The sequence below is a fragment of the Pantoea sp. 18059 genome (assembly GCF_902706165.1).
Taxonomy (GTDB): domain Bacteria; phylum Pseudomonadota; class Gammaproteobacteria; order Enterobacterales; family Enterobacteriaceae; genus Pantoea; species Pantoea agglomerans.
In genome coordinates, this window is the sequence record NZ_CACSJS010000001.1 from 573841 (window position 1) to 628755 (window position 54915).

Here is a 54915-nt window from a genome sequence, read left to right on the forward strand (position 1 = left end):
GGCGCCGCGTCTGAAATCGTTAAAAGAGATCAAAGGCAAAGCTCTGATGGTGCACGTCGGCGGTGACAATCATGCCGACCATCCTAAACCGCTGGGCGGTGGCGGGGCACGCTACGCCTGCGGTGTAATCTGAGTTTCCGGGCGGCAGGCGATGGCCGCCCGCTTTTCTCCTGCCTGTTTATGAATTGTTGTACCATCCCTGACATTTCCCCCCTATGATATTGATTCAGGTAAGAAAGCGTGATGGGGAAAGGAGCAGGAAAATGAAATTCAAGGGCGCATTACTGCTGTGTCTGCTGCTGGTGGGATGCGATAAACCCAATGATACGCAACTGGTCACCGAAACCGGACGCGAACTGCAGCGCACCATCGATACCAACCCGATGCGCATCACCTGTGAAAAGATCGCGAAGGGTCGTGAATGGCTGAGCCGCAACATGGTGCGTAAGCTGGAAGCGCAGGGTTGCGATCAGGTCTTTCGCAGCGCCACCGAAACCAATTTCACGGATAGCACTATTTATCGCCGTACCATGACTATGGTGTGCGGTGGCATTCATGGTCAGAGTTTTACCGGTACCGAACTGACACGCCGGTTTATCTTCTCACCCGATGAGAAAGTGCTGGTGATTGAACCGATGACCGAAATGGATAAAACCCGCTTCGAAGGCCATAAAACGCTGCAACAGCTGCAGGATGATTTTAACCGGCAACAGCAGCAATATTGCCAGTGATCACTCCGGCACCGCCTGCTTCAGCTGTGCCAGTGAACAGCGTAACCGCCAGATAATCCCCGCCAGCTCGCTGGCCTCGTTGCTTTCCAGTGCCAGTAACGCGGTGATGGTCTCCTCCAGTTGCGTCAGCATTCGATCCAGCGAGCTGTGGCGCACGCCGCGGCTGCTGATAATCTGCTGTAAGTCTTGCAGGCAGTGATCGCGAAACCCCATCAGTGCGGCTGAACCGGCGCGCCATTCACGCAGCTGCCAGACGATATGCGAGCAGTTGAGCAGCACCACGCCCCAGCGCAGTAGCCAGACGCGTGCCTGCTCGTCCCGGCTGTGACTGAGCTGGCTGATACGGTGGTAAATCTGCGATTCGAAGCGGCTCTCGCTGAGCCGGGGCCGCTGCCGCAGCTGATCGAGAAACGCCAGCCGCAGCGCCCGGATATGCCGTCGGCTGCGCCGCGCATCGGAGCTGGGTCGCAGAATCTGGAACGCCAGCCAGGCGAGCAGCACCCCGCAGACTTTGGCGATGTTATCGTTAAAGAAGTCCTGATAATCAAATGTGGGCGGATTAGTCACCGCGATAAACGAACCCATAAAGACGATGAACTGTCCCCACATCCCGGCGCGCTGCTTCTGCTGCAGCTTAAAGAGTTGCAGCGTCACCAGCAGCGGGAACAGAAACAGTAAAAACTGCCACAGCTGACTGATCTGCACCATCAGCCCAAACTTCATCACAAAACTAAACGCAAACAGCCACAGCAGGGTCTTCAGGAGCAGCGTGACGCTGCCGCCAGGTGAGGGTGATGAAGCGTAGAGCACACAGGCAATGGCGGTTAAGGTGAGCGCGGCGGCACCGGAAGACCATTGCGTATTGATCCAGAAGGCGCAGCCCAGCACGATAACGCAGAAGGTACGCAGGGCGCTCCAGCCCGCCTCGGCGCTGTCACTGTCGCGCGCCAGCGCCGGAACCGGCGGTGGCTGAAAACGGGTGTCGGCATCGGCGCGATCCAGCTGGCGGATCCAGCGCAGCACGTTGAGGTACATCCAGCAGAAGTAGCGCAGCCGCTGACAAAAAGCGCGCTGCCGGTAGTCGCCATCCGCTGCCGGTGTCACGCTGCGCAGGATTTGAGCCAGACGATATTTATCACACGCAGGTTTCGCCAGCTCCGCCAGCAGTTGTTGCAGCGCGTCAAACAGCGCCTCTGGCGCGTCGGGCCAATTCAACAGCATGCGTCGCAGGCTGGAGAGCACGCTGGTGAGTCGCAGCTGCTGGTGCAGCACATAGTTCAGCACGTTGTTCTGTCGGCGAAAGCGGTAGTGGCTCCAGAACGCCTGAATCCGCAGCAGATTCATAGTCAGAATCTGGCTGATGACATTTTCATGCGCGGTCCGGATGGTCTCGCTGGCTGAGGGCTGCAGCAGTAACACCGCATGTTCCAGCAACCGGGCATGCATCTGTTTCAGTGAGGTAATCAGCGTCTCACCATCGGAGGTACTCGGCAGTACCATCATCATTAATCCGGCGCAGAGAATGCCGGAGATCACCTCGCAGACCCGTGCCTGAGCGATGGTCCATAGCGAGGTGATATCGGTGATGTTAACGCTGCTAAAGGCGATGATGGCGGCGGTGTAGCCCGCCAGCGAAAAGGCGTAGGCAACATTATTCTGGTAGTGGTTCGCTATGCCGGTACAGAGCGCCAGCCAGCCGGCAATGGCAAAGGTAAACAGCCACGGCTCATTAAGCGTATGTCCGGCGATCAGCAGCGCAGCGCTGGCCCCCATCAGACTGCCAACGATGCGCCCCAGACTTTTACTGATCGCGCCGCCGACGGTGGGAAAGCTAATCACGGCAGCAGAGGTCATTGCCCAGTACGGCTCATCCAGATCCAGTGCGTAGGCGATGCTCAGCGCCAGGCACATCGCAATAGCGTTGCGCAACGCATAGCGCCACTGGCCGGCGTTCGCCTTAATCCAGGGCAGTTGATCCCAAGCCAGCCACTGAAAATTCATGGCTGGATGGTGATGGTGCAGCTGGTTCCCGCAACCAGCTCTGCATCGGCAGGAAGCGGGTCGAGACGAATACGCACCGGCACCCGCTGCGCCAGCCGCACCCAGGGCACGTTGGGTTTGATATCGGGCACCAGGCCGCTGTCGGTCTCAATGCTCTGGTCATAGATGGCGCGGCCAATGCTATCCACCTGACCCTGCAGCCGCATACCATTGCTGTAGAGCACCACCTGGGCCGCTGCGCCTGGGTGAATATGGCGCAGTTTGGTCTCTTCGAAGTAGCCCATTACGTAGTAAGAGTGGCTGTCGACCAGAGCAAACAGAGGCGAACCCGCGGTGGCATAGTTGCCGGGACGCAGCGTCAGATTGGTGATCCAGCCATCCGCCGGTGCGGTCAGCGTCGTCTGCTGCAGATTCCAGCGCGCTCGTTCCCACTCCGCCTGTGCCGCTTTGGTGCTGGCGGCCGCCGCGCCGGCGCTTAATCGCGCGGCATCAAGGTCCTCTGCGGAGATGATGTTGCGCGGCAGGCTGCTGCGACGGTTAAATTCATGCTGCGCTTTCGCGAGATCCGCCTGCGCTTTGCTGAGCTGGGCGGCGGCATTGTCGAGCGCGATCTGCCACGGCACCGGGTCCAGCGTTAACAGCTGCTGGCCCTGATGCACAAACTGATTGTCTTTGACCTTCAGTTGCGTAATTCGTCCCGACACCTGAGGCGTGATATCTACCAGCTCTGCCCGTACTTTCCCGTCACGGGTCCAGGGCGACTGCATGTAGTAGTTCCAGAGCCAGCCAGCGGCCAGCAGCGCCAGGGCAAACACGATCAGCGTGGAGAAGTATTTTACCGCGTTAAATTTCATATCGATTATCCGTGACCGATGAGCCAGAGTGCGGCGGTAACGCACAGCACAAACAGGGAGAGATCAAACAGGGTGGGATGCCAGACATCGCCGGAGTAGATCCAGCCACGCACCAGAGGGTGGATCAGCAGCCAGAAAAAGAAGCCGAGGATCACCGCTTTGAATATCGGCGGGAAAAACAGTGAGGCGCCCACCACCAGATCGGTCAGCGGATTCGCACCTGAAAAAGCAGGAGTGAGCACGTGATAACATCCTTCGTTAACCCAAACAGCAGAGTGAAAGCGCTGCCACGTTATGGTGGCCTGGTCCGGGATTTGTAATTTGTCCTGTAAACTCGCAGAATAGTGTAAAATCTGGCTTGATAGCTAGCAAGCTAATTATAAGGAGATGAAATGGATACGCCCCTCGGAACGGATTTATCTCGCCTGGTGCGCATCTGGCGCGCGTTGATTGATCAGCGGCTGAAGCCGCTTGAGCTGACTCAGACTCACTGGGTGACGTTGCACAATATTCATCAACTGCCGCCCGAACAGTCCCAGATTCAGTTAGCCAAGGCGATTGGTATTGAACAGCCTTCGCTGGTGCGCACGCTGGATCAGCTGGAAGAGAAAGGATTAATCACCCGTTCGACCTGCGCCAACGATCGTCGTGCCAAGCGCATTAAGCTGACGCAGCAGGCCGAGCCGATTATCGAACAGGTTGAGAGTGTGATTGATGAGACGCGGGATGACATTTTGTCCGGCATCAGTCGGGAAGAGATCAGTCAGATGGTGACGCTGATCGCCCGGCTTGAAAAAAACATTCTCGAACTTCAGCATAAAGAGAAATAAAAAAACCGACGCCCAGGCGTCGGTTTTTTGTTTAGCTTCATTAGCGAGGTGAAACCGTCACCTGGCTGCCGTTGGATGCCATCACAACGCGCTGGCCAACAGAGTAACGCGTGGCGGCCTGTTTCTGAACCACCATGATGGTGTTGCCATCATCCTTACGGATTTCCAGCTCAACGCCATCGGTTTTATTGACTGCGCCCTGTACGCCCTGGCCTGCTACGCCACCCAGAACCGCACCACCGGCTGTCGCCAGGCTACGTCCGCTGCCGCCACCAATGGTGTTACCCAGGAAGCCACCCAGCACCGCACCACCGATAGCACCGATGACATTGCTCTCATCGCCGCCCTGGATTTTCACCGGACGTACTGAGACTAAGGTACCGTACGAAACGCTCTGCACCTGCTTAGCTTCACTGGCACTGTAGGTATCACCCGACAGCGTACTGGTATTGCTACAACCTGCCAGCATCACACCGGCCAGAGCGACCACAATTACACGCTTGATCATTTGAAACTCCTTTAGTCGAGAAGGTGCCACGTTTACCGCTGTATCCTGCTCACAGTATAAGACACAAACCTGGCAAATTAATCCCTGTCCGAATAAAACACGGCTGGACGAAGCATAGACTATGCAGGATCAACAATAATTCAATCGTGGATTAAAAATAGTCCCATTACGTTATCAGTCAGCACGATTGGATAAAAAGAATTTAATCATAGAATTAGCGATCATTATTTGTCAGGCTAACCGCAGATGAATCGCACCTCCCGCCGGAAGTAAGGAATGGCTATGAAATCAGGACGCTATATTGGGGTAATGTCAGGCACCAGCCTGGATGGAGTGGATGTGGTGCTGGCTGCCATTGATGAAAATATGGTGGCGCAGCAGGCCAGTTACTGCCATCCGATGCCACCAGAACTGCGTCAGGCGATTCTGGCGATATGTCAGGGACAGTCCCTGACGCTGTCGCAGCTCGGCCAGCTCGATACCCGCCTCGGCCAGCTGTTTGCTGAAGCGGTAGTGACATTAATGAAGCGCGAATCGCTTGAAGCCAGCGATATCACGGCGATTGGCTGTCATGGTCAGACCGTCTGGCATGAGCCGCAGAGTGACGCACCCAATACGCTGCAGATTGGCGATCATAATCAGATCGTGGCGGCCACCGGCGTCACCGTGGTAGGGGATTTCCGCCGCCGTGACATGGCGCTGGGCGGGCAGGGCGCGCCGCTGGTGCCTGCCTTTCATCAGGCGCTGCTGATGGATGCTTCTGAACGCCGCATGGTGCTGAATATTGGCGGCATTGCCAATCTCTCGCTGCTGATCCCGGGTCAACCGGTGCGCGGCTTCGATACCGGCCCCGGCAATATGCTACTGGACGCCTGGATCTGGCGTAATCAGGCTCAGCCGTATGACAAAGATGCGCAGTGGGCGCGCAGCGGGTCGGTGATTCCGGCACTGCTGGAGGCGCTGCTACGTGAGCCCTGGTTTGCGTTGCCGCCGCCGAAAAGCACCGGGCGCGAACATTTCAACCTCAGCTGGCTGGAGCAGCATCTGCGCTATTTCCCGGGTCTGGCTGCGCAGGATGTGCAGGCTACGCTGGTCGAGCTGACCGCCATCACCATCACGCAGCAGGTGTTACTCAATGATGGCTGCGACCGTCTGCTGGTGTGTGGCGGCGGCAGCCGCAATCCGCTGCTGATGGCACGACTGGCAGCGCATCTTCCGGGAACGGAAGTAACGACTACCGATGCGGCGGGTGTCAGTGGTGACGATATGGAAGCGCTGGCGTTTGCCTGGCTGGCTTTCCGCACGCTCTCCGGCCTGCCAGGTAATCTGCCTGCGGTGACGGGCGCACGGGAAAAAAGCGTGATTGGCGCAATCTTTCCGGCGAATTCACTCTATCGACGCTAAGCGCGGAGTCGGGGGCAATCTGCCCCCGCAGGATGACAGGCGGCCGTCAGGCGGCGCCGGAGAGATGCGTCAGGTTGCGAACGCCAGTAATCACCGAGGCAACCATGGTTTCACGTCGGGTAATCACCTCAACCTGATAAAACCGGCTGCGGTAGGCGATGGAATAGATAACGGGATGGTACTTATTACCTTCTCCGTAGCGGGAGTAGTGCGCTTCAAGCGCACGGGTCGCTGCGAGAATATGGGAGGGTTCTTTATCACCGCGGATGATTTGCTTCATTCAGTTCCTCAAATGCTGTCCCTGGAGTCACGTCGCACGCATGGCGCGTAGCGCTGGCCTAAACACTGAACATCTGACTGCTAAACATTTAATCACTGACTGGGTAATGACTGACTCTGCCGCGGGAAGATGACAGAAAGATGATCCCCCGGGGCTGTTAATTATTTAGCAGCCGCCGGGTGATCCAGCAAGGCAGGAAATTGCAAATTCATCCAAATCGCAGAGGCGGTCAGATCAGCTCCGGCCAGGCTACGGCCGCAACGCCATTGAGTACAGGTTTTGAGAACAGAAAGCCCTGAAACTGGGTCACGCCTGCCGCTTCAAGCCACATCCACTCTTCCGGCTGTTCAATACCCTCGGCGATAACACCGATCTCCAGCGAGGAGCAGCATTTCAGAATGGCATGAATGATCGCCTGCTTCGGCCCACTTTTATGCACATCAGCGATGATGGTACGGTCGATTTTAATCTTGTCGGGCTGAATGCGCGTCAGCAGCGACAGGCCGGCAAAACCGGCACCGAAATCATCCAGCGCCAGGCTGATGCCGGCCGCCTTCAGCTGCCTGATGGCGGCTTCAAAGGCCTCAGGCTGCGAGATAATTTCATTCTCGGTGAATTCAACCATGATCTGCTCTGGCACCAGTCCCTGCGCAGCAATCTCATCCAGCAAAAACGGGACGGCGTCGGGCACTTCCACCAGCGTCATCGGCAGCAGATTGATCGACAGAGTCATTCCCTCAATCCCCAGCTGCTTCGCCTGGGCGAAGGCGATCTTTTTCGACCTCAGATCGAGCTGATAGAGCTGCTCACGTGACAGTCGGGCAAAATAGTCGAGCGGCGATTCTCCCTGCGGGCCGCGCAGCAGCGCTTCCAGCGAGACGATTTCGCAGGCGAAGGGGTCAACGATCGGCTGAAAAGCAAAGCTGACCTCATCCGCAGCCACCAGCGATGCGTTGCCTTCACGCTGTTCTGACTCGTCACGGATAAACGTCCAGCCGCTGGCGGCCGGGATCTCAAAATAGTTCTCTTTTTCCCGCGCTTCGACAAAGGTGCGCAGGAACTGCAGTGCGCGATCGGCATAGGTCAGCTGATACTTTGTGGTGCACTTTGCCAGCACCGCCTCCAGTACCGTCTCTTTATCATGCAGCCGCAGATCGAACAGCTCCATACCGACGTGGCCAAAACGGCGTGCCGGGGCGTAATCGCGCAGCAGTTCGACCAGATTATGGTGGCGTGGATCCTGGCAAATCCGGCTGTAAACTGCATTGACCGCCGCCTCCGGACCTTCCAGCAGCTGGAAAAAATGCGTGCCATTGAATAATAAAATTCCGGTGACGCTTGAGGATTTATTGATTTTATTCGCTTTCCGCGCCAAACCATTCAGGATCTCAAGCGGCACATGTTCAGTAATGTGGCTGCGATAGATGATTGTCGACAACATAAAGGTTTCCGGAATTTTTTATTTTTTGTTATGGCACCTTACCAGAAGCTTCTTCCGGGGAAAACGAGGGCCAGTACGTCTTTCTCACTCTGACTCTGTTTTAATCAACCGGCAGCGTGGTATTGCCCGTTCCCAGAGAGCGCTGCATAAAAACGGTATCCAGCCAGCGACCCTGTTTGAAACCCACCGAGCGCAGGATACCTGTCATCTCAAAGCCTGCGGCGAGATGTACGGCAATCGAGCCCTGATTCTCGCTGTCGCCGACGTTGGCGATCAACTGGCGGAACCCTGCCTGCTCAGCCCAGCGGATTGCATGGTTTAACAGGCGCGAACCGGCTCCGCGCTTCTGAAATCCGGGATCGATATAAATTGAGTCTTCCAGCGTATGCCGGTAGGCATGGCGCGGACGATAAGGCGTCAGATAACAGAACCCACGCACTTCTCCGTCGCTGACGGCGATAAACCACGGCAGGCCCGCCTGCTGAATCTTCCGCATCCGCTCGCCAATCTCTGCCGCGTCGGGCGGCACTGTCTCAAATGAGCCGGTGCCGTTAAGGACATGCCAGGCGTAGATCTGCTGAATCGCCATGATGTGGCGTTCATCTGCCTCAAAAATTTCCATTATGCCGTTTTGCCCCGAAAGTCTGCACCTGGTGGAAAAACAACGGTATAGCGGGCGATGTGAGGGCGCAATATAAATATTACGCGCTCATGAAATTTTATGAGTGCGTCGTTCGCCAGGATTATTCCTGGCAGGAAGCAGATAAAAAATCACGTCGGTTTAGTGCCACTACTGAATGGTAATTAAGCCTATTCTGAAAACAGCGTCAGCCGGATGATCCGTGCCGGCGTTAAGGCTATTATCTTCGCGATTCTGATGGGGTTGATTTATTAACTGGAGGCGCAGCGTGATGCGATTTGTTGATTTTCTGAATAGTAAGCAGGGGCTGCGTGCAGCAAGAAATCACTGCTTTGAATTAAATGGTGTGGTACTGGGCCATTTTACTGCGTTATTCCTGCATGATAACCAGATTATTTTTACCAAAGATGGTAAGCAGTGTGCTGTGCCTTATTATCTGGGTCCCGAAGAAGATTTGCTTCAGCAGAAAATAAATCCACGCATTAAAAATATTCGCGCGATCTGAATGGACGCCGCGATGAGTTTATCGCTTCAGCCATAACACCTGCGTAATATTTCCTCATTCCCCGGGCGATAATATTGGCACTGTCTGGTAAATAGCATCGACGCTATTTCTAACTTCCCTGTTTTCTGCCAATCCATTCGTTTACGCCTGCTTATTTACCCGACTCGCTGCTGTTCTGCGCGGGTGCAATAAACAGCAGCAGCAGGGCGCTGAACGCAAACAGCGTTAATGCCGTACTGGCTCCCAAAGAGGCGTAGAGCTGACCAAACAGCAGCGATCCCGCTACCTGGCCCACCGCCAGCAATAAAGAACAGGATGCCGACGCCGGTCGCCGGATCTTCAGCAGTGGCGCGTGCGCCCCACACCAGCAGCACGCCCGATAGCGTGACGTAACCTGCGCCACAGCAGGCAACCGCGATCGCTAAGCCGGTGGATTCGCCCCGACTCCAGGCCAGCACCAGCAGTGGCACTGCCATCCCGCACAGTGAGAGCCGGTATACACCCTTCAGCCCGATACGGGCAGCGACCGGGCCGGTTGCCGCACCCACGATGCCTGCTCCTCCGGCAATCAGCCAGAGTAAGCGGGCGGTCTCCTCATCCACACCGACATGCTGTCGCAGCAGCGCTGACCCAAAGCTCCACCAGGCAGCACTGACCAGACCCGAAATCAACGCAATACTCATCAGACGATGCATGGAGCGGCGATACAGCCGCTGGTGCCAGTGACGCACTCTGGTGGGGCGACTGGCGGCGTGACCTGATAACACGCGCATCACCGGCAGTACACAGGCCAGCGACAGCAAAGCGAACAGCAGACAGGCGGCACGCCAGCCGCCGGGCAGAACGCTCAGGATGACTACCGTCAGGATAATGCCCGCGCTGGTGCCGGCATTGATCAGGGTATTGATGCGCGGCTGACCCACAGCAGGGATTCGATCGCTGACCGCCGCCGCCAGGGCAGGTGAAGCCAGACCGGCACTCAATCCGGCAATAAAGAGTCCGGCCGCCAGCAGCAACGTTGATGAGGCACAGGCAAGCAGCAGCAGACCCGCCGTCGCACTGAGTGAGGCCAGCAGCGCCGTCAGCCGGGTGCCATAGCGATCCGCCAGCGCGGCTGCGGTAAGTATGGTGAGGCAATATGCCACAAAGCTGCAGGCTGACAGCATACCCGCCTGCTGCGGGTTGAAGGGGATCTCCGCTGAGATAGCGGGCAGCATCAATCCCCATGAGAAGCGCGCCATGCCATAGGTCACGGCGATCAGGCTGAAGCCGGTCAGCGCCAGCGCGATGGGCGATCTCATCCTGTCGCCCTGTTCTGAAGTAACTGACTGACGACCTGCGCCGCCTGTTGAGCAGCGGCGGAACCGGTAATCAGCGCCGTGGTAATGGCACCCTCAAAGAGTATCCAGATAGCATCACTCAGCGACTTATCTTCAGCACCGCGCAGATGCGTCACACAAAGGGTGATATAAGCCCGCATCGTGGCCCGGAAGGCCAGCGCCTGAGCGGCCAGTTCACTGTCCCGCTCGGCATACTCTCCCCAGGCTTTCAGAAAAAAGCAGCCACGGGCACCGTTCGCCTCCGTCCACTCGCCCAGCACCCTGAACAGATGCGCTATTGCATCAGGCTGTTGCGGTGGCAGCAGATCGGCCATAAAGCGCTGCTCGCGCGCGTCGAGTACCGCTGCGGTCAGCGCTTCGCGTGAGGCGAAGTGATGATAGAGCGTGCGGGTAGAGACGCCCGCTTCGCGACAGATATTGTCGGTGCTGGTGGCGTGGAAACCGTGGGTGTAGAAGAGCCGCTCGGCGGCCTGGATGATATCGTTTCTCTTTTTCATGCTTTAAAAGCAAACCGATCGTTTTATTTTTTCAAGCCGGTCGCTGTTAATTACGCCCGCTGGTATTGATAAATCCCTGATGCCAGGGGAGCTGGCGTTCCGCTTAAAGGCACGCTGTGCACCACTTTCACTCTTATTCAGGTTCAGTTTATCAATACTCATAAATACCCCTGCGGGGATGATATTTTTCAGCTTCTGCTCTAATCATATCTGAGTAGCGCGTCACCCCTGGCGCGCAGGTTGATTTTATAAGGTATTGTTTTTAAGGTATTGTTTTGATTTTTGCTTTTTTAATGATGCATTAGCAGTATAAATGTAAGCGGGGCGACAGTGAGGGTGAGGGCGTTACAGCGCGTGGAATGCCTGAAGCGACATAAGCAATGAAAAAGGGCATATTCTCAAAGTCAGCCAGACTCACGCAATAAAGTGGTTTTAGGGATAATTCTCAGTTAGTTTAATAAAGCTTCAGATTACAAAAAAAACCTCTTACGAATTTTGGTTCGTTTTTTAAGATACATACAGCAACTATCAGGATGACTACCATGCTCAAAGCCAGCTACTATTATCTGTGCCCGCGTCCCATGGGTGGATGGATTTTACACAAAGAAGGTTGCGTTAATCTGTCAAAGAACGATAAACGCGTTTTTATTGGTTCGCTTTATACCCGCCAGCAGGCGCTGGCCGTGGCGAAAGTCCATCACGCTAATGCCATACTCTGTAATGCCTGCCTGAGCACTTTTATTTGCCCGACCAGCAGCACGGCAATTAAACCGGCACGCGCGGCAACGCCAACCCGCCATACGCCAAAACATTAATTTGTATGCAGGGAGTTATTGTTCTGCTGTGGCAGAAGGATAATAAAGGGAATTAATGCTGCGGGCCGGTTAGAATAAAAAAAGGCAGCGTAAAGGCGCTGCCCTGTTCTTTATTTAAGCCTGTTTAGGCTGGCCATTTGAAGCGGTAATTCCGCCATCAACCGGCAGATTAACGCCGGTAATATAACTGGCTTCATCGCTGGCAATAAAGAGAACGGCACGGGCGATATCATCCGCTTCACCGGCCCGGCGCAGTGGAATACGGTCGTAAAAGCGCTCCAGCAGCGCCTGATCCTGTTTGGCATCTTCGGTCAGATCGGTAAAGGTAAAGCCGGGACAGATTGCATTGACTCGTACGCCATCTGCGCCGTAGTCCATCGCCAGCGCACGGGTGAAGTTGGTAATCGCCCCTTTAGCCGCGTTGTAGATGCTCATGCCCCAGTCGCCGCCTAAACCGGAAACGGAAGAGATGTTAACCACGTTGCCTTTGCTCTTTAACAGGGCAGGCATGAAATAGTGTACGCCGTGGAAGACCCCATCAAGGTCAGTTTTCATCAGGGTTTTCCATGCGTCGAGGTCGACTTCATGGATGCGGCCCTGCACGATGACGCCGGCATTATTTACCAGCACGTCAACACGGCCATACTTCTTCAGCACGGTTTCTGACAGCTGTTTAACCTGTGCGGCTTCTGAGACGTCGCAGGCAGCCACCAGGTGATCGCCTGGCGTCATGTCGGCCAGCGTCTCTTCCAGTTTCTGCGCGGTACGGCCCACCAGCACCACTGATGCACCCTCTTCAGCGAAGCGTTTTGCGCTGGCTTCGCCAATGCCGGATCCGGCACCTGTCACAACCACAACTTTCTGCGTAAATCTGGACATTATGCCTCCTTTTCAGCATCAATTCTCACTGTTAACAACCGGTTAAGCCTGGCAGCGATCGCCAGAAACACAAGCGCAGCGCGAAATGCGCTGCGCCAGATGACTGCTTTTTAACCGGGTGAGCGGCTATGGACGTCTGAACAGGGCGAAGCTGCGTCCTTCCAGTTCGAAATCCTTCTCTTTGGTGATCACCAGACCGCGCTTCGCGGTGTCGCTGGTGGTCAGTTCCAGCACCCAGCCGCCTTCACCAAACTGCGGGATCTGGAACGGTACATTGCCTTCAAACGGATTGAACAGCATCAGGACGTCGTGCCAGATGCCTTCCTCGGTCTGGAGGTCCGGTCGGCCGATATAAACCCCCAGCGTTGATCCCTCATCCCACTGCTCAGCCTGCTGGAAGCCGCCACCGGCGTTAAACCATTTGATATCCATGCCATCACGCCAGTTTTCACGGCGCAGTAACGGCTGCTGAGCACGTAACGTCAGGATCTGGCGGGTGAACTCGCGCAGCGCCTCGGCAGATTCCGGCAGGTTATCCCAGTGTACCCAGGAGATTTCGCTGTCCTGGCAGTAGCCATTGTTGTTGCCCATCTGGCTGCGGCCAAACTCGTCGCCCGCCAGCAGCATTGGCGTACCGTGTGAGAAGATCAGCGTGGCGAGGAAGTTGCGCTTCTGACGCTCGCGCACCGCGTTGATGCCTTCATCATCGGTCGGGCCTTCAACTCCGTAGTTGTAGGAGCGGTTGTCGTTGTGGCCGTCGTTGTTGTCTTCGCCATTCTCCGCGTTATGTTTGTCGTTGTACGACACCAGATCGTTGAGGGTGAAGCCATCGTGTGCGGTGATAAAGTTGACGCTGGCCCATGGACGACGACCGTGCTGATCGTAGAGATCGCCGGAACCCAGCAGGCGGGCAGCAAAGTCTGTGGAGACGTTGTTGCCTTTCCAGTAGTCACGCACCGTATCGCGATACTGATCGTTCCATTCTGCCCAGCCTGGCGGGAAGCTGCCCACCTGATAGCCGCCCGGACCGATATCCCAGGGTTCACCAATCAGCTTTTTCTGCGACAGGACCGGGTCCTGCATGATGGCATCGAAGAAGCCGCCGCGCGGGTCAAAACCATCAGGCTCGCGACCGAGAATGGTACCCAGATCGAAACGGAAGCCGTCGATATGCATTGATTCTGACCAGTAACGCAGCGAATCGAGCACCATCTGCAGCACACGCGGATGCGAGGTGTTGACGGTGTTACCGGTACCGGTGTCGTTGATGTAATAGCGATGCTGGTCTGGCAACGTACGGTAATAGGAGAAGTTATCGATGCCTTTAAACGACAGCGTTGGCCCCAGCTCATTCCCCTCGGCGGTGTGGTTGTAAACCACGTCGAGGATCACCTCAATACCGGCATCATGGAAGGCTCGCACCATGTCACGGAAGCCCTGAATGCCGCGCGGCCCAAAGTAGCGGGTGGCGGGGGCAAAGAAGTTCAGCGTGTTATATCCCCAGAAGTTTTTCAACCCTTTATCCAGCAGGTGCTGGTCATCCGGGAACCAGTGTACCGGCAGCAGTTCGACCGAGGTAATGCCCAGGCTTTTGATGTAGTCGACGGTCGATTTGTGGCTCATGCCGTCAAAGGTGCCGCGCATTTCAGGTGGCAGGGCGGTGTTGAGCTGCGTGAAGCCCTTAACGTGGGTTTCATAGATGACGGTTTTCGGCCACGGCACATTCGGGCGGTTTTTATCCTGCCAGTCGAATTCGTTGGGATCGATCACCCGGCACTTTGGCGTAAACGGCGCGCTGTCGCGGCTGTCGAAGGTCAGATCTTTATCGTCATGATAGAGATCGTAAGCGAAGTGCGCCTCGTTCCACGCGATGTCTCCCGCCAGTTCACGGGCGTAGGGATCGAGCAGCAGCTTGTTCGGGTTAAAGCGATGACCATTTTCCGGGTCATAAGGGCCATAAACGCGATAGCCATAGAGCGCGCCGGGCTGCAGGCCCGGAATATAGCCGTGCCATACTTCATGGGTATATTCCGGCAGCTCCAGACGGGCAATTTCCGTTTTACCGCTGGGATCGTACAGACAGAGTTCAACCCGCTCGGCGTGGGCGCTGAACAGGGCGAAGTTCACGCCCTGACCATCAAAGTTGGCCCCCAGTAAATGGCTGTATCCCGCCGTAATTTCAAAACGCTGACTGTTTGACATTTATGCCTCGTTATTCAATGAACAGATTGACGCGTAATAAAAAAAGTTCTTTCCGGAATTCACTGTGCCACCAGCACGGCACACCACTGCGATGCCAGCCCGGTAAGCGGCAACTGGTCGCCCGCAGCCACCGTTTTACCGGTCAGCACATCCTGGTAGCGGCGCTGGCTCAGTGCGGTGGGCAGCGCAATGACCGTGTCAGCCCAGCGCGCAGCGGGCGGCTGGTCGAGATTCTCCGGAAGCTGGTTAAAGACCCGGCGTGACACAACCACTATCACCGCCTGATCCTGTTTGGTGCGGGCAAAGGCCAGCACATTATTCTGCTGCTCGCCCTCTGCCGACAGTGCCAGATAGTCACCGTGGCGGAACAGGGCAGGCTGTTGCTGACGCAGCGTCAGCAGCGTCACAATCGCCTGCTGATTGACCTGACCACGCAGCCAGTGCGCCTCGCTGCCGTCGTGCTGTGGCGCGTTAAGCATCGCCGCCAGCGCGTCGAAATCGGGTTCGCGGCGGTTATCCGGATCGACCAGGCTGAAGTCCAGTGCCTCGCTGCCCTGATAAATATCGGGTACGCCAGGCGCGGTAAGCTTCACCACAGTCTGTGTCAGACTGTTGACCAGACCGGCACGCATAAAGGGTTGCAGCGACTGGCAGAAGTCATTGAGGAAGGTGCTGTTGGCGGGCGCAAGCAGGTGACGGGCATAGCCCAGCACTGCCTCCTCATAGGCGTCGTTATTGTCGGCCCAGTCGGTACGCAGCTTGGCTTCACGCAGCGCTTTTTCCACATAGACCACAAAGCGGGCTTCCAGCGCCGCCAGACCTTCCGCATCCTGCGGCAGCAGGGTGGTTGGCCAGACGCCCGCCAGCGCTTCATACAGCATCCATTCCACGGCCGGTTCGGGTGCCGGACCATCTTTCAGACGTACGACCTGATCGTGGTTCATCTCCCGCCAGCGGTTGACGCAATCCGCCCAGCGTTGCGGCGCTTCGGTAAGGGTATAGAGTCGCGCACGCGCATCTTCACCGCGCTTGGTGTCGTGCGTAGAGGTGCCCGACAGCGCATCGGGCTGATGTTCGCGCCGCGCCTGCATTTCAGCGTGAAACTGATCCAGCGAGAAGTGGCGCGCCAGCGGTTCAGCGCCGACTTCATTCAGCGCCAGCGCCATGTGCTGACGGAAGAAGAGGGTATCTTCCACCGATTTCGCCATCAGCGGTCCGGTCAGCTGCTGGAAGCGGGTGCGGAATTGCGTGGCATCGTCGCGAGCCGAGTCGGCAACTTCTGCGCGCAGAATATGGGTCAGGAAATCAAGCGCCTGACTGTCGGGCGCATGGGCACTGGCTTTGACCTCGCTGACCACCTGTTGCAACAGCGCGGTGTCGGCTGGCGTCAGGCCCTGCGGCGTACCGTAGGTGCGATAGACCGGGAACGCCACCAGCAGTTCACGCAGCGCATTCTTCAGTTCCGCTTCCGGCTGTGGCGTGCCTTCTGCGTCGGCAATCTTCAGTGCCAGCTGCAGTAACCGGTTAAATTCACCGGCAAAATTGCGGTTTGCCATCAACAGTTTGGCGGCGCGCAGCTCCGCTTTCATATCAACGGTTTTACCGATGACGGCCTGATACGCTTTGCGCAGTCCGCTCAGCTGATCGCTGTCGACCAGCAGATTGGCGAGTGCGGCCATAAATTCATATCCGGTGGTGCCGGAAACGGGCCATGCATCAGGCAGCTGTTCATTGTCACCCAGGATTTTCTCCACGGTGAGATAGCAGTCGGGACCGGCAGCCTGGCGTAACTGTTCCAGATAGCCGTGCGGATCGGCCAGGCCATCCACGTGGTCGACGCGTAATCCCTGCACCGCACCGCTGTGAACCAGTTCCAGGATCAGCTGATGCGCGGCATCAAAGACCGTTTTGTCTTCCACGCGCACGCCTGCCAGACCGGTCACTTCAAAGAAGCGGCGGTAGGAGAGATCGTTGGGCGCATCGCGCCACGACATCAGCCGCCACGGCTGCTGGTCATGCAGTTCAGCAATCTCTGCCGCGTCGCGCAAGGCGAGCACCGCTTCTTCCCGATCCTGCCAGGTATCAGGTGCCAGCGGATAGAAATTGTCGAAGTAGGCCAGCGCCGGTTTGCCGGTCTGCGGATCGCGCTTCACGCTGATCTCGCCGTTGGCCAGCACCGCCTCAAAGGTGTCACCGAGGAACGGCAGCGTCAGGCGGCGTGACCAGTCGATATCGAAGTAATGCGCATAGCGGCTCTGTTCGCCATGCTCAATGACGTCGCGCCACCACGGGTTCTCCAGCGAGGCGGCCATATGGTTAGGCACGATGTCGAGGATCAGCCCCAGCCCGGCGGCTTTCAGCGCGGCAGCCATACGATCAAATCCTTCACGGCCGCCAATCGACGGCTCGATCTGGTTAACGTCGGTCACGTCGTAGCCGTGGGTCGATTCAGCGGTAGCGCTGAAGATCGGTGACGCGTAAAGATGGCTGATACCCAGCTGTTTCAGGTAGGGCACCAGCGCCGCCGCACGGTCAAACGTCATGCCGTTGCGGAACTGGATGCGGTACGTTGCGGTTGGAATATTCATTCTGCTTCTCTCTTAGCCAGACGTACCACGATAGCGTTGGGAATCAGTTCGCTGGCGGCCTGCGGCCAGGCAAACAGCGTTTCGCCTGGCAGATCGGGGATCGGCTGTGTGCTGTTGCCGACGTTCAGCGCCAGTGACAGCGTGCCCTGCGGGAAGTCCCAGCGCACCGCGAGGAAACCTTCCGCCGTTTTCACCACCTGACCGGCATCGCCACCGGCGGTCTGCAACAGCGGCACGATATGTTGCTGACGCAGGGCCAGCAGCTGACGCGTCAGCGCCAGCCACTGCTGACCTTCCGGCGTTTCTGTTCGCTGCCAGTTAAGCTTCGACTGTTCAAAGGTGGTGACATCGTTAGGATCCGGCACAGTTTCGCCGTGACCGGCATGGCCTTCAAACTCTCTGGCGCGACCTTCACGCACCGCTTTAGCCAGATCGCCGTGGAAATCGGTGAAGAACAGGAACGGCCGGGTTTCGCCATACTCTTCACCCATAAACAGCAGCGGAATATGAGGCGAGACCAGTAACATCGCCAGCAGCACCTGGGTGCGCTCTGCGCCGGCCAGGCTGATGAGCCTTTCGCCCTGCGCACGGTTACCCGTCTGGTCATGGTTCTGGATGAAGTCTACAAAGGCGACCGGCGGCTGGCTGCTGCTTTTCACGCCGCGTGGCTCACCCGACTGCGGCGAGACTTCACCCTGATAGACAAAGCCTTCTGCCAGCGCCCGCGCTACCCGCTGTTCCGGCTGGTCGGCGAAATCCTGGTAATAGGCGTGGCTTTCACCGGTTGCCAGCACATGCACGGCGTTGTGGAAGTCATCGTTCCATTCGCCGGTAAACAGCGGAGCATCCCCGTTTTCGTCACGCGGATGCAGGAAGGTGACGTTACGGCAATCTTCGGTGGTCAGATGAATAGGGCGATCGGTAATCGAGGCGCGGATGCGCTCAGCAATGTCAATCAGCACATGCTTGTCGCTGGGATCGTCAATCTGATCGATGGCGTCAAAGCGCAGGCCATCCAGATTAAACTCTTGCAGCCAGTAGAGCGGCGCTTCCACGATATAGCGGCGCACCGCATCAACGTCATAGGCGATACCGGCGCCCCACGGCGTCTGGCGCGCTTTGTGGAAGAAGTCTGGTGAGAGCAGCGGCAGATAGTTGCCCTCCGGGCCGAAGTGGTTCAGCACGATATCCAGCACTACCGACAGACCGTGGCCGTGTGCTGCGTCAATAAAGGCTTTAAAATCATCGGGTGTACCGTAGGCGGCATGCGGTGCATAGAGCAGCACGCCATCGTAGCCCCAGCCGCGATTCCCGCCGAATTGCGACACCGGCAGCACTTCAATCATGGTAATGCCGGTTTCAGCCAGCGTTGGCAGCTTCTCAATCGCCGCCCGGAAGGTGCCCTCAGGCGTAAAGGTGCCGATGTGCAGTTCATACACCACCGACTCCTGCCATGGACGACCCTTCCAGCTCGTGTTTTGCCACTGATAAGCGTCAGGATCGATCACCAGCGACGGGCCATTGACCTCTGCTTTCTGAGCGCGGGCGGCGGGATCGGGCACCGCTGTACCATCGGCCAGCACATAATCATATTCGGCATTGGCTGCCACACCAGCGACCTGAGTTTCAAACCAGCCGTCAGCCTGCGGCGTCATCTCAATGTCTTTACCGGAGAGCCGCAGCGTCACGCGTTGCTGACCGGTTGCCCAGAGGCGGAAACGCACCTCGTCGCTGGCAACCCGTTCAGCGCCCCAACTTTTAAAAAAAGATTTGGATTCCATTCAGTTGCCTCATTTAGCCTGGAAATGCGCGATGGTGGCCACCGCACGAAAAGGATGTCGATGACGCAAGCGTCAAAAAATCTTAAAGCTATCAGCGAGACCAGGAGGCCAGGTGGGCTGGCGCGTCTCTTCAGTCAGAAAGCCGGACTGGTATTCAGCGTGGTGTGGCGGAAAACGGGCCGTGAGACCGCTTCCACGCGGCATACAGAGAGTAATCATAGACTAAGATGTTGCAATCGCAGGGCGGCGGGAGGTGGAGAGGCATTAATTTGCGTTAATTGCTGTGAATCTGCATCCGGCGGGGCGAAACCAGGATCCAGGCGCAGAAAAGCCTGCCGGATGGCGCCGATTCGCTATAAGCTTATGCGCGATGGCGCAGGTCGCTCCGGATGACCTGCGGCGCTGAACACTTCAGAAGGATGTTACGTGAGGAAAAGAGTTCTGTTAGCCGCGTTGTTGCTGCTGGTCTCCGCCTGTTCTAACCGGGTCGGACACAGGCTGGACAGCAGTAATCTGCAGCAAATTCATGCCGGTCAGACGACCAAAGCCCAGCTGATCGCGCTGTTTGGTCAGCCTGACAGTGAAACGCCTTACCCGGACGGGCAGCGGTTGCTGAAGTGGACCTACAGCGAGGCGCGCACCCTGAATACCACCGAAGGGCAGACGCTGACCGTGCAGATGAAAAATGACAAAGTGCTGAACTATGCGCTGAGTAAAAGTTAATGCGCTGAGCAAACGTGCATCACGGCGGCGGCAGATCGCCACCGCGCATTCTGGTTACTGCCCGCTGCTCTGCTGTGCATCCCGGCTGTCGGGCCGCGGCTGAGCCAGACGGGCAAAATCGGATCCTGCCGGATGCTGATAAATCTGCAGCTCAAAGTGGCGAGCCATCGCGTAGATATACTCAAAGATCGCTGCCTGAGTATTTTCATAATCGGCCCAGAAAATAGAGGAGGTAAAGCAGTAGATCTCCACCGGCAATCCATCCGGCGACGGTTTCAGCGGTCGCACCACGATATACATCTCTTTCTGAATGTCGTCACGCTGCGCCAGCCAGGCGGTCAGGTATTTACGGAACACCATCAGATTGGTGATGCCGTTCTCCATAAACCAGCGGTCGCCCACGGCATTGATATCACGCCCATCCAGCAGCTCAGTGATCGATTCGCCAGCGAGACGGATCTGGCTCATCGCCTGCAGCATCTCCTGATTCACAAAGGTGATCGACTTCTGATCAAGATAAAAGCTGCGCATGATGCGGCGTGCGCCCGAAGAGAACATCGCCTGCCAGTTGGTGTAGGTCTCGGTCAGGAAGTTCTTGGTCGGGATGCGCGAAATGGTGTTGTCCCAGTTGCGGATGGTGATGGTATGCAGGGCAATATCGATCACTTCACCACTGATATTTCTGTCCGGCATCTCAATCCAGTCGCCCAGTTGCAGCACATCGTTAGAGGAGAGCTGAATATTCGCCACCAGCGACAGCAGCGTATGCTGGAAAATCAGCATCAGCACCGCGGCGACCGCACCCAGCGAGGAGATGATAATCGCCGGTGACTTGTTGGACATAATCGCCAGAATCATGATCGCGGCGATAATATGCACCAGAATTTTTCCGATCTGGATATAGCCTTTGATCGAGTGATTCTTGCGTTTTGATTTGCGCGAATAGGAGTTGTTAACAATCTCCAGCACTTCGTTGAAGAAGATCGACAGATAGACAAAAAACAGGATGCCGCAGATGGTCTGAATCGCCACTTTCAGATTTTCAGGCAGGCCCGGCATAAACTGCAGGAAATTGTAGACCACAATCACCGGCACAAAATTTGACAGCTTCTGAGAGAGGCGGACATCTTTATCCAGCGGCACGCCCTTTTTGTGGCTGCTGAAAAAGACCTTCCTGATCACTTTGACGATGAAAAATTTGCAGATCAGGTGAGTGACCATCCCGGCCATAATCAGCAGCAACAGGCTGAAGCTGATCGAAAGTACCCTGTTTCCCTCAATAAAACTCATCAGACTCTGAATGTAATGCATGATAACCACGTGCAAAAAAGATAAGGGGCGAATTCAACCACAGCACGGGGACGGTTGTTAAGCGCCGAATGCGTTCAGGCTGAGCCGCACCGCTTTTTTTGCGTAACGGCGCGCTGACAGCACCCTCCATCCTGCGGATTGTTACCTTCTCTGGTGCAACACTCAGATAAACGCCGCGCTGGCCGATAACAGCTTTATCTCCTCTGATATGAGCCTGCGGACATGCTTAAAAATCTTAAAATCACTCACGGTATCGCTGCTGTTCTGGTGGTCTTTGTGACGTTACTGACCCTGACCGGATTTCTGTTCTATAACGGCGTCTCAAAAGCCGACAAAAACTTCGTGGCGGCAGAGCAGCTTACGCTGCAGCAGCAGCACCTGAGTGACGCGGTAAAAACCCTGATTAAAACCCGCGTCACCATCAACCGCGTGGCAATCCGTTTCCTGAAAAATCAGCAGGATCCAAAATCACTGGCGGCCATGGCTGCGCTGCTGGAGCAGGCTGAAACGTCAGCCGCTGCCGCCGATGCGGACTTCAAAGCCTGGCAGGCGCTGCCGCGCAAAGAGGGCCAGGGTGAAGCCCAGGCGACGCAGGTGCAGACCGCCTACCAGCAGATGCGTGACACCATGCTGGCCTCGATTACCTTTCTGAAGCAGGGCAACTACGCGGGCTACGGCAACCTTGAAGCGCAGGCGGCGCAGGACCAGCTCGACAGTGCTTATGAGGCCTGGCGGGCGGTGAATATCCAGTTGATGAAAGCGTCCTCGGAGCATAACCAGCGTAGCCTGACAGATGCGCTCTGGGCGCTGCTGACTATCGGCCTGATTACCGGCGTGATTGGGGTCGCGGTCTGGATTGGGCTGCAGAAATTGCTGATTGGCCCACTGGGCAGGCTGACCGGCCATATGCGCGCCATTTCGGGCGGTGATCTGACCTCCGATATTCAGCATGAAGGCCGCAATGAGATGGGCCTGCTGATTCAGGAACTGCAACAGATGCGCGATGCGCTGGTGGTGACCATTACCTCGGTCGATGACGCCACCCGCTCTATCTTTACCGGTGCAGCGGAAATCTCTGCGGGCAGCACCGATCTCTCTTCCCGTACCGAACAGCAGGCTGCCGCGCTGGAACAGACCGCAGCCAGTATGGAGCAGCTCACCTCAACGGTGAAACTCAATGCAGACAATGCGCAGCAGGCGACCACGGTAGCGAAAGAGGCTTCAGCCACGGCCATGCAGGGCGGTGAGACTGTCGCCCGGGTCATCGCCAACATGGATCAGATCAGCGAAAGCTCGAATCAGATTGCCGGTATCATCGCCATTATCGACAGTATCGCCTTCCAGACCAATATTCTGGCGCTGAACGCCGCCGTTGAAGCCGCGCGTGCCGGTGAGCAGGGTCGTGGATTTGCGGTGGTTGCCGGAGAAGTGCGCTCGCTGGCCGGACGCAGCGCCAGCGCCGCGCAGGAGATCCGGGGACTGATCGACCGCTCAGCCGAGCGAATTAAAACCGGTGCCGGTCATGCCTCTCAGGCGGGCGTCGCGATGGAGAGCATCGTGACGTCGGTGAGTCGTGTCACCCAACTGATCGAAGAGATCGCGGCATCTTCCACCGAACAGACCCGTGGCATTGAGCAGGTCTGCAAAGCGGTCTCGGAAATGGATGGTGTGACGCAGCAGAACGCCGCGCTGGTGGAGGAGTCCGCGACTGCCGCCGCCTCACTGGAAGAGCAGGCGAGCTACCTGCGTAAAACGGTATCGGTATTCAAAACCGGCACTTTGCAGGTGGCGTTCTCTGCTGCGCCGGTGGCGAAAGCCCTTGCCGTGCCAAAACTTCAGCCTGCCCGCCTGGCGGACAATGATAACTGGCAGACCTTCTGATAAAAAAAACCGCCCCGAAGGGCGGTTTTTTATTTTGTGACGCGGCATGCAGCATCATGCCGCTGACATCAGGCCGGGACGGACTGTGCCTTCTGGCTGCGCGACCAGACGCGGTGCGCTTTCATCGCCTGAGTGAACTCAGACATCAGCGCGCTCTCCGCCGAGTCGCCCTGCACAATACCTTCTTCCTGATCCGCATCTTCCAGACCGAACTGCGCTTTAAAGCGGCGCGCTTCCCCCACCAGACCAATCACCTTGAGGTGCTTGTAGGCTTCCAGCAGGAAGTAACGGGCATCGCCGCTCAGCAGCAGGGCATCAATATTGCCATCCGGCACCATCACCGCATCAAAGGTCAGAGAGGGCAGACCGGCGAACGTCGCATCGACCGGCAGCACTGAACCGTCATCGGCGCGCACCTGACCCATATGCGGAGCCAGCAGTTTGGCGTGAACACCCACCGCTTTCAGCGCCTGCAAAATCGCCAGCACATCAGCCGCCTTCACACCATCGCTGAGCAGCAGTGCGACCTGCCGACCTTTGATCTCGCCATCCGGAATGGCGTAGAGGCTCAGGCTGTCATCTTTAGTCAGGCCATTCACCGGCGCAGGCGGCTGAATGTTGAGCTGCTCATCCGTCAGAGCGAGTCCCAGGTTATCCGCTACGCCCTGCGCCAGTTTAGTATCGATGCGTGCCAGATGATCTACCACACGCTCACGGATATAAGCACGCGGCACTTTACTCAGTTCAAACGAGTAGGCACCAATGATGTGCTGCTGCTCGACTTCAGTCTGGCTCAGCCAGAACAGGCGCGGCTGCGCATAGTACTCACCAAATGAGGGGCTGCGCTCGCGCACTTTATGGCCCTCAATCCGCTCCTGATAGCTCTCGAAGCCGCCGCCTTCTGCAGCAGGTGGAGTTTCACGCGGCCAGTTATCGTTGATCGAGTTCGGCTCGTAGTTCGCCGGATTGGTGTCGATATCCTGACGATGCATGCCCTGACGCTGGAAGTTATGGTACGGGCAGGTCGGACGGTTGATCGGGATCTCATGGAAGTTCGGTCCGCCCAGACGACTGATTTGCGTATCGGTATAGGAGAACAGACGACCCTGTAACAGCGGATCGTTGGAGAAATCGAGGCCCGGCACGATATGGCCTGGGTGGAACGCGACCTGCTCGGTTTCAGCAAAGAAGTTGTCCGGGTTACGGTTAAGTACCATCTTGCCGACAATCTCAACCGGCACCAGCGCTTCCGGGATCAGCTTGGTGGCATCCAGAATATCGAAGTCAAATTTGAACTCATCCTCTTCCGGGATCAGCTGCAGGCCCAGTTCATATTCCGGGAAATCACCCGCTTCAATGGCTTCCCACAGATCGCGGCGATGGAAATCGGGATCGCGACCGGTCAGTTTCTGTGACTCGTCCCACAGCAGCGACGCTTTACCGGCCACCGGCTTCCAGTGGAAACGGACAAAGGTCGCTTTACCTTCTGCGTTAATCAGGCGGAAGGTGTGAATACCAAAGCCTTCCATGGTGCGATAGCTGCGCGGAATACCCCGGTCAGACATCGCCCAGATAACGTTGTGCATGGTTTCCGGCTGCAGAGAGACGTAATCCCAGAAGGTGTCATGGGCGCTCTGGCCCTGCGGGATTTCGTTATGCGGTTCCGGCTTAACGGCATGCACAAAGTCAGGGAATTTATGCGCATCCTGAATAAAGAACACCGGCGTGTTGTTGCCCACCAGGTCAAAGACACCCTCTTCGGTGTAGAACTTAGCGGCGAAACCGCGAATGTCACGCACGGTATCAGCCGATCCGGCACCGCCCTGAACCGTGGAGAAACGCACGAAAACCGGCGTAGTCTGCTCGGGATCGCTGAGGAACTGCGCTTTGGTCAGATCTTTCAGGGAGCGGTAAGGCTGAAAATAGCCGTGTGCGGCAGAGCCACGGGCGTGAACGATACGTTCCGGGATACGCTCATGGTCAAAGTGCGTGATTTTCTCACGCATAATAAAGTCTTCCAGCAGCGTCGGACCGCGCGAACCGGCACGCAGTGAGTTTTGATCGTTGGCGATGCGTGTGCCCTGGTTAGTGGTGAGGGCGCGGTCGGTGCCGTTTTTGCGGCTGGCTTCAAGCTGGTCAAGTTTGGCGTTGTGCGTCTGAGGCGCTTTCAGGCTGCCGGGGGCGGTGGGTTGCTTACCTGGCGGGGTCGGTTCGGCTGGGGGCTGATGCGAACCATCCTTCGGTGCCAGTGAACCCAGGCCCGGCTCTGAGGATTCCGGACCGGTGGTGGGGGCGCGCTCGCTCAGGGGTTTCTTCTCTGTTTCTTTCGACATTAATTCATGCTCCAGCTGTTATTTTACTTTCGACGACACTAAATATAGAACAACCTGAACAATACTGAGGTTAAATCGGGCATTTAACTGTGACGACTGTGCCTTTTTTGTCCGCCAGAAAAGCGCACTTATCTCTCAATCCGGATTATCGCTTCGCTTATTCATGCCTTGTGCCGTCTGGCTTAACGGCGTGTCAGCCCGCGCCTGCTATACGGAAAGTGTGCTTTCAGAGGATGCAGAATCTGCCGCCGCAGGAGGCGCTCATTGCCTGATGCAGGGCATTAACCGATTAATAAAATTAATGCTGGCGTTTGCTGCTTTTGGTTGAAGTTAGAAATGTTATATCATAACATTTCATTTTGTAACGTTGACCGGGGTATCAGACTTTGATGAATCATGCAGGTAAATGGATTGGGCTACTGGGCGCACTGTTAGTCAGCCAGCCGTCGCTGGCACACGGCACGCATGCACATGGAAAACCGCTGTCAGCCCTGGAGCAGAAAGCGGCAGAAGGGGTTTTTGCTGACAGCGATGTGAAAGATCGTCCGCTCGCTGACTGGGATGGTCTGTGGCAGTCGGTTTATCCGCTGCTGCAAAGCGGGGAGCTGGACCCGGTCTGGCAGAAGAAAGCGCAGCAGGATCACAGCAAAACGGCAGAGGAGTATAAAGCGTATTACCGCAAGGGCTACGCCACCGACGTCGATACCATCGGTATTGAAAATGGCGTGATGGAGTTCCACATCGGCGACCAGGTCAGCGCCTGCCACTACCGGTATGCGGGCCACAAAATCCTGACCTATGCCTCAGGTAAAAAAGGGGTGCGCTACCTGTTTGAATGCCAGGACGCGGGCAGCAAAGCGCCGAAATATGTGCAGTTCAGCGACCACACCATCGGGCCGCGTAAATCTGCCCATTTCCATATCTTTATGGGCAACGATTCTCAGCAAGCCCTGCTGGCAGAAATGGATAACTGGCCGACCTATTATCCTTACCAGATGATGAACTCACAGGTCGTGGAGGAGATGCTGCACCACTGAGTGCCGGGCCGGTGTCAGATGCTCCGCGGATCAGAGCTGTTTCGCAAGGATAGCGACTGGATTCATTTCCCCCGTTTGAGGAAATATAGATCCTTGAGTTAAGTTAACTCATGAGTTAACTTAACTCCAACGGAGGATCTATGTTTGAGATAACGATACACAAGGACGCGCTCACTGAAATTAAGGCAATGCCAGAGATGCTTCGGGCTAAGCTGGCCCGGCAAATAGATAAACTGGCTGCCCGTGGAACTGATTTGAGAGAGCCGGATACCAAACCGTTAGGGTCGGGTTTTTTTGAGCTCAGGGCGAAGGCCAATGAGATTGGGCGAGCGGTGTATGTTTACCAGAAAGGCAGACGTATTTTTATCCTGAAAGCTTTTGTGAAAGAGACAAAGAAAACGCCAGCAGCAGTCATGACGGCAGCGGCGCACCGTTTAGAGGAGATGTTAAACGATGAGTAAGAAATCAGTTGCGTGGACGACGGCCCGCAAAGAAATTTTATCTGATCCGGCTGTTCGCGAACATTACGAGGCAGAAGTTCGGGCAGAGCACTTGCGCGAGCAGTTAGCCAAATGGCGGGAAAGCGCCGGAATGACCAGCGCTCAGGTCGCGGAGGCGCTCGGTGTCAGCCCGTCGGCAGTGTCACGCACCGAGCGTCGCGCAGATAAAGCCACAGTTGAAACACTCGCCCGCTATGCCCGTGCCTGTGGCGTTGAAAATCCCCAGATCTCTCTTTGATTGAGAGATGACGGCAGGTGCCAGAACAATGCTGGCCCTGCTATTTATCTTGCCTGCTATCAAGCAAACTTTCTTTCCGGTGCACACGTATCCCCTCCACGGGTTTTATCCCACCCAGGCCGGGCGGCGCGAGGCGGGTATACCCTTAACCACACGCTGATACGAATCCTCAACCAGCTGCTGAATCAAGCCAGGCGAGAGGTCGTCACCGGGATAGGCCGTGATCCAGTGACGTTTATTCATATGATAACCGGCGGTGATCGAGGGATAGATCACCCGGTGCAGCTCCGCCTGCTGCGGTTCGCATTTCAGGGTGATAATCGGCACACCCCGTAGTTCGGTCAGCAGTAAAAACACTTTTCCACACACTTTATAGACCTGATGTTCCGGCCCGAATGGATAGCTGCATTCAGCGGCGGGCAGCCGCTCAGCCGCTTCAATGGCGATGCGCTGGATCTCATGGCCCTGCATAGTGAGTCTCCCTGTAATTATTCAGCCTGAGTCTGCGGCCCGCGACTGGCTGGTCGCCAGGGGCCTGTTACACTTCTGATAAGCATAAATCAGGAGCAGACATGAAATTAGGCTTTGCATGTAAGTATCTCAACAGCGATGGCAAACAGTTTTTCCCGTTTCGCGCCACCACCCGTAAACGGTTTCTGAGTTTATCGCACGATGAACGCAATCAGCTGATCTATGAGATTACCGTCACCAACCTCAACAATCTCTACCTGACGCTTGAGCATCTGGCCACCTTACCTGAGCCACTCAGGATGATGCGTATTGGCAGCGATCTGTTACCGCTCTATACGGTTCCCGAGGCCACGCCACTGTTCACCGAATTTCTGCCCGAACTCTATCCGCTCTTTGCCCGCTGTGGCGAGCTGGCGCGGGCGCATCACATCCGTCTCTCATTCCATCCAGGACAATATACCGTGCTCGCCTCCGATAATCCCGATGTGGTGGTGCGCGCGCTGGAGGATGTGGAGTATCACACGCTCTGCGCCTGTCTGATGGGATATGGCAAGACCTTCCAGGATTTTAAAATCAACATTCATATGAACGGCAAGGCGGGATTCGACGGCTTCAAACGGTCGTTTAATCAGCTCAGCCCGGAAGCGCGGCGGATGCTGACGGTGGAGAATGATGAGATCTCCTGCTCGCTGGATGACGTGCTGCAGGCAGCACCGCTCTGTCCGGTGGTGCTGGATATTCACCATCACTGGGTAAAAGAGAGTGAGTTTATTCAGCCGGATGACGCGCGTGTTGCCAGAGTGATCGATTCGTGGCGCGGCGTGCGGCCGGTGCTGCACTATTCGATTTCGCAGGAGGGGATGATTCCGCAGGAGGGCTGGCCCGATCAGCAGCAGCTGGGCGTGAGCAAAAGCAAACTGCGGGCGCACTCTGATTACTTCTTTAATCCGACGCTGAATGCGTGGGCACTGTCGTTTCAGGATTTCGATATCATGTGCGAAGTGAAAATGAAGAATCTGGCGCGGGAACAACTCTACCAGTGGGGGATAACACAGAAGCTAATAGCTAATCCCCTGGCCGAAGAGACCAGGGAATCGGCGAACGTTAAATAATGGCCACACCGCCCGTCACGGCGATGGTCGCTCCTGAAATGTAGCTGGCTTCGTCACTGGCCAGCATCACATAGGTTGGCGCCAGTTCAGCAGGCTGACCGGCACGCTGCAGCGGCACTTCGCTGCCAAAGTTCTTCACCTGTTCAACCGGCATGGTCGACGGGATCAGTGGCGTCCAGATGGGGCCAGGCGCGACCGCATTGGCACGGATACCTTTTTCAGCCAGTAAGGCTGCCAGGCCGCCAGAGAAATTAACGATGGCGGCTTTGGTGGCGGAGTAGGCGAGCAGCTTCGGTTTCGGCTGGTCAGCATTGATCGAGGCCGTATTAATGATCGATCCACCAGCAGACATATGCCGTGTTGCCGCTTTAGTGATGTAAAACATCGCGTAAAGGTTGGTCTTCATGGTCCGGTCAAACTCTTCGTCGCTGATCTCATCCAGCGATTCGCGCGTCATCTGATACGCCGCGTTGTTCACCAGAATATTAATCTCACCAAAGGCTTCGACGGCTTTATCGACCAGGGCGTTGCAGTGTGACGCCTCAGTAATATCGCCAGGCACCAGAACCGCTTTCTGTCCCGCTTCTTCAACCAGCCGGGCGGTATCCTGCGCATCCTCATGTTCATCAAGATAGGAGATCAGGACATCGGCCCCTTCCCGGGCAAAGGCAATGGCGACAGCCCGGCCAATGCCGGAATCGCCACCGGTAATAATGGCTTTTTTCCCCGTGAGGCGGCCGGAGCCCTGATAACTCTGCTCGCCGTGATCGGGCTGAGGCTGCATCGCCGCGGTTTTACCCGGTGGCGTTTGTTGCTGTTCGGCAAAAGGGGGTTGCGGGCGTTGAGTCGATGACATGAATATTCCTCCATAAAAATCCGTTAGCGTAAAACAACCGGTCCGGGTCACACCGCGCGGTGTGGCCCGGACCGGCACGCCTGTGTCAGTTAAGGCTTCGGTGACGTAATGCCGTCAATCTGCTCTGACTGCGCACCAGAACCGGGACGCGCATTGCCGAGCAGCGGCTCATCACCCAGAATCTCTGGCTGCTGTTTCGCGCTGAACTGACCATGGCCATCGTAAGCCGGGCCACTGCTCCAGCGACCTTCCGGCAGCGGTTTATCCAGCGAGGTATTCAGACAGTAGTAAGAGTGCTCCTGCGCCTCATGCTCCTGCGGGAAGCTGTTCGGGATCGGCAGCGACGCGTTCAGTCCGCCCATCTCTTCGATCACCGCCAGCCACTGCTGCTGATGCATAGTGTCACGAGCGATCAGGAAGGAGAGGAAGTCCTTCATGCCCTTGTCTTCCGTCATGTTATAGAGGCGGGTAGCCAGTACGCGGCCCGTGGCTTCTGCGGTGACGTTAGCCAGCATATCGGCCGCCACGTTGCCGGACGCATAGATATGACTCATATCAAAAGGCATGCCGTTGGCGTTAACCGGCATCGCTGCCAGACCGGAAGAGAGGATATGGCGCGGGTTCATTCCACCCAGAATTGCATTAACTACCGGATCTTTCGCTGACGCTTCCTGGTAAGAGAGCGGGGCGCCTTCAAGGTTAAGCGCCACGGCGTAGCCCAGCATTTCGATATGGCTCAGCTCTTCGGTAGCGGTCGAGATCAGCAGATCACCGCGCGCGCCCATCGCCTGGAAAAAGTATTGCATCGCTACACGAATCTCACCTTCGACGCCGCCGATGGCCTGCTGGAGCAGCATGGCAAATTCTGGATCGGGTTTCTCTACACGAACCGGGAATTGAAGTTTTGATGAATGATGAAACATGATTATTTTCCTCATCTGTGTTTGCAGTAGATGCAGAAAAAGCCTGGACACAGATATCGGATAAATAAAGCGAAACGACAGCAATTAACCGGAATTTCAGGTTGAATAAATGGCGAAAACGGTGTTTTCCGGAGCTATATCTGGTCCGGTGGGGCAGGCAATCTTAGCGGTGTGAAGGGGACAAGTGATTCAGAGCAGGAGGAATAAAAAAAGCCCCATAACAGGGGCTGATTCCGGACGGGAAAAGCATCCATGCTAATTCGCGTTCCCTCATAACAGACACAGATTTTTAGCTGTCGCTGGTCGCCGAAGCGCGCTGCAGAACATGTTCAAGCGCCTGACGGTAAATATCCTGCTTAACCACGTCACGCTCACTCTCCAGGCGGTGAATCAGGCCCAGCACAATGTCTTTATCGGAGACATGGGTTTTCGCATGGGCGAGTTCGGCATGGACTGCGGCGATAACCTGTTTTTCAGTGGTCAGCGCTGTGCCAGAGTTCATGAAGTAATCAGAAATCTGAGACTCTGTATTCATCGTTGTTTGCATGTCAGGCCTCATAAGAAATGGGGGGAAGAACGCGTCGATTCAGATCCGGTCACCGGCTGACGCAAAAAAAAATGCATCTGAAGGTGGAAATCCACAACACCTTCAGATGCGGTGCAAAGCACCTTTCGTTACAAGTGATTTAACATCACGAGACAAAGTTATACAAGAATCGCAAAGTTGTACAATGAAATTTGACAAAATTTAACTGGTCGGTGGTGTATGTAAAAAGCATGTTTAAAATGAAAAAAGAGGTTTTCGATGGTTAATTGAATAAATACAGTGAGTTGGTGAGGTTTTCAGAGGGGTGGCGATTTTCAGGCCAGCAGGCTGGGGATTGTGCTGACGACACATCAACGCGTTAAAATCGCTTTTTTCCGCAGATTTCAGCCAAAGTTGTACAGGTTTCAACGCTGGAAAAGTGGCGGGTGCGATTGTGCTGCTGCAATCCTGGCCGTCTGACAGGCCATGCCGCATAATTCACTTCCCACGCCTGATGCAGAAGGCTAAGGTTGACCCCTTATTTATCACAAGGAAATGATCATGGTTCACGACTATTTCGCAATTCCGCCTGCGGGCATGACTCAGGAACAACATAAACGTTCGATCGCCGTGGCTGCTGCTCTGTCAGTGGCAAAGGAGTCCGTCAGCGCCTCCACCTCTGCAACCGGCTCAAAAACCGCCTGGGATCTGCAGGCCGTGGCGAATGAAGTTGCTAATCTGGCCGACGCGATTCAGGATGCGCTGGAGAGTGACAGCGAGGTGTAAACACTAACCGGTATCGTCTGAGGCTGCTGCGGAGGCGGTGCAGGACAGGGCGGTGGCAGCGTTCAGGAGCCGGTAAAGTCCGGCAAAATCGGACGCTGCCGGAAAATCCGCTTATTCCATTGCGGGTGGCTCATATTTAATATACTGACGCAGGGCATCATGGATAGCCTGGTTATTGCCCTCTTCCAGACCGCGTTCGGCATACTCTTTCGCCAGCGCCGCCAGTACATCGTCAAACTTCCCTTTGTAATTGAGATTATTCAGCGCAATTTGCTGACCGAGTATCGTTTTTAATACCGTAGTCTCAACCCTTAACTGCGCAACTGCCTCTTCCAGATGTTTGATTCGATCGTCGTCTGCCATAACCCCTCCATGCTTAAAAAAGCAGAATAACCAGCCCGCCCGTAATATTCAAACCTCTCCGAATGCCAGAGAAGCGTTGTCAGATTTTCCTTAAGTAAAAATAATCAGCCGGTGAATTTATAAGATTCTTTACTGTAAGAAGAAATCGACGCTATTCCGGCGGTGCGGCGAAAGTAACCCGTTTCCGCTTACTCTGACGGCAATGCGAAAAAACGTTTAAAAAAAAGTGCATTACCATCAACCCTTTCGCTTAAAGATGTTCCATGTCACTTGATTAAAAGGGGGATTAGCTATTACTGTGTTTATATACAGTAATCTGAAAAAGGAGCGAAATTATGGAATTCATTAAACCTGCGGACATTCGTGCCGTTATGCCTTTACCGCTATATATCGAACGTGTGCCGTGCGGGTTTCCATCCCCGGCGCAGGATTATGTCGAACAACGTATTGATCTCAATGCGCTGATGGTCCAGCACCCCAGCGCCACCTATTTTGTCCGGGTCAGCGGCGAGTCAATGATTGAGGCGGGCATCAATGATGGTGACATGCTGGTGGTCGACAGTTCACTCACCGCCTCACATGGCGATATTGTGGTCGCCGCGGTCGAAGGTGAATTCACCGTTAAACGTCTCCAGCTTCATCCCTGTCTGCAACTGATGCCGATGAATACCAAATTTAAACCGATCGCTATCCAGACCGAAGATGCGCTGGAGGTGTTTGGCGTTGTGACCTTTGTTATTAAAGCGACCCACTGACCATGTTCGCGCTGGTCGACGTAAACAGCTTTTACGCGTCGTGTGAGACCGTTTTCCGGCCTGATCTTAAAGGTAAACCGGTAGTAGTGCTGTCGAACAACGACGGCTGCGTGATTGCGCGCAGCGCCGAGGCAAAGAAAGTCGGCATCAAAATGGGCGCGCCCTATTTTAAGATGCGTGAAGAACTAACGCGTCACGCGGTGCAGGTCTTCAGCTCAAATTATGCGCTCTACGCCGACATGAGCCATCGGGTGATGACCATACTGGAAGAGATGGCGCCGTCGGTGGAGATCTACTCGATCGACGAGGCGTTTATGGATCTCACCGGCGTGCAGAACTGTATGGCGCTGGAGACCTTTGGTCGCCAGGTCAGAGAACGAATAGGTAAAGAGACCCATCTGACCGTGGGCGTCGGCATTGCACAGACCAAAACGCTGGCCAAGCTGGCGAATTTTGCGGCCAAAAAGTGGAGCAAAACCGGCGGCATTGTCGACCTGTCGGACCCTGAACGACAAAAAAAGCTGCTGGCGCTGATTGATGTGGCGGAAGTCTGGGGCGTGGGTCATCGGATCGGCAAACGGCTCAACGCCATGGGCGTCATGACGGCGAAAGATCTGGCCGATCAAAGCACCGAGGCCATCCGCAAACAGTTCAGCGTCGTGCTGGAGCGCACTGTCAGAGAGCTGCGTGGCGAATCCTGTCTGGAGCTGGAGTCAGTGACGCCGGTAAAACAGCAAATCATGTGTTCGCGTTCGTTTGGCAGCCGTATCTCCGACTACGATCAGATGCGCGAGGCTGTCTGCGCGTATGCCGAGCGCGCGGCGGAGAAGCTGCGCCGTGAGAATCAATATTGCCGTCAGGTAGGGGTATTTGTGCGCACCAGTCCGCATGCGACTGACGAACCCTTTTATGGCAATCAGTCGATGGAGCAACTGCTGATTCCGACGCAGGACACACGCGACATCATCAGAGTTGCAATGGCGTGCCTGGATAACATCTGGATTGAGGGACATCGCTATATGAAGGCCGGCATCGTGCTGGGGGATTTTTTCAGCCAGGGCGTGGCTCAGTTTGATCTGTTTGACGAACATCAGCCACGCCGCAATAGCGAAGAGCTGATGAAGCTGATCGACACAGTCAACAAGCTCGGCAGCGGGAAGCTGTGGTTTGCCGGGCAGGGGATCAACAAAGCCTGGTCGATGAAACGCGAGATGCTGTCGCCTGCCTATACCACCCGGATAACCGATCTGCCTGTGGTTGCGCTTAAGTGAAGGCTGACCCGATGTTCCTCTGCTGCTGAAACCGCGGCCTCTGCTAAAAGCTTTTTTTATCACGCGATTAAAGTGGCAGGAAGTTATGCTTTGCCTGACCCGATGAGTAGTTTTTCATCGGGTATTTTAAGCAAATTACCAGGTAAATATAATGGATTTCAGGCAGTTTGAAGCCAGAGTGATGCTCTGGCCCGCAATACATTTCACAGCAATCATAAAATCCCGCCATCATGACGAATATGAGATTTATGCGATCGACGATAACAGCAATATAAAAACCCGACTCTTTCTATGTTTTGCTGACAATGAAAACCACGCCAGCCTGCTTATTAAGCAATTTACGTTATGGCTGATAAAAATAAACGCGCTGAAGCGCAGCCAGCAGCGGGAAAAAGGCCGCACAGAGACAACATCTTTATCTGAATGAACCGCGTCCGGCTTGCACCGCAGACCAGACAGCGGCTGGTCAGACAGCGGCGAATCATACTAACGCGTCCGGGAAATAACGGGCCGTCTGCGCGTGACGGGTGGCGGACGGCCTGGCTTGTTACCCGCGCCTGGGATAGAATCGCCATTGATTTTGACAGCAACACACCTCCCCAGGCCGGTAACAATGACCACGACAGCCACAACGTATAAAAACAAAGAGCGGGGACGCCCCAGAGAGTTCGGGATCGAACAGGCTCTGGATCACGCCATGATCGTTTTCCGGCAGAAAGGGTATCACGCGGCCTCAATGAACGATCTGGGTGAGGCGATGCATCTCTCCGCAGGCAGCATCTATAAGGCGTTTAAAGATAAGCGCTCGCTCTTCCTGCTGGTATTCGAACGCTATCTGTTGCTGAGAAATAGTGAGTTGCGCCGTCGTCTGGCACCCTGTGCCAGCGGGCGGGGGAAAATAACCGAGCTATTGCAGTTTTACCTGGATTCGGCACGTGCCACAGAGGGTCGTTGCGGCTGTCTGGTCGTCGCCAGCGCGATTGCGCTGCAGACGATGGATCAGCCACTCGCGCAGCGCATTGATGAGGTCGTTCAGCGTAATCAGCGCTTCCTGGTCTCGCTGCTGGAGCTGGGGCAACAGGATGGATCTATCGATAACACGCTGGACAGCGAGGCAGCAGCCGGTTTAATTCTCTGTATTGCTTTTGGATTGCGCGTGGCAGGTAAGGTCAGCGATGTGACTAACGAAGAAAAGACGCTGGCGCTGGCATTGAAAGTACTGGGGTAACCAGGCAAGACCGCTCGATCAGTAAACAGATTTCCCGGACCAGGGCTTCCAGACAGAGAAATTCTGCACTTTCCTTTCCCCTCATCTGATTATGTGCCAGGCTTTCACGCTTTATCCTGTAGCGAAGAAAATTAAGGCGCGTTTCGTGAAAACCTCAATCTTACTGACACTTGTGGCAGCCATTGGCTGTTCTGTTTTTGCTGCCCGTGGTGGGTTTGAAACCACTACAGCGAAACATCCAAAAACGCTGCAGGTGACTGAAAACGGGGAGCCGTTGACGCGCTGACCGTGACGGCAGGTGGGGAGAAGCCGACGAAGGCCGGTTAACGACCAGATGGCCGGCCGATGAGTGCAGAGCAATAGCACTCATCAATCTGCGTGGAAGCCGTTTCAGGCCGACACAGGAGCCGGGTGCAGAGCGTTGCAATTCACGTTCTGGTCACATTCTGGCCGACATGCACTATTCCACTGCCACGCTGTCCCTGCTTCTCTGGCTGAGAGGCCAGGCGCGCGCCCGGCACCCTAAAAATAAACAGCAATGACCCGCACATAACTAACGATAATCTTTAAGATTAACCGGCGCCTGTCCGGTCTCGACCAGCCAGTTTAATTCGGCACGGTCGCGCGTTGAGGATTCGATAAAACCTTTGAGCCAGTTGCGCGCATCGGCAATCTGCGTGACCCGCTCATCGTTGCGCTCCTGTTCGGCCATTTCGCTCAGCTGGCGAATCAGTGCTACCAGCGTAATCTCCTGTTCGTCAAAAGCCAGATTAATTGCAGCTTCACCAAGAATCATATGACCCGTTGTTTTGTCGTGATAAACCATCTGCACCCTCCTGATTAAGTAGCGATATAAAGAGTCTAGTTAAAGGCGCTCTGGACTAAAAGGTGGGAAACAGCAGGGCGCTATGATTAAAATTTACCGAAAATAAAGTGAACCTTTAATCGAGGCGGTAAACCACTCATATCAAAGCATAAAAACAGGCTGAGGTTTTTTGTGAGAAATAAGATGAGCTATTATGCTGGTTAAAAAAGCTGGGAGTTGCCGGAAATTCAGATAAGGGCGGAACAGCGCATTTGGTTATCAGATTATTATCTGCACCACTATCCGCACGGTTGCCTGCCATATTATGGCCACGCCGCAGCGGATATTTCTGATTTATAAACCACCGGGGAATAAAACCAGGACTGTGCACCACTTCGTGCCAGGCGCAGGCAAAAATAAAGCCGCCCATGGGCGGCTTTATTCATTGGGTAACAGCGATCGGATTATTTCTTCGGTACTTCAGAGACCGCTTTAACGTCCGCTTTATTAATCTGCTGCTTCACGCCATTTGCATCGGTATAAGCCAGCAGGCCGGCATCCGATTCAGAAGGCTTGCCATCACTAATAATGGTGCGTCCATCGTTAGTCTGAATCGCATAACTGGTACGGGTGCAGCCGGTTAATACGGTCATACCAATCAATGCGGCGAGAGGTAAAATCAGCGCTTTTTTCATCTTATTCACCTTATATTAGTTGTCGAGTTCACTCATATTACTGATCTCATTACGATTGATCTGCTCAGTTTTTCCTGTCTGAGCATCGCGGTAAGAAACCAGACCAGTATCTGAATCAATCTGCGGTTTGCCATCGGTGACAATCGTGCGGCCATCGGTGGTCTTAATCGACTGGTTTGAGGCACAACCTGCCAGCGTACCTAAAGTGAGAGCCAGCAACGCAATGGCTGACAGGGATTTCATTTTCATTTTTTCTGCTCCATGAAGTATATCCGAACGTTTACAGCATAGTCGGCTTTATCAGGTTTGCTGGCCCTGTCGCGTCTCGCTGCCTGTTTTTTAAACAAAACCGGAGTGTGTGGTGCTGATTAGGGGGGATGACGGCGTGAAATAGCATTTATTGCAAATGTACCCAGCCGTTCTGTGCCATTTCAGCAGAGGATGCGCTGTATCAAAATAAGATCGATGCTGATGCGGGAAATAAGCACGGCAGCCAGAGCGGATATTTCCGTAAAAGCCAGAATAGCTGTGCGGAAATAGTGAGCATGTGGGTGAATGTCTGGCGGGATTCACGGGTCCGATACCCTGAAGGCTATCGGACCCGTGGAGAAGCGGATCAGAGGATGGAGTCTTCGCCCGCTTTGGCGGCCGCTTTTTCTGCTTTCATGGCGCTGACCGGGTCTGATGCGCTCAGCCAGCGGTCAAATTTCTGGTAGGTGTCGATAAAGGTTTTAAAGTAGCTGCTGGCGATGGTGGCATTCTCTTTGTGGTTCATAAACGCCACTGCCAGCTTAAATGCATCTTCGTTATCAAATTTCATGTTTGTCTTCCTCGCTTAAGATCTATAGAGCGTAGCCTGAGAACGCGGCCTGTGCATTCAGACAACCGTCTGAAAAGGCGCAATAATTCAGCCTGACTGACAGCATCTGCCAGATTGGCGTGGATTCCCACTTACTTCGCGCGCAATCCTTCTTATAATGCCAGCTTCACTCGTGAAGGAGACCCGCTTATGTTGAAAGGATTAACCGTTGCCGCGGTGCTACTGCTGTCAGGCTGTAGCCTGATGCATAAACAGCCGCCGTCGCCGCAGACCCTGCACTATCGCTGCGGAACCATGCCCCTGACCGTGACGCTGGACGAGGCGCAGCAGCAGGTCAGTTTCATCATGGATGGGCAGCCTCTGACGCTGAAGCAGACGGTATCCGCGTCCGGCGCACGCTACAGCGATAACACCTATGTGTTCTGGTCCAAAGGAAACGGCGCATTTATCGAACGTAACGATAAAATTGTCGTGAATGATTGTGAGCTGCAACCTGCCAGCTGACTTGTTATCTGAATAGGCGAGCATTATGAGCGACAGCGAAACGCTACACACCATTGCCCATCTGCGGCGTGAATATACCCGCGGTGGATTGCGTCGTAAGGATCTGCCGGACGATCCGATCGCGCTGTTTGAACAGTGGCTAAGCCAGGCCTGCGAGGCAAAACTGCCCGATCCTACCGCCATGACCGTGGCAACCGTGGATGAGCAGGGCCAGCCATGGCAGCGTATCGTGCTGCTGAAGCACTACGATGCGCAGGGCATGGTGTTTTACACCAACCTCGGCAGCCGTAAGGCGCTGCAGCTGGCGCACAATCCGCGCATCTCTCTGCACTTCCCGTGGCACTATCTGGAGCGTCAGGTAATGGTGCTGGGTGAAGTGGAAAAACTGTCGCCCCTCGAGGTGCTGAAATATTTCCACAGTCGTCCGCGCGACAGTCAGATTGGTGCCTGGGTGTCGAAGCAATCGAGCCGTATTTCGGCACGCGGTATTCTGGAAGGAAAGTTCCTGGAGCTTAAACAGAAGTTCCAGCAGGGCGAAGTGCCGCTGCCCAGCTTCTGGGGTGGCTACCGGGTGAAATTTCACACGATGGAGTTCTGGCAGGGTGGCGAACATCGTCTGCACGATCGTTTCATCTATCAGCGCGATCACGACGGCTGGAAAATCGACCGTCTGGCACCCTGAATCTGCACGATTCGCCCCTATCAGCGCTGGCACAGAAAGCGTCAGCGCTTTATGCTATAGCCCTGATTTTTTTCGATTCCGCAACTCAGCGGAAAGCTGTGTACCAGCATAGGTGCAGTCTGATCAATTTGGAGTCAGTAATGACCAGCAGTAACCTGATACAACAATTGCAGGAGAGGGGCCTAATCGCCCAGGTGACGGATGAAGACGCGTTAACAGAGAAACTGGCGCAGGGGCCAATTTCGCTCTATTGCGGCTTTGACCCCACTGCTGACAGCTTGCATTTGGGCCATCTGGTACCGCTGCTCTGCCTGAAGCGTTTTCAGGATGCCGGCCACAAGCCGGTGGCGCTGGTCGGTGGTGCAACCGGCCTGATTGGTGACCCGAGCTTCAAAGCCGCAGAGCGTAAACTTAATACCAGTGAAACCGTCAACGAATGGGTTGAAAAGATCCGCCAGCAGGTGGCGCCATTCCTCGACTTCGATTGCGGCAGCAACAGCGCCATCGCCGCCAACAACTACGACTGGTTTGGCGGCATGAACGTGCTGACCTTCCTGCGTGATATCGGCAAGCACTTCTCCGTTAACCAGATGATCAACAAAGAAGCGGTGAAGCAGCGTCTGAACCGTGACGATCAGGGCATCTCCTTTACCGAGTTCTCCTATAATCTGCTGCAGGGCTATGACTTCGCCTGTCTGAACGAGCTGCACGGTGTGTCCCTGCAGATTGGTGGTTCTGATCAGTGGGGCAACATCACCTCCGGTATCGATCTGACCCGTCGTCTGCATCAGAACCAGGTCTTTGGCCTGACCGTTCCGCTGATCACCAAGTCTGACGGCACCAAATTCGGTAAAACCGAAGGCGGCGCAGTCTGGCTGGATGCGAAGAAAACCAGCCCGTACAAGTTCTATCAGTTCTGGATCAACACCGCGGATGCTGACGTCTATCGCTTCCTGAAGTTCTTCACCTTCCTGAGCATGGAAGAGATCAACGCGCTGGAAGAAGAGGACAAAAACAGCGGCACCGCGCCACGTGCGCAGTACGTGCTGGCTGAGCAGGTGACGCGTCTGGTGCATGGCGAAGCCGGTCTGTCGGCGGCGAAACGCATTACTGCCAGCCTCTTCTCCGGATCCGTGAGCGAAATGACCGAAGCCGATTTTGAACAGCTGGCGCAGGATGGTATGCCAACTATCGTGCTGGGCGCTGACGATGATCTGCAGCAGGCGCTGGTGAAAGCAGAGCTGGTGCCGTCCCGTGGCCAGGCGCGCACCATGATCGACTCCAATGCCGTTTCACTGAACGGTGAAAAGCAGTCCGATGCGGAGTACCGCTTCAGCGACAGTGACAAACTGTTTAACCGCTATACGCTGCTGCGTCGCGGCAAGAAACATTACTGCCTGATTAACTGGCAGTAAGATTTCAGGGCCGGTTTCCGGCCCTTTTTTTATGGCAAGGCAGGACAGGGCAAACAAGTGAAAAATATTTTAGCGATTCAGTCGCACGTTGTTTTTGGTCACGCCGGTAACGCGGCGGCTGAGTTTCCGATGCGCCGTATGGGCGCAAACGTCTGGCCGCTGAATACCGTGCAGTTTTCCAACCATACGCAATATGGCCACTGGACCGGCACGGTGATGCCTGCAACGCATTTAACCGACATTGTTAAAGGCATTGCTGACATCGACCGCCTGAAGACCTGTGACGCGGTGCTGAGCGGTTATCTGGGCTCGGCAGAGCAGGGCGAGCAGATTCTGCAGATTGTCCGTCAGGTCAAAGCGGCCAACCCGAATGCCTGGTACTTCTGCGATCCGGTCATGGGCCATCCGGAGAAAGGCTGCATCGTGGCGCCGGGTGTGGCGGAGTTTCACTGTAAAATGGCGATGCCTGCCAGCGACATTATCGCTCCGAACCTGCTTGAACTGGAGATGCTGAGCGAGCGCACCGTCACAGACGTCGACGCGGCGGTAGACGCTGCGCGGGCACTGATTGCCCAGGGACCACGCGTGGTGCTGGTGAAGCATCTGGCGCGTGCGGGTCGTCGCAGCGATCGCTTTGAAATGCTGCTGGTTACGGCTGAAGATGCCTGGCACATCAGCCGTCCGCTGGTCGATTTCGGTGTCCGTCAGCCGGTCGGCGTGGGCGATCTCACCAGCGGTCTGCTGCTGGTGAATCTGCTACACGGCAAATCATTGCAGGATGCGCTGGAGCATGTCACCGCAGCGGTATACGAGGTGATGCTGAAAACCCATCAGATGGGCGAATATGAACTGCAGCTGGTGGCGGCACAGGATGCCATCGCCACGCCGACGCAGCACTTCGCGGCAGAAAAACTGTAACGCATCAGGGCCGGTTAACCGGCCCTGTTGACTCAGGCTAAGCCTTCCGCTTTAAGCGCCGCCTGCACCGCAGGACGTTCCGCGACACGATCAAACCACGCGCCCAGCGCCGTAAAGCCGGATAAATCCAGTCCCAGCGCTTTTGCCCAGCGCGTCACCACAAACAGATAGGCATCCGCCACGCTGAAATGCAGCCCCATCAGCCACTGTTTGTCGCGCAGTGACTCATCGACATAGCGGAATTTTGCTTCCAGCTGGTTGCGGGTCTCCGCTTTCACCTCATCGGAGTAACCGGGACGAAACAGTGGCCCAAAGCTTTTATGCAACTCACTGCCGATGTAGCTGAGCCACTCCACGGTGTGATAACGCGTCAGGCTGCCAACCGGTGCCAGCAGATGGCGATCGGGCTTCAGATCCGCCAGGTACTGAACAATGGCGACGCCTTCCGTCAGCACAGAACCGTCGCTGAGCTGCAGCGCGGGCACCTGGCCTTTAGGATTGATTTGGCGGAAGTCATCGCCCCGTTCAGTGATTTTTGTGGCCAGATCAACACTCACCTGAGTGAAGTCGAGTCCGCATTCACGCATAACAATATGGGGTGAGAGAGAGCAGGCACCCGCTTTGCAAAACAGTTTCATGACCAGGTACTCCTTGTTGCAATGGGATCCTTGCATAGTAAAGAGTCAAAGCGGGATTACCAGTGACAAAGATCAGGGATCTGCGAAGGGCGTTGCGGCAAGCCATAAAAAAAGCCGGGCAGAGCCCGGCTTAGCTGAAGTGCAGCGTGAATTACGCCTGCACGTTATTTTTTTTCGCGTCAGGATCCTGCGCCATGCGGTTCAGCATCGGCGCCGTAATCAGCATCAGCAGGGCGATCACCGCCGTCACGATACCAATCTGCTGGAATACGCGGCTGTAGGTCGCCAGCGAAATCAATGGATCGGTAACGTTTTCAGGCACGGCCATCAGGTTTGCCACTTTACCGGCAATCACCGCCGCGCCAGCGGTAGTCAGGAACCAGGAACCCATGATAAAGCCCATCAGACGCTGAGGCACCAGCTGTGCCACCATCGCCAGGCCGAGGCCAGAGATCATCAGCTCACCGATACTCTGCAGCGCATAGCTCAGGATCAGCCAGTTAACGGAAACGATACCGGCATCGCTGGCGAACTTCGCACCCACCGGCAGCACCAGGAACGCAGCGGAGCAGAGCACCATACCAAAGGCAAACTTGTGCGGCATCGGCAGTTTATCGCCCAGCTTGTTATAGAGCGCCGCCAGCAGCGGACTGGCCAGCATAATCCAGAACGGGTTCAGCGCCTGGAACTGCTCGGGGGCAAAAGTAATGCCGAGAATGGTGTGCTCAACGTTGCGGATAGCAAAGAAGTTGAGTGAAGTTGGCATCTGCATATAAAGCACGAAGAACAGAATCGCTTCGACCATCAGCAGGAAGGCAACAATCATCTTACGACGTGCCGCACCCTGCAGTGCAAAGGCCTCTTTGGCAAACACCAGCACGATACCCAGGGCAATCACCGCCAGCACCAGTCGTGCGATAGACTGGTGATGCAGCATCCAGTTGGCCAGTGCGATCAGTACGACGATGCCGACCAGCGTCATCAGCAGTTTTCCGATCTGCAACGGAGCGAAATCGGGTTTAGAACCGTAATCCTTAACCATGCGTTTGCAGAACAGGAAGTTAAACAGGGTGATGATCAGACCGATAACGCACAGTGAGAAGGCTACGCTATAACCATATTTCGCCGCTAACCACGGTGTCAGCATCATTGAGAAGAGTGAACCGATGTTGATCGACATATAGAACATGGTGAAAGCACCGTCGAGACGCGGATCATCTTTGTCATAGCAGGTAGAGAGCAGCGAAGAGGGGTTTGCCTTAAACAGGCCGCTACCCACCGCGATGGTCGCCATACCGATGTAGACAATGCTGACGTTATGACCGGAGAACGCCACCAGCGCATAGCCCAGCGCCAGCACCAGGACACCCAGCACGATGACGCGTTTGGTACCCAGCACCTTATCACCGAGCCAGCCGCCAATCGCGACCAGACCATACACTAGCGCACTGAATGAAGAGAACAGGGTAATGGAGTCTGATTCAGACAACCCCAGTTGCTTCACCAGGTAAACCGCCATAATGGCCTGCAGGCCATAGAAGCCAAAACGTTCCCATAACTCAATCGAGAAGATTAAGTAGAACGCCTTCGGCTGTTTAAACGCATTGAGACTGACAGCCTCATCAGTGTGTTTGTTTGCAGTTGACACATGTACCTCAGTTTTTTCATACCCTGTTTCGGGACAGGAATTAAGTCCGCGTCATGTGAGTTTTCCATGCGCAAGATTGTTATTAGAAGGGAAAAGCGGCGACTAATTTGGCTGATTACGGGCGGCAGGGCAAGAATTTTCTGACAACCCGCCCGACCCTGGAATGTTGGGTTAAAAAACTTATAGCAAACTGTTAATTGGTTTTTAATTTTGAGTGTAGTGAAAATAGCAGCGCATAAACGCTGGATAAGCGCCTTGCACTGGAGAGTATTAACATTAACTGCTAATGCGCGGTTAACCAGATAAATAGTTTGCTGAATGATAATCAGGCAGCACTAACGGCAGGTTGCTGATTAATTCACAGTCAATCTGCCGAATTATCGGACATTACACGCCTGGCATTGCCGCAAAAACCGTCAAATGATGATCCTGTGCACAAACAGATGATTTATTTCAGAAAAGAAAAAAAGAAACCGGTTGCGTCGTCTCGTCTGACGCGGGAGCTGAGGGGGCTCGCAGGCGCTGGCAAGATAAAAATCAGCTCAGTCTGCCGGTGAAAAGCTGCCCGGGCATGTTAAAAAACGTATCAGGATAATCCGCTTTCAGCTCGCCCTCGACAGAAAATTAACATTACTGTAACCTCTCAATTTCCCCGAGAAGGATCTGTTTATGTCGTCCCCCCTGCGCTTATCCCTGGTTGGTGACTACCGCGCCGATGCGGTTGCCCATCAGGCTATCCCCCTTGCTATTGAACGTGCTGCCCGCTGGCTGAATATCACCGCTGAAGCGGAGTGGATCGCCACTGACCGACTGGATGAGTCAGAACTGCAACTCAGCCACGCCGTCTGGGTGGTGCCCGGTAGCCCCTATCGAAATGATGCCGGCGTGTTTGAAACACTCCGCTGGGTGCGTGAAACCGGAAAGCCTTTTCTTGGCTCCTGCGGTGGATTCCAGTATGCGCTGATCGAGTATGCGCGCAACGTACTGGGCTGGAAGGATGCCAGTCATGCCGAGACGGACACCGAAGGGAGGATGGTGATTGCCCCGCTGAGCTGTTCGCTGGTGGAACAGCGCGGCGCGGTGAGGTTCGGACCCGGATCACGCATTGCCAGAACCTACGGCGTGCTGGAGAGCGATGAAGGTTATCACTGTAACTTTGGTGTTAACCCGGAATTCAGTGCAGCGCTGGGCGATAATACGCTGCGCATTACTGCCTGGGACAACGCGGGCGATGTGCGTGGCGTTGAGCTACCGGATCACCCATTCTATGTCGCGACGCTGTTTCAGTCGGAACGCGCCGCACTGCAGGACAAAGATTCTCCGCTGGTGATTGCCTGGATGCAGGCGGCGCTGGCGCAACGCTAAACGCGATCACTCTGTGACACTGTCACAGAGTGATGCTCATCAGCGCAGCATGGCCGGACGTTTTGCGTTAAAGGACCAGTTATCGATCAGAAACTGCATGCCCAGCCCATCGTTTCGGTTTTTGTCCGGTAGCGAGTTGTAGAGCGCATGTGCCGCTTCAACCCGTTCCATATTCAGGGTAATCCCCAGCCCTGGCCCCTCTGGTAGTTCCAGATAGCCATCCCGAATCTGCGGCGCATGCTGCGTCAGCTGCTGCCCATCCTGCCAGATCCAGTGGGTATCAAAGGCGGTCAGGCGATCACCGGGTGCGGCGGCCCCCAGATGCGCCACCATCGCCAGCGACACGTCAAAGTGGTTGTTTGAGTGGCAGCCGGTGGTCAGGCCCCACTCATGGCAGAGCTGCGCCACGGTGTGTGCGTTACGCATCGTCCAGAAGTGTGGGTCGGCCAGGGGAATGTCGATGGCATTGAGCTGCAGCGCATGCTGCAACTGTCGCCAGTCATTGGCGATCATATTCGTGGCAACCGGAATGCCGGTGGCCCGCCTGAATTCTGCCAGCGTTTCCCGACCGGAATAGCCATGCTCCGCGCCGCAGGGATCTTCCAGATAGGGGATGCGGCCCGCCAGCTGTTTGCCATAATAAATGGCCTCATCCAGCGACCAGCTGGCGTTGGGATCAACCGTTACCCGGGCCTGCGGGAAGCGCGCCAGCAGGGCGTTGACCGTCTCCACTTCCACTTCGCCGTGATGCACACCGCCCTTGAGTTTGAAATCGCGGAAGCCATAGCGATCCGCTGCCGCCTCCGCCAGCCGCACCACGCCTTCCGCGTCCATCGCTTTCTCATGACGCAGTTGCAGCCAGGCATCACCACCCGCGTGGCCCGCCTGATAGTTCATGCTGGTCAGATTACGGTCGGCGATATAGAACAGATAGCCAAGGACCGGCACCCGATCGCGCTGCTTGCCGCTGGCAAGTAACTCGGCCACCGGCAGATTCAGGTGCTGACCCAGCAGATCAAGCAGCGCCGCTTCAATCGCCGCGGTGGCGTTGTAAAACTTCTCCGGGTTCATCTGCGGAATATGAATGTCGTCGGTATGCGCGGTCTGCTGGTGTCGTGCGTCGCTGGCAAACAGCGTGGCGATGGTGGCATTCAGCCGCAGGAGTTCGCTGCCCTCAATCTGCGGACGAAAGCGCTCAAGCAGCGCCAGCGTTGAAGCGTGACAGGGACTTTCGCCGACGCCGGTACGGCCAGCCGAGTCAGTCAGGATCACCAGGATACGGGTAAAGTAGCAGTTATGTGCGCCGCCAATGTTCAGCAGCATGCTGTCATATCCGGCGACCGGCACTACCCGCATTGTTTTAATGACTGGACTGTCTGACATGTTGATTCTCCATAGGATCAAGGGAAGGCGGGGATGGCTTGCGGCGCAGCAGCAGCCACAGCCCGGTCAGCAGCGAGACGCTGGTCAGGGCATAGAGACCGCCGGTAGTGGAGCCGGTCTTCATCTCCAGATAGCCAAACACCGTCGGTGCGAAGAAGCCGCCAAGGTTGCCAACGGAATTCACCAGCGCAATGCCGGGCGCGACAATCGAGGCGGGCAGCTCTCCCTGTGGCATCGGCCAGAAAAAGGTCGCACTGACTTTCGAGCCGATACAGGCCACGATCATCGCCAGGAAGCCAAACCACGGGGAACCCAGCGTGGCCATAAAGGTGCCGCAGGCCGCGACCAGCATGGCGACACCCAGCGCTTTATCGAGTTTGTCGCGGTGGCGGTCTGAAAAGCGGCTCAGCAGGTTAATGGCAATAATGGCGCACAGCCAGGGCACGGCGGTGAGAATGCCGATGCCAAAACTGCTGAAGCCCTGAATGCGCTGAATAATCTGCGGCAGCCAGAACACCAGCGTATAGCCGGTCATGGTCATAGTAAAAAAGATCGCGCAGAAGAACAGCAGGCTGCGATTACGTAGCAGCGACATTTTGCCTGGCTCGCGGTTAAGCTCGTCACGCTGCGTCTCTTCATTCTGCAGCTGCTGCACCAGCGCCTGTTTCTCCGCAGCACTCAGCCAGCGCGCCTCGCCAGGTCGTGACACCAGCACCCAGGCGGCGAGAATGCCGACCAGCACCGACGCACCGCCTTCGAGAAACATCACCCACTTCCAGCCAGCAATCCCCAGGAAATTGTGCATCATCAGAATCGCGCCGGTGATGGGGCCGGAGAAGAGAAAGGCGCCAGCGGTGGCACTCAGCACCATCCAGGAAAGAAGCCTGCTTCCGCTACGCCAAGTAAAAAACGCAGCAGGTAAAACTGGATCGGTGAGGTGACGAAACCGGTCAGGACCACCACCAGTCCCCAGGTTATCATGATGCGCGTCAGCCAGACGCGGGCGCCGAAGCGCTTCATCATCAGGTTGCTCGGCACCTCAAACAGCGCATAGCCGATAAAAAAGAGGCCCGCGCCCAGCCCAAAGGCCGCCGCGCTGATCCCGGCATCGGTTCGCAACTCCGCTTTGATAAAGCCAATATTGGCGCGGTCGATCTGGTTAATAATCAGCATCACCACCAGCATCGGGATGATATGGGTGAAGAACTTTTTGATGGCGGAGGCGATCAGCTCATCGTGCTGCGGGGACAAGGCGCTATCCATCGGTCTTCCTCGTGAGAAACGTAAAGAAGAGCAAAGTGTAGGGCGCTGAAAAGGCCAGCTCTATGGGCATCCGCCCAGGAGCCGATGGGCGTACGGCCTGGACGGTTGTGTTACCAGTATGTTACGGAGTGGCGTGGGCGAAGCGGCAGAGTAAAACTGTGGCAGCGATCAACTTCTCAGGACCAGGGTTCAGGGGAGACCTGAATGCCAGAAGTCGCGCCGACAATGAAAGATGTGCCAGTGCGGGCAGACAGATTTCAGCCACTGAACTGACGGCGCTGGGCAATCTCTTCAGCACGCAGCAGCAGCGCCTGCAAATCATCCTCGTCAATATCCAGCAGTTCACCGTCCTGCAAAGCCTGATGCAGATCGGCGCGCGTCAGCGGGACCGGCATGGCTACCGGATCGGGTTTAACTTCTTCCGGGGCCAGCGGATGCGGATAGCGACGACCGGCAAGATTATTAAACAGCAGAGCCAGCAGGGCCAGGGTCAGTGAATTGAGCAGGATCGGCGTCAGGACAAAGTGATATCCAAGCTGCTGCACCGAAGGGCCGCCCAGAATAGCGGTCAGCGCAACGGCACCGCCGGGCGGATGCAGACAGCGCAGCTGGAACATTAACAGGATCGCCACACAGGCTGCGACGCCGCAGGCAAGGGCAGGATCAGGGATCAGCTGGCTGACGGTAACGCCCGCCAGCGCTGACAGGCTGTTGCCGCCGACGATTGCCCACGGCTGAGCCAGCGGACTGGCGGGCAGACCAAAGAGTAAAACCGCCGAGGCACCGACCGGCGCGACAAACCACAGGTTCAGTTCGCCCAGCACCCAGTGGCTCAGCAGGCTGGTCAGGATCAAGCCGATACCGGCACCCAGTCCGGCGATCACCACATGCTTTTTACTCACTGCCAGCGGATGTGGCCAGAGGCGCGCCAGAAACAGGCGCAGAGGATGGCTTCCGGCAGAAGCGCTTTTGTTCATTACTTTACTCACTGTGTCATAACATTTTCTTATCGTCAGGGGCGGCGATTTTCCATCATCAACATCAATGTAACAACCCGACAAACTGTACTGTTATTCGTACGAGCAGGGAGAGCAGCGAAAAGGGGGATCGGGCAGGAGACGCGTTAGCAGAAGTGATCGCCGGATAATAAAAAACCCGCCGCAGCGGGTCTTTCATCAGTGCAATCACTCGACTTTGTCGGGATACTCGCAGAGATCTTCAATCAGGCAGGAGCCACAGCGGGGTTTACGCGCTACGCAGGTGTAGCGACCGTGCAGAATCAGCCAGTGATGGCAATCAACCTTATACGCCGCCGGAACCACCTTCAGCAGCTTCTGCTCCACCTCTTCCACATTCTTACCCGGCGCAAATTTCGTCCGGTTGCTGACGCGAAAAATATGGGTATCGACGGCTATCGTCGGCCAGCCAAAGGCGGTGTTGAGCACCACATTGGCGGTTTTACGGCCGACACCGGGCAGGGCTTCCAGTGCCGCACGATCTTCCGGCACTTCGCCGTTGTGCTGCTCAAGCAGAATGCGGCAGGTTTTAATCACATTTTCCGCTTTGCTGTTAAACAGGCCGATGGTTTTAATGCACTCCTTCACGCCATCCACACCCAGCGCCAGCATCGCGGCAGGCGTATTGGCCACCGGATAGAGCTTTGCGGTGGCTTTGTTCACGCTGACATCGGTCGCCTGCGCCGAGAGCAGCACCGCGATCAGCAACTCAAACGGCGTGCTGAAGTTGAGTTCGGTGGTCGGATGCGGATTATTCTGCTGCAGCCGACGGAGAATTTCGGTGCGCTTGGTCTGATTCACACCGGTTTCCCGACAGCGTCCTGAGGCGGCGCGGTTTCAGCCGCCTGAGCACGCAGTGCTGCCCGCTGTTTCATCTTCTGATCGATCAGATATTTACCCGCCAGCATCATGCCCAGGCCGATAAAGGCGCCTGGCGGCAACATTGCCAGCAGCATTGGCGAATCGAAATGGACCACTTCGATTCGCAGCGACTTCGCCCAGGGACCGAGCAGCTGGTCGGCACCGTTAAACAGCGTGCCGCTGCCGATAATTTCGCGCAGCGATCCCAGCACCACCATGGCGCAGGTCGCGCCCATGCCGATGGCAAAGCCATCCAGCGCGGCAAGCGGGATGCTGCTTTTAGAGGCGACGGCTTCAGCACGGCCAACCACGATGCAGTTGGTCACGATCAGCGGGATAAAAATCCCAAGCGACTGATAAAGACCATAGGCATAGGCGTTGATCAGCATCTGTACGCAGCTCACCACCGAGGCGATGATCATCACATAAATCGGGATACGGATTTCCGATGGCACCCAGCGGCGCGAGGCGGAAATAAAACTGTTGGTCAGGGTCAGCACCAGCGTGGTCGCCAGACCTAAACCCAGCGCGTTGGTGGCGGTTGCCGTGACCGCCAGCAGCGGACAGAGGCCCAGCAGCTGCACCAGCGCTGAGTTGTTCTTCCATAATCCACCGACCAGCAGGCTTTTAGCTTCACTCATTTGCGTCTCCACATACCGGTAACGAAGAGAGTCTCTCCGGAAGCGTTTTCATTAACAGCGCGGTGCGTTTGGTCGCATTGACCACCGCGCGTGGGGTAATGGTGGCACCGGTGAACTGATCGAATTCACCGCCATCTTTCTTAACCGCAAAAGCTTTATCCGCCGGACCATGAACCACTTTGCCATTAAAGCTGTTGATCCAGTCAGAGATACGCAGTTCGATCTTATCCCCCAGACCGGGCGTTTCGTGGTGTTCAATCACCCGCACGCCCAATACTTTACCCTGGAAATCGGCACCGACCAGCATCTGTATCGCACCAGAATAGCCGTCAGGTGCAGTCGTCTCCAGTGCAGCCGCGACCGGCTGGCCGCCTTTACGCGCCAGGAAGAGATGATGCGGCGCACTGTTGCCCAGCGCTGCATCCGTGACAACGTAACAGTCCTGCTGGATGTTGTTGTCATAAAGCTCAACAGGCACCACCTGGTCCAGCAGGTTTTTCTGCTGCAACAGGGTCTGATGTTCCACCGTCGGCTTGGTTACCGTATTTACCACTGCCGTGGCGGCGGTAGTGATCGCAGCAAAAATCGCCAGCGTAACCCCGTTTTTGCGAATCGTCTCCAGCATCGCTTAATCCTTCTGATGGCCGTAAACGCGCGGCTGGGTGTAGTAATCGATGAGCGGCACACAGATGTTCGCCAGCAGCACAGCAAACGCTACGCCATCGGGATAACCGCCAAAACTGCGGATCAGCCAGACCAGCAGTCCAATCAGCGCGCCATACACCAGGCGGCCACGGTTGGTGGTTGAAGCGGTCACCGGATCGGTGGCAATGAAGAACGCACCCAGCATGGTGGCACCGGAGAAAAGATGAATCAGCGGGCTGTTCAGCGATTCTGGTGAGAAGAACCAGCCCAGCGTCGCGCAGAAGGCCAGTGACAGCAGCATGGCGGCAGGGACATGCCAGCGGATAGCATTTTTCCACAGCAGGAACAGGCCGCCGGCCAGATAACCCACGTTAACCCACTGCCAGCCGAGGCCCGCCAGCACGCCGCTGTAAATCGGCTGCGCCAGCAGATGTTCAGCACTGTGACCCGCGCGTAAACCAGTTTTAAACGTATCAAGCGGCGTCGCCTGGCTGATGCCATCAACACCCATCTGTAACTGCTGCATGGTTTCACCCGCCAGCGTGTGGCCCTGGAACACCATGCTCAGGCTGTCCATCAGCCCGGGTTTGATCGCCTGAAGCGTATCGGGCGGCAACCAGCTGGTCATCTGCACCGGGAAGGAGATGAGCAGGACCACATAGCCGACCATCGCCGGGTTAAACGGATTCTGGCCCAGTCCGCCATAGAGCTGCTTCGCGATGACGACAGCAAACAGGGTACCGATCACCACCAGCCACCACGGCGCCAGCGGCGGCAGGCTGATACCGATCAGGACGGCGGTCAGCAGCGCCGAGTTATCCGCGAGGGTGCTGGCAACGGGCGCTTTGCGCAGTCGCAGAATCGCTGCCTCTGTCAGCCAGGCGGTCAGCGTCGCCAGTAAGACCTGTAAAAAGGTGCCGTAGCCAAAGAAATAACACTGTGCAGCAAAACCTGGCACCGCGGCCAGCACCACCAGCAGCATGATATTGCCGGTGCTGCGGCGATTATGGGTGTAAGGAGAACTTGCGATACGAAAAGCCATTTAATCCTCAAGCGTCGTAGACGACTGCGCTTTACGTGCTTTGGCACGGGCGATGGCGGCAGCAATAGCGGCCTTGCGCGCATCATCGGGTTGATTCAGTTCAGGTGCCTGTTCAGGTTCTGCATTGGCGTTGTTTGCCTGCTCCTGGGCCTGCTCCGCTTTATCCACCGCAAAATGCGCGGCGGTGGCCAGTGCTGCGGCATCACGTGAAGCGGCATCCGCCTCACTTTCCGCCTGTGCGGCTTTCTTCGCTTTGGCACGGGCGATAGCGGCCTGAACCGCGGCTTTACGCGGATCGGTCTCAGCGGCGGCGTCTGTCGCGGCTTCTGCAGTTTTGTCGGTTGCGGCCTGCGGTGCCTCGGCGCCTTCAGCCTGTGCGGCTTTCTTCGCTTTGGCGCGGGCGATGGCGGCCTGAACCGCGGCTTTACGCGGATCGGTCTCAGCGGCGGCATCTGGCGCAGCCTCTGCAGCGCTGTCGCCTGCGGCCTGTGCCTCGGCGTTTTCAGCCTGTGCGGCTTTCTTCGCTTTGGCGCGGGCGATAGCGGCCTGAACCGCGGCTTTACGCGGATCGCTTTCAGCGGCGGCGTCTGCAGCGCTGTCGGTTGCGGCCTGCGGTGCCTCGGCGCCTTCAGCCTGTGCGGCTTTCTTCGCTTTGGCACGGGCGATGGCAGCCTGAACCGCGGCTTTACGCGGATCGCTTTCAGCGGCGGCGTCCGGCGCGGCGTCTGCAGCGCTGTCGGTTGCGGCCTGCGGAGCCTCGGCGTTTTCCGCCTGAGCGGCTTTCTTCGCTTTGGCGCGGGCGATGGCGGCTTCTACTGCCGATTTACGCGGATCGACACTGGCCTCAGCCTGGTTATCCGCCGCATCAACCGGCACTGTTTTCTTCGCTTTCGCCCGGGCAATAGCCGCTTCAACTGCCGCTTTACGCGGATCGACGGTCTGACGCGTCACCGGCTGGGTTTCAGCCTGCGCCTCGGCCTGACGCAGACGCGCCTGCGCATGGCGGGCTTCACGCTGGGCTTCAAGCGTTGCCTCATCCGGTTCGGCCGTCTGGCGGGCTTTCACCCGCGCTTTGGCCGCAGCCAGTTCGCTGGTATCGGTGCGGGCAACGCGTTGCTTCGCCTCTTCATGACGCGCTTCACGAGACTGCTTTTCACGCTCCAGTCGCGCCTGGCGTGCTTCGAAGCGTGCTTTGGCTTCCAGCGTGCGTTTCGCTTCCAGATCGATGGCGCGCAGTTCCGCTTTTTCCTGACGGTAATATTGCACCAGCGGAATATTGCTCGGGCAGACATAGGCGCAGGCACCACATTCGATGCAGTCATCAATATGGTGAGCGCGCGCTTTATCGTGATCGCCGCCCTGGCTGTACCAGTAAAGCTGCTGCGGCAGCAGTTTGGCCGGACAGGCATCGGCACAGGCTGAACAGCGAATGCAGGACTGCTCTTCGTCGTTGTTGCCCATTTCACTGGCAGATGGAGCCAGAATACAGTTGGTGATCTTCACCACTGGCACATCCAGCGATGGCAGAGTAAAGCCCATCAGCGGACCGCCCATGATCACCATCTGACGCGGCGCAGGCGTGAACCCGACCTGGTGTAACAGATGGCTGATTGGGGTGCCGAGACGACTCCAGACGTTACGCGGCTGGGCGATCGCCTCGCCGGTCAGCGTCACAACGCGTTCGGTGATCGGTTCACCATTAATAATGGCCCGCTTAACCGCCCAGGCGGTGCCGACGTTCTGCATCAGCACGCCGATATCGGAGGAACGCCCGCCGTGCGGCACTTCCTTACCGGTCAGGATTCGGGTCAGCTGCTTGGCACCGCCGGAGGGATATTTGGTCGGGATGACCCGGATGTGCAGATCGCGCTCGCTACCCAGCGCCTGCTTCAGTGCGGCAATGGCTTCAGGCTTGTTATCTTCAATGCCAATCAGCACCTGTTCAGCCTGTAACACCCAGGCGAGAATACGGCTGCCTTCCAGGACTTCGGCAGCGTAGTCCTGCATCAGACGATCGTCAGCGGTGATATAAGGCTCACACTCCGCCGCGTTAATAATCAGGGTTTTAACCCCGCGCAGGCCGCCCTTCAGTTTGGTGGCGGTGGGAAAACCCGCGCCGCCGAGACCGGCGATGCCGGCGTCGTGAATACGCTGCACAATGTCGGCGCGCGGATGCTGACGGTAGTCAGGCAGCGGATCCAGCGGCATCCAGCGGTCGTCGCCATCTGGCGTCAGGAAAATGCAAAGCTCAGAGAGACCAGAAGGGTGCGCGGTCATATGCTGACCGATATCTTCAATCACGCCGGAGGTGGGCGCATGGACTGGCAGCATGCGGCCAGTGCCAAATGTCAGAGGCTGACCGCGCAGCACTTTGTCGCCAGGCGCAACGCAGATCTCACCTTCATGTCCGATATGCTGTTTCAGTGGGATAATAAAACGGTGCGGCAACGGCAGTTCGCTGAGCGGCGTGCCGTTGGACTGGGTTTTCATTTCCGGCGGATGAATACCGCCCTGAAAATCCCAGACCTTCTCTTTTTTCAGGAAGTTAAACAGATTAAGCATGAGTTTCTACCGGGATCACCCGTACAGGAATGGTATTTAAATCCCACTTCCAGTTAGCTGGCGTGGTGGCAACCGGACGCATTTCAATACAGTCAGTCGGGCAGGGCGCGACACAGAGATCGCAGCCGGTGCAGACATCGCTCAGCACGGTGTGCATGGCGCGGGTTGCCCCGACAATCGCATCCACCGGACAGGCCTGAATACATTTGGTGCAGCCAATGCAGTTGGCTTCATCAATAAACGCCACGGTGCGCACCGGCTCTTTCGCCGTTTCGTCGCCATCAATCGGCTGCGGTTCAACGTTAAGCAGGGCTGCCAGCTTGAGCATGGTCTGCTCACCACCTGGCGCGCATTTATTGATCGCTTCACCATTGTTACCGACCGCATCCGCATAGGGACGAC

General features: G+C 56.1%; 57 protein-coding genes and 2 pseudogenes (2 of these 59 cut by a window edge). 23 read left to right on the forward strand and 36 right to left on the reverse strand.

Going from position 1 to position 54915, the window contains the following annotated elements; genetic code table 11:
• Positions 1–133 carry the 3' portion of a superoxide dismutase family protein gene (gene sodC, locus GVJ63_RS02695; RefSeq protein WP_033767102.1) on the forward strand. 386 nt of this gene lie to the left of the window's left edge, so 133 of the gene's 519 nt are visible here — the last part of the coding sequence; its start codon lies beyond the left edge, outside the window; it ends in the stop codon at positions 131–133.
• A 130-nt stretch (positions 134–263) separates the two neighbouring features.
• Complete coding sequence (locus GVJ63_RS02700; protein WP_010245563.1) at positions 264–731, forward strand: hypothetical protein; 468 nt, start codon at positions 264–266, stop codon at positions 729–731.
• Here GVJ63_RS02700 and GVJ63_RS02705 read toward each other — a convergent pair whose 3' ends face one another.
• Genes GVJ63_RS02705 through GVJ63_RS02715 form a run of 3 tightly spaced genes read right to left on the reverse strand, consistent with a single transcriptional unit; the run spans position 732 to position 3828 of the window.
• Complete coding sequence (locus GVJ63_RS02705; protein ID WP_159226381.1) at positions 732–2732, reverse strand: FUSC family protein; 2001 nt, start codon at positions 2730–2732, stop codon at positions 732–734. It abuts the gene before it with no gap.
• A complete protein-coding gene (locus tag GVJ63_RS02710) occupies positions 2729–3586 on the reverse strand; it encodes an HlyD family secretion protein (RefSeq protein WP_129062884.1) in 858 nt (285 codons plus the stop codon). The genes GVJ63_RS02705 and GVJ63_RS02710 overlap by 4 nt, the downstream gene beginning before the upstream one ends.
• 5 nt (positions 3587–3591) lie before the next feature.
• Complete coding sequence (locus tag GVJ63_RS02715) at positions 3592–3828, reverse strand: DUF1656 domain-containing protein (RefSeq protein WP_010245554.1); 237 nt, start codon at positions 3826–3828, stop codon at positions 3592–3594.
• Positions 3829–3978: 150 nt separating this feature from the next.
• On the opposite strand from GVJ63_RS02715, the gene slyA reads away from it, so the two are divergent.
• Complete coding sequence (slyA, locus tag GVJ63_RS02720; RefSeq protein ID WP_010245551.1) at positions 3979–4416, forward strand: transcriptional regulator SlyA; 438 nt, start codon at positions 3979–3981, stop codon at positions 4414–4416.
• A gap of 40 nt (positions 4417–4456) precedes the next feature.
• On the opposite strand, the gene slyB is transcribed toward slyA, so the two are convergent.
• Complete coding sequence (slyB, locus tag GVJ63_RS02725; RefSeq protein WP_010245548.1) at positions 4457–4924, reverse strand: outer membrane lipoprotein SlyB; 468 nt, start codon at positions 4922–4924, stop codon at positions 4457–4459.
• A 282-nt stretch (positions 4925–5206) separates the two neighbouring features.
• Here slyB and anmK point away from each other — a divergent pair, with 282 nt between their 5' ends.
• On the forward strand, positions 5207–6328 hold the full coding sequence (gene anmK / locus GVJ63_RS02730) for an anhydro-N-acetylmuramic acid kinase (RefSeq protein ID WP_122458590.1): 1122 nt from the start codon (positions 5207–5209) through the stop codon (positions 6326–6328).
• A gap of 46 nt (positions 6329–6374) precedes the next feature.
• On the opposite strand, the gene GVJ63_RS02735 is transcribed toward anmK, so the two are convergent.
• The 3 genes from GVJ63_RS02735 to GVJ63_RS02745 all read right to left on the reverse strand — a co-directional run bounded on the left by GVJ63_RS02735 (position 6375) and on the right by GVJ63_RS02745 (position 8671).
• Entirely contained in the window at positions 6375–6608 is a 234-nt protein-coding gene (locus tag GVJ63_RS02735) for a DUF4060 family protein (protein ID WP_010245542.1), read from the reverse strand.
• Positions 6609–6837: 229 nt separating this feature from the next.
• Positions 6838–8049, reverse strand: coding sequence for a diguanylate phosphodiesterase (locus GVJ63_RS02740; protein ID WP_062757546.1), 1212 nt, complete (start codon positions 8047–8049; stop codon positions 6838–6840).
• Positions 8050–8149: 100 nt separating this feature from the next.
• Entirely contained in the window at positions 8150–8671 is a 522-nt protein-coding gene (locus tag GVJ63_RS02745; protein WP_159226382.1) for a GNAT family N-acetyltransferase, read from the reverse strand.
• A gap of 289 nt (positions 8672–8960) precedes the next feature.
• Between GVJ63_RS02745 and GVJ63_RS02750 the strand changes: the two genes are divergently transcribed.
• The gene (locus tag GVJ63_RS02750; RefSeq protein ID WP_010670048.1) at positions 8961–9194 is read left to right on the forward strand and encodes a hypothetical protein; all 234 of its coding nucleotides are present in this window, start codon (positions 8961–8963) and stop codon (positions 9192–9194) included.
• A 151-nt stretch (positions 9195–9345) separates the two neighbouring features.
• Here GVJ63_RS02750 and GVJ63_RS02755 read toward each other — a convergent pair.
• The 3 genes and pseudogenes from GVJ63_RS02755 to GVJ63_RS02765 form a co-directional block, all read right to left on the reverse strand.
• Positions 9346–10495: pseudogene (locus GVJ63_RS02755) on the reverse strand (MFS transporter).
• Positions 10492–11031, reverse strand: coding sequence for a TetR/AcrR family transcriptional regulator (locus tag GVJ63_RS02760; RefSeq protein WP_159226383.1), 540 nt, complete (start codon positions 11029–11031; stop codon positions 10492–10494). The pseudogene GVJ63_RS02755 and the gene GVJ63_RS02760 overlap by 4 nt, the downstream one beginning before the upstream one ends.
• A 3-nt stretch (positions 11032–11034) precedes the next feature.
• Positions 11035–11193: a hypothetical protein gene (locus tag GVJ63_RS02765; protein ID WP_159226384.1), complete on the reverse strand. Its 159-nt coding sequence runs from the start codon at positions 11191–11193 to the stop codon at positions 11035–11037.
• Positions 11194–11573: 380 nt separating this feature from the next.
• On the opposite strand from GVJ63_RS02765, the gene GVJ63_RS02770 reads away from it, so the two are divergent.
• On the forward strand, positions 11574–11846 hold the full coding sequence (locus tag GVJ63_RS02770; RefSeq protein WP_010245525.1) for a hypothetical protein: 273 nt from the start codon (positions 11574–11576) through the stop codon (positions 11844–11846).
• Between the two features lie 114 nt (positions 11847–11960).
• Here GVJ63_RS02770 and GVJ63_RS02775 read toward each other — a convergent pair whose 3' ends face one another.
• From GVJ63_RS02775 to treZ, 4 genes are all read right to left on the reverse strand, one after another.
• Positions 11961–12725 carry an SDR family NAD(P)-dependent oxidoreductase gene (locus tag GVJ63_RS02775; RefSeq protein WP_159226385.1) on the reverse strand — a complete coding sequence of 255 codons (765 nt, stop codon included), beginning with the start codon at positions 12723–12725 and terminating at the stop codon, positions 11961–11963.
• Positions 12726–12851: 126 nt separating this feature from the next.
• Complete coding sequence (glgX, locus tag GVJ63_RS02780) at positions 12852–14927, reverse strand: glycogen debranching protein GlgX (RefSeq protein ID WP_010245519.1); 2076 nt, start codon at positions 14925–14927, stop codon at positions 12852–12854.
• A gap of 59 nt (positions 14928–14986) precedes the next feature.
• Positions 14987–17515 carry a malto-oligosyltrehalose synthase gene (gene treY, locus GVJ63_RS02785; RefSeq protein WP_159226386.1) on the reverse strand — a complete coding sequence of 843 codons (2529 nt, stop codon included), beginning with the start codon at positions 17513–17515 and terminating at the stop codon, positions 14987–14989.
• Positions 17512–19296 carry a malto-oligosyltrehalose trehalohydrolase gene (gene treZ, locus GVJ63_RS02790; protein ID WP_033767117.1) on the reverse strand — a complete coding sequence of 595 codons (1785 nt, stop codon included), beginning with the start codon at positions 19294–19296 and terminating at the stop codon, positions 17512–17514. Before treZ ends, treY begins: the two co-directional genes overlap by 4 nt.
• A 426-nt stretch (positions 19297–19722) precedes the next feature.
• On the opposite strand from treZ, the gene GVJ63_RS02795 reads away from it, so the two are divergent.
• Positions 19723–20019 (forward strand): hypothetical protein, encoded by a 297-nt coding sequence (locus tag GVJ63_RS02795; RefSeq protein WP_033767119.1) that lies wholly within the window; start codon positions 19723–19725, stop codon positions 20017–20019.
• Between the two features lie 54 nt (positions 20020–20073).
• On the opposite strand, the gene GVJ63_RS02800 is transcribed toward GVJ63_RS02795, so the two are convergent.
• Positions 20074–21330 (reverse strand): mechanosensitive ion channel family protein, encoded by a 1257-nt coding sequence (locus tag GVJ63_RS02800; RefSeq protein WP_010670055.1) that lies wholly within the window; start codon positions 21328–21330, stop codon positions 20074–20076.
• A 222-nt stretch (positions 21331–21552) separates the two neighbouring features.
• Between GVJ63_RS02800 and GVJ63_RS02805 the strand changes: the two genes are divergently transcribed.
• Entirely contained in the window at positions 21553–23211 is a 1659-nt protein-coding gene (locus GVJ63_RS02805) for a methyl-accepting chemotaxis protein (RefSeq protein ID WP_124889931.1), read from the forward strand.
• Between the two features lie 68 nt (positions 23212–23279).
• On the opposite strand, the gene katE is transcribed toward GVJ63_RS02805, so the two are convergent.
• The gene (gene katE, locus GVJ63_RS02810; RefSeq protein ID WP_159226387.1) at positions 23280–25544 is read right to left on the reverse strand and encodes a catalase HPII; all 2265 of its coding nucleotides are present in this window, start codon (positions 25542–25544) and stop codon (positions 23280–23282) included.
• A gap of 389 nt (positions 25545–25933) precedes the next feature.
• On the opposite strand from katE, the gene zinT reads away from it, so the two are divergent.
• From zinT to GVJ63_RS02825, 3 genes are all read left to right on the forward strand, one after another.
• A complete protein-coding gene (gene zinT, locus GVJ63_RS02815; RefSeq protein WP_010245496.1) occupies positions 25934–26581 on the forward strand; it encodes a metal-binding protein ZinT in 648 nt (215 codons plus the stop codon).
• Positions 26582–26721: 140 nt separating this feature from the next.
• Positions 26722–27042 carry a type II toxin-antitoxin system RelE/ParE family toxin gene (locus tag GVJ63_RS02820; RefSeq protein ID WP_010245489.1) on the forward strand — a complete coding sequence of 107 codons (321 nt, stop codon included), beginning with the start codon at positions 26722–26724 and terminating at the stop codon, positions 27040–27042.
• The gene (locus GVJ63_RS02825) at positions 27035–27319 is read left to right on the forward strand and encodes a helix-turn-helix transcriptional regulator (RefSeq protein ID WP_010245485.1); all 285 of its coding nucleotides are present in this window, start codon (positions 27035–27037) and stop codon (positions 27317–27319) included. Before GVJ63_RS02820 ends, GVJ63_RS02825 begins: the two co-directional genes overlap by 8 nt.
• Positions 27320–27424: 105 nt before the next feature.
• Here GVJ63_RS02825 and GVJ63_RS02830 read toward each other — a convergent pair whose 3' ends face one another.
• Positions 27425–27790: an MmcQ/YjbR family DNA-binding protein gene (locus GVJ63_RS02830; RefSeq protein WP_010245482.1), complete on the reverse strand. Its 366-nt coding sequence runs from the start codon at positions 27788–27790 to the stop codon at positions 27425–27427.
• Between the two features lie 101 nt (positions 27791–27891).
• Here GVJ63_RS02830 and GVJ63_RS02835 point away from each other — a divergent pair, with 101 nt between their 5' ends.
• Positions 27892–28902: a UV damage endonuclease UvsE gene (locus GVJ63_RS02835; protein WP_033757524.1), complete on the forward strand. Its 1011-nt coding sequence runs from the start codon at positions 27892–27894 to the stop codon at positions 28900–28902.
• Here GVJ63_RS02835 and GVJ63_RS02840 read toward each other — a convergent pair.
• The 3 genes from GVJ63_RS02840 to GVJ63_RS02850 all read right to left on the reverse strand — a co-directional run bounded on the left by GVJ63_RS02840 (position 28895) and on the right by GVJ63_RS02850 (position 31228).
• A complete protein-coding gene (locus tag GVJ63_RS02840; RefSeq protein WP_159226388.1) occupies positions 28895–29758 on the reverse strand; it encodes a glucose 1-dehydrogenase in 864 nt (287 codons plus the stop codon). The genes GVJ63_RS02835 and GVJ63_RS02840 overlap by 8 nt on opposite strands.
• A gap of 89 nt (positions 29759–29847) precedes the next feature.
• A complete protein-coding gene (locus tag GVJ63_RS02845) occupies positions 29848–30681 on the reverse strand; it encodes a manganese catalase family protein (protein ID WP_159226389.1) in 834 nt (277 codons plus the stop codon).
• Between the two features lie 289 nt (positions 30682–30970).
• Positions 30971–31228, reverse strand: coding sequence for a biofilm development regulator YmgB/AriR family protein (locus tag GVJ63_RS02850; protein ID WP_022625723.1), 258 nt, complete (start codon positions 31226–31228; stop codon positions 30971–30973).
• 540 nt (positions 31229–31768) lie between these two features.
• Between GVJ63_RS02850 and GVJ63_RS02855 the strand changes: the two genes are divergently transcribed.
• Positions 31769–31993, forward strand: a complete 225-nt coding sequence (locus GVJ63_RS02855; protein ID WP_159226390.1) for a hypothetical protein — start codon at positions 31769–31771, stop codon at positions 31991–31993.
• 111 nt (positions 31994–32104) lie between these two features.
• Here GVJ63_RS02855 and GVJ63_RS02860 read toward each other — a convergent pair whose 3' ends face one another.
• Positions 32105–32356, reverse strand: a complete 252-nt coding sequence (locus tag GVJ63_RS02860; RefSeq protein WP_159226391.1) for a hypothetical protein — start codon at positions 32354–32356, stop codon at positions 32105–32107.
• Between the two features lie 335 nt (positions 32357–32691).
• Here GVJ63_RS02860 and umuD point away from each other — a divergent pair, with 335 nt between their 5' ends.
• The 5 genes from umuD (at position 32692) to GVJ63_RS02885 (ending at position 35896) form a co-directional block, all read left to right on the forward strand.
• Positions 32692–33111: a translesion error-prone DNA polymerase V autoproteolytic subunit gene (umuD, locus tag GVJ63_RS02865; RefSeq protein WP_010245460.1), complete on the forward strand. Its 420-nt coding sequence runs from the start codon at positions 32692–32694 to the stop codon at positions 33109–33111.
• A gap of 2 nt (positions 33112–33113) precedes the next feature.
• Complete coding sequence (gene umuC / locus GVJ63_RS02870) at positions 33114–34382, forward strand: translesion error-prone DNA polymerase V subunit UmuC (RefSeq protein ID WP_010245457.1); 1269 nt, start codon at positions 33114–33116, stop codon at positions 34380–34382.
• Positions 34383–34533: 151 nt separating this feature from the next.
• On the forward strand, positions 34534–34809 hold the full coding sequence (locus GVJ63_RS02875) for a hypothetical protein (RefSeq protein WP_033767133.1): 276 nt from the start codon (positions 34534–34536) through the stop codon (positions 34807–34809).
• Between the two features lie 186 nt (positions 34810–34995).
• Positions 34996–35610, forward strand: coding sequence for a TetR/AcrR family transcriptional regulator (locus tag GVJ63_RS02880; protein WP_064704399.1), 615 nt, complete (start codon positions 34996–34998; stop codon positions 35608–35610).
• A gap of 145 nt (positions 35611–35755) precedes the next feature.
• The gene (locus tag GVJ63_RS02885; protein ID WP_223563798.1) at positions 35756–35896 is read left to right on the forward strand and encodes a hypothetical protein; all 141 of its coding nucleotides are present in this window, start codon (positions 35756–35758) and stop codon (positions 35894–35896) included.
• 267 nt (positions 35897–36163) lie between these two features.
• Here GVJ63_RS02885 and GVJ63_RS02890 read toward each other — a convergent pair whose 3' ends face one another.
• From GVJ63_RS02890 to GVJ63_RS02905, 4 genes are all read right to left on the reverse strand, one after another.
• Entirely contained in the window at positions 36164–36436 is a 273-nt protein-coding gene (locus GVJ63_RS02890) for a hypothetical protein (protein WP_022625718.1), read from the reverse strand.
• A 443-nt stretch (positions 36437–36879) separates the two neighbouring features.
• A complete protein-coding gene (locus GVJ63_RS02895; RefSeq protein ID WP_010245445.1) occupies positions 36880–37110 on the reverse strand; it encodes a YgdI/YgdR family lipoprotein in 231 nt (76 codons plus the stop codon).
• Between the two features lie 15 nt (positions 37111–37125).
• Positions 37126–37359: a YgdI/YgdR family lipoprotein gene (locus GVJ63_RS02900; protein WP_159226392.1), complete on the reverse strand. Its 234-nt coding sequence runs from the start codon at positions 37357–37359 to the stop codon at positions 37126–37128.
• 367 nt (positions 37360–37726) lie between these two features.
• Positions 37727–37930 carry a hypothetical protein gene (locus tag GVJ63_RS02905; protein WP_003848989.1) on the reverse strand — a complete coding sequence of 68 codons (204 nt, stop codon included), beginning with the start codon at positions 37928–37930 and terminating at the stop codon, positions 37727–37729.
• Between the two features lie 189 nt (positions 37931–38119).
• On the opposite strand from GVJ63_RS02905, the gene GVJ63_RS02910 reads away from it, so the two are divergent.
• The 4 genes from GVJ63_RS02910 (at position 38120) to pdxY (ending at position 41449) form a co-directional block, all read left to right on the forward strand.
• Complete coding sequence (locus tag GVJ63_RS02910) at positions 38120–38434, forward strand: MliC family protein (RefSeq protein ID WP_010245432.1); 315 nt, start codon at positions 38120–38122, stop codon at positions 38432–38434.
• Between the two features lie 25 nt (positions 38435–38459).
• Positions 38460–39116: a pyridoxamine 5'-phosphate oxidase gene (gene pdxH, locus GVJ63_RS02915; protein ID WP_010245431.1), complete on the forward strand. Its 657-nt coding sequence runs from the start codon at positions 38460–38462 to the stop codon at positions 39114–39116.
• A gap of 140 nt (positions 39117–39256) precedes the next feature.
• The gene (gene tyrS, locus GVJ63_RS02920; protein ID WP_159226393.1) at positions 39257–40531 is read left to right on the forward strand and encodes a tyrosine--tRNA ligase; all 1275 of its coding nucleotides are present in this window, start codon (positions 39257–39259) and stop codon (positions 40529–40531) included.
• Positions 40532–40588: 57 nt separating this feature from the next.
• Entirely contained in the window at positions 40589–41449 is an 861-nt protein-coding gene (pdxY, locus tag GVJ63_RS02925; protein ID WP_010245428.1) for a pyridoxal kinase PdxY, read from the forward strand.
• 32 nt (positions 41450–41481) lie between these two features.
• On the opposite strand, the gene gstA is transcribed toward pdxY, so the two are convergent.
• Positions 41482–42087 (reverse strand): glutathione transferase GstA, encoded by a 606-nt coding sequence (gstA, locus tag GVJ63_RS02930; protein ID WP_010670069.1) that lies wholly within the window; start codon positions 42085–42087, stop codon positions 41482–41484.
• Between the two features lie 151 nt (positions 42088–42238).
• Positions 42239–43735 (reverse strand): dipeptide/tripeptide permease DtpA, encoded by a 1497-nt coding sequence (gene dtpA / locus GVJ63_RS02935; protein WP_010245419.1) that lies wholly within the window; start codon positions 43733–43735, stop codon positions 42239–42241.
• A 669-nt stretch (positions 43736–44404) separates the two neighbouring features.
• On the opposite strand from dtpA, the gene GVJ63_RS02940 reads away from it, so the two are divergent.
• On the forward strand, positions 44405–45100 hold the full coding sequence (locus GVJ63_RS02940) for a CTP synthase (protein ID WP_159226394.1): 696 nt from the start codon (positions 44405–44407) through the stop codon (positions 45098–45100).
• A gap of 39 nt (positions 45101–45139) precedes the next feature.
• Here the strand turns inward: GVJ63_RS02940 and GVJ63_RS02945 are convergent, their stop codons facing one another.
• The 9 genes and pseudogenes from GVJ63_RS02945 to rsxB form a co-directional block, all read right to left on the reverse strand.
• Complete coding sequence (locus GVJ63_RS02945; RefSeq protein ID WP_159226395.1) at positions 45140–46483, reverse strand: enolase C-terminal domain-like protein; 1344 nt, start codon at positions 46481–46483, stop codon at positions 45140–45142.
• A pseudogene (locus GVJ63_RS02950) lies at positions 46461–47746 on the reverse strand (MFS transporter). Before GVJ63_RS02950 ends, GVJ63_RS02945 begins: the two are co-directional and overlap by 23 nt.
• A 257-nt stretch (positions 47747–48003) precedes the next feature.
• Positions 48004–48723, reverse strand: a complete 720-nt coding sequence (locus tag GVJ63_RS02955; protein WP_010670074.1) for an HPP family protein — start codon at positions 48721–48723, stop codon at positions 48004–48006.
• A gap of 207 nt (positions 48724–48930) precedes the next feature.
• Positions 48931–49563, reverse strand: coding sequence for an endonuclease III (gene nth, locus GVJ63_RS02960; RefSeq protein ID WP_159226396.1), 633 nt, complete (start codon positions 49561–49563; stop codon positions 48931–48933).
• On the reverse strand, positions 49560–50264 hold the full coding sequence (locus tag GVJ63_RS02965; RefSeq protein ID WP_010245400.1) for an electron transport complex subunit E: 705 nt from the start codon (positions 50262–50264) through the stop codon (positions 49560–49562). The genes nth and GVJ63_RS02965 overlap by 4 nt, the downstream gene beginning before the upstream one ends.
• Positions 50257–50889, reverse strand: coding sequence for an electron transport complex subunit RsxG (gene rsxG / locus GVJ63_RS02970; protein ID WP_010245397.1), 633 nt, complete (start codon positions 50887–50889; stop codon positions 50257–50259). Before rsxG ends, GVJ63_RS02965 begins: the two co-directional genes overlap by 8 nt.
• Before the next feature lie 3 nt (positions 50890–50892).
• Positions 50893–51951 (reverse strand): electron transport complex subunit RsxD, encoded by a 1059-nt coding sequence (gene rsxD / locus GVJ63_RS02975; protein ID WP_010670076.1) that lies wholly within the window; start codon positions 51949–51951, stop codon positions 50893–50895.
• Positions 51952–54513 carry an electron transport complex subunit RsxC gene (rsxC, locus tag GVJ63_RS02980; protein ID WP_159226397.1) on the reverse strand — a complete coding sequence of 854 codons (2562 nt, stop codon included), beginning with the start codon at positions 54511–54513 and terminating at the stop codon, positions 51952–51954.
• Positions 54506–54915: the 3' portion of an electron transport complex subunit RsxB gene (gene rsxB / locus GVJ63_RS02985; RefSeq protein ID WP_010245386.1), read on the reverse strand. Its footprint extends 169 nt past the window's final position; the window shows 410 of its 579 coding nt (coding positions 170–579); its start codon lies off the right edge, out of view; the stop codon is at positions 54506–54508. Before rsxB ends, rsxC begins: the two co-directional genes overlap by 8 nt.

What these genes read in the sequence shown, in the direction of transcription:
- GVJ63_RS02775 (WP_159226385.1), bottom strand. Translation starts at nt 12,725, where the DNA reads ATGTCCAGATTTACGCAGAAAGTTGTGGTTGTGACAGGTGCCGGATCC.
- treY (WP_159226386.1), bottom strand. Translation starts at nt 17,515, where the DNA reads ATGAATATTCCAACCGCAACGTACCGCATCCAGTTCCGCAACGGCATG.
- GVJ63_RS02820 (WP_010245489.1), top strand. Translation starts at nt 26,722, where the DNA reads ATGTTTGAGATAACGATACACAAGGACGCGCTCACTGAAATTAAGGCA.
- slyA (WP_010245551.1), top strand. Translation starts at nt 3,979, where the DNA reads ATGGATACGCCCCTCGGAACGGATTTATCTCGCCTGGTGCGCATCTGG.
- zinT (WP_010245496.1), top strand. Translation starts at nt 25,934, where the DNA reads ATGAATCATGCAGGTAAATGGATTGGGCTACTGGGCGCACTGTTAGTC.
- GVJ63_RS02880 (WP_064704399.1), top strand. Translation starts at nt 34,996, where the DNA reads ATGACCACGACAGCCACAACGTATAAAAACAAAGAGCGGGGACGCCCC.
- GVJ63_RS02965 (WP_010245400.1), bottom strand. Translation starts at nt 50,264, where the DNA reads ATGAGTGAAGCTAAAAGCCTGCTGGTCGGTGGATTATGGAAGAACAAC.
- GVJ63_RS02765 (WP_159226384.1), bottom strand. Translation starts at nt 11,193, where the DNA reads ATGAGTATTGATAAACTGAACCTGAATAAGAGTGAAAGTGGTGCACAG.
- glgX (WP_010245519.1), bottom strand. Translation starts at nt 14,927, where the DNA reads ATGTCAAACAGTCAGCGTTTTGAAATTACGGCGGGATACAGCCATTTA.
- GVJ63_RS02860 (WP_159226391.1), bottom strand. Translation starts at nt 32,356, where the DNA reads ATGGCAGACGACGATCGAATCAAACATCTGGAAGAGGCAGTTGCGCAG.
- pdxH (WP_010245431.1), top strand. Translation starts at nt 38,460, where the DNA reads ATGAGCGACAGCGAAACGCTACACACCATTGCCCATCTGCGGCGTGAA.
- GVJ63_RS02700 (WP_010245563.1), top strand. Translation starts at nt 264, where the DNA reads ATGAAATTCAAGGGCGCATTACTGCTGTGTCTGCTGCTGGTGGGATGC.
- GVJ63_RS02740 (WP_062757546.1), bottom strand. Translation starts at nt 8,049, where the DNA reads ATGTTGTCGACAATCATCTATCGCAGCCACATTACTGAACATGTGCCG.
- GVJ63_RS02735 (WP_010245542.1), bottom strand. Translation starts at nt 6,608, where the DNA reads ATGAAGCAAATCATCCGCGGTGATAAAGAACCCTCCCATATTCTCGCA.
- GVJ63_RS02905 (WP_003848989.1), bottom strand. Translation starts at nt 37,930, where the DNA reads ATGAAATTTGATAACGAAGATGCATTTAAGCTGGCAGTGGCGTTTATG.
- GVJ63_RS02840 (WP_159226388.1), bottom strand. Translation starts at nt 29,758, where the DNA reads ATGTCATCGACTCAACGCCCGCAACCCCCTTTTGCCGAACAGCAACAA.
- GVJ63_RS02825 (WP_010245485.1), top strand. Translation starts at nt 27,035, where the DNA reads ATGAGTAAGAAATCAGTTGCGTGGACGACGGCCCGCAAAGAAATTTTA.
- GVJ63_RS02940 (WP_159226394.1), top strand. Translation starts at nt 44,405, where the DNA reads ATGTCGTCCCCCCTGCGCTTATCCCTGGTTGGTGACTACCGCGCCGAT.
- GVJ63_RS02895 (WP_010245445.1), bottom strand. Translation starts at nt 37,110, where the DNA reads ATGAAAAAAGCGCTGATTTTACCTCTCGCCGCATTGATTGGTATGACC.
- tyrS (WP_159226393.1), top strand. Translation starts at nt 39,257, where the DNA reads ATGACCAGCAGTAACCTGATACAACAATTGCAGGAGAGGGGCCTAATC.
- GVJ63_RS02900 (WP_159226392.1), bottom strand. Translation starts at nt 37,359, where the DNA reads ATGAAAATGAAATCCCTGTCAGCCATTGCGTTGCTGGCTCTCACTTTA.
- GVJ63_RS02770 (WP_010245525.1), top strand. Translation starts at nt 11,574, where the DNA reads ATGCTCAAAGCCAGCTACTATTATCTGTGCCCGCGTCCCATGGGTGGA.
- GVJ63_RS02835 (WP_033757524.1), top strand. Translation starts at nt 27,892, where the DNA reads ATGAAATTAGGCTTTGCATGTAAGTATCTCAACAGCGATGGCAAACAG.
- GVJ63_RS02830 (WP_010245482.1), bottom strand. Translation starts at nt 27,790, where the DNA reads ATGCAGGGCCATGAGATCCAGCGCATCGCCATTGAAGCGGCTGAGCGG.
- rsxG (WP_010245397.1), bottom strand. Translation starts at nt 50,889, where the DNA reads ATGCTGGAGACGATTCGCAAAAACGGGGTTACGCTGGCGATTTTTGCT.
- GVJ63_RS02710 (WP_129062884.1), bottom strand. Translation starts at nt 3,586, where the DNA reads ATGAAATTTAACGCGGTAAAATACTTCTCCACGCTGATCGTGTTTGCC.
- GVJ63_RS02955 (WP_010670074.1), bottom strand. Translation starts at nt 48,723, where the DNA reads ATGAACAAAAGCGCTTCTGCCGGAAGCCATCCTCTGCGCCTGTTTCTG.
- GVJ63_RS02745 (WP_159226382.1), bottom strand. Translation starts at nt 8,671, where the DNA reads ATGGAAATTTTTGAGGCAGATGAACGCCACATCATGGCGATTCAGCAG.
- gstA (WP_010670069.1), bottom strand. Translation starts at nt 42,087, where the DNA reads ATGAAACTGTTTTGCAAAGCGGGTGCCTGCTCTCTCTCACCCCATATT.
- GVJ63_RS02750 (WP_010670048.1), top strand. Translation starts at nt 8,961, where the DNA reads ATGCGATTTGTTGATTTTCTGAATAGTAAGCAGGGGCTGCGTGCAGCA.
- treZ (WP_033767117.1), bottom strand. Translation starts at nt 19,296, where the DNA reads ATGGAATCCAAATCTTTTTTTAAAAGTTGGGGCGCTGAACGGGTTGCC.
- GVJ63_RS02850 (WP_022625723.1), bottom strand. Translation starts at nt 31,228, where the DNA reads ATGCAAACAACGATGAATACAGAGTCTCAGATTTCTGATTACTTCATG.
- umuC (WP_010245457.1), top strand. Translation starts at nt 33,114, where the DNA reads ATGTTCGCGCTGGTCGACGTAAACAGCTTTTACGCGTCGTGTGAGACC.
- katE (WP_159226387.1), bottom strand. Translation starts at nt 25,544, where the DNA reads ATGTCGAAAGAAACAGAGAAGAAACCCCTGAGCGAGCGCGCCCCCACC.
- GVJ63_RS02805 (WP_124889931.1), top strand. Translation starts at nt 21,553, where the DNA reads ATGCTTAAAAATCTTAAAATCACTCACGGTATCGCTGCTGTTCTGGTG.
- umuD (WP_010245460.1), top strand. Translation starts at nt 32,692, where the DNA reads ATGGAATTCATTAAACCTGCGGACATTCGTGCCGTTATGCCTTTACCG.
- GVJ63_RS02855 (WP_159226390.1), top strand. Translation starts at nt 31,769, where the DNA reads ATGGTTCACGACTATTTCGCAATTCCGCCTGCGGGCATGACTCAGGAA.
- GVJ63_RS02800 (WP_010670055.1), bottom strand. Translation starts at nt 21,330, where the DNA reads ATGCATTACATTCAGAGTCTGATGAGTTTTATTGAGGGAAACAGGGTA.
- GVJ63_RS02875 (WP_033767133.1), top strand. Translation starts at nt 34,534, where the DNA reads ATGGATTTCAGGCAGTTTGAAGCCAGAGTGATGCTCTGGCCCGCAATA.
- slyB (WP_010245548.1), bottom strand. Translation starts at nt 4,924, where the DNA reads ATGATCAAGCGTGTAATTGTGGTCGCTCTGGCCGGTGTGATGCTGGCA.
- GVJ63_RS02945 (WP_159226395.1), bottom strand. Translation starts at nt 46,483, where the DNA reads ATGTCAGACAGTCCAGTCATTAAAACAATGCGGGTAGTGCCGGTCGCC.
- GVJ63_RS02890 (WP_022625718.1), bottom strand. Translation starts at nt 36,436, where the DNA reads ATGGTTTATCACGACAAAACAACGGGTCATATGATTCTTGGTGAAGCT.
- rsxC (WP_159226397.1), bottom strand. Translation starts at nt 54,513, where the DNA reads ATGCTTAATCTGTTTAACTTCCTGAAAAAAGAGAAGGTCTGGGATTTT.
- GVJ63_RS02845 (WP_159226389.1), bottom strand. Translation starts at nt 30,681, where the DNA reads ATGTTTCATCATTCATCAAAACTTCAATTCCCGGTTCGTGTAGAGAAA.
- GVJ63_RS02910 (WP_010245432.1), top strand. Translation starts at nt 38,120, where the DNA reads ATGTTGAAAGGATTAACCGTTGCCGCGGTGCTACTGCTGTCAGGCTGT.
- rsxD (WP_010670076.1), bottom strand. Translation starts at nt 51,951, where the DNA reads ATGGCTTTTCGTATCGCAAGTTCTCCTTACACCCATAATCGCCGCAGC.
- anmK (WP_122458590.1), top strand. Translation starts at nt 5,207, where the DNA reads ATGAAATCAGGACGCTATATTGGGGTAATGTCAGGCACCAGCCTGGAT.
- GVJ63_RS02760 (WP_159226383.1), bottom strand. Translation starts at nt 11,031, where the DNA reads ATGAAAAAGAGAAACGATATCATCCAGGCCGCCGAGCGGCTCTTCTAC.
- GVJ63_RS02705 (WP_159226381.1), bottom strand. Translation starts at nt 2,732, where the DNA reads ATGAATTTTCAGTGGCTGGCTTGGGATCAACTGCCCTGGATTAAGGCG.